Source organism: Halorubrum salsamenti (genome assembly GCF_007671685.1).
In the GTDB taxonomy this organism is placed as follows: Archaea; Halobacteriota; Halobacteria; order Halobacteriales; family Haloferacaceae; genus Halorubrum; species Halorubrum salsamenti.
On sequence record NZ_VCNL01000005.1, the window covers coordinates 1 to 57330 of the forward strand.

Sequence of the window (57330 nt, forward strand, 5' to 3'; positions counted from 1 at the left end):
CTTACTTCCCTGTTGAAGCGATTGACAATTAAAACTGCGGATTGGGAAACTCAGGCTGTGCCATCCACGGTAGAACGGGTCGACGTTGTCGGATTCATCCTGCGGCTAAAGCCGCAGGTGTTCTCCTTGAATCCTTATAAGTCTCGACGTGAATACGCAGGTATGACTCAGGTCTCGCTCGGGAACCGGCGTGATTTCCGAGCGCTGTTCGATCACCTCGACGGCGTCGCGCTGTGGACGGCCACCCAGCCCGGTGAATTCGACTACATCAGCGCCGGATTCGAGGACATCTGGGGGATCCCACCCGCCGAAGTCAAAGACGACGTCTCCCTGTTGATCGACAGTATCCACCCCGAGGACCGCGACCGGGTCCGAAAAAATATCGAGGAATCGGCCCAGGGAACCCGTGACGAGACGTATGAGGGCCGCGTCGTCCAACCGGACGGATCGGTTCGCTGGGTGCTCACGCGGCAGGTCGCGCTCCGGGACGATGACGGCGAGATCGCCGAGGTCGTCGGCATCTGTACGGACATTACGGAGCAACAGGGCCGCGAGCAGGAGCTCGAACTGCTGAACCGGATCGTCCGCCACGACATTCGCAACGATATGGCCGTCGTTCTCGGCTGGATGGAGATGCTCGAAGACCACGTCGACGCCGACGGGGAAGCGTACCTGCGCAAAATCCTCGCCAGCAGTGAACACGTCGTCGAGCTGACGGAGATCGCGCACGATTACGTCGAAACGGTCGTCTCCGATGAGGACCTCGCCGTCGAGCCGGTTTCGCTTCGGTCGGTCCTGACGACCGAGCTGTCGCTCCGCGAGGAGTCCTTCCCGGAGGCGAAGTTCGTCGTCGACGGGTCCGTTCCCGACGTTTCGGTGGCCGCAGACAGCATGCTCAGTTCGGTGTTCCGGAACCTCCTGAACAACGCCGTTCAACACAACGACAAAGAGACCCCTCTCGTCGAGGTGTCCTGCGAGCTTCGAGACGACGGCGTCGACGTCCGCATCGCCGACAACGGGCCCGGCATCCCGGACGACAAGAAGGAGTTCGTGTTCGGGAAAGGCGAGCGCGGTCTCGGGAGCCCCGGGACGGGAATCGGGCTGTACCTCGTACAGACGCTGGTCTCCCAGTACGGCGGCGACATCCGGATCGAGGACAACGAGCCGACGGGGACCGTGTTCGTCGTCGAACTCCCGCGTGCCGAGTGACGCGACGCCGTCGCGCCGATCCGCTTGCGGACCGCCGTCAGTGACTCCCGACTTCGGTCGGAGGCTTCTGTCTTGTATCGCTGTGAGTGGCTTCTCCGCCGACGCCACCGAAGTAACCTAAAACTGATAGTTCGAACGCTATACCAATCTAATTATATAAATATCGATTCGATTCAGCGCCGATCGTACCCTCGATCGTGGATACGATCGCGGCCGTGGTTGCGACAGGCCCGCAGGGTCGTGTCGAACGCGGATCGCGCTTACCGACAACATCCTCCAGCACCCCGAGCGCGACGTTCGATCTGTCTGAGCTAAAGAGCCATTCCTCCATATCTGGGTATTTCGATCAGCTGAATCCCTTTATATTGACATAATTGGGTGTGGTTCTTGATCATCTAACAGTCTCTGTTTTATTTATAATATATTATATAAATATCTATTTTAGTATTTATACTTTATCTGTTCGCACCGAACCCGTCCGATTTGACAGTCCGATCGCATTCGCAGAGCGGTTGTACTCTCGCTGGGAGCTCCAACCGCGCCTCGGAGCGTGACGGCTCGACATCGCACAGTCGGTGCAAACCGCGAGGCTCATCCGACCGCCGATCGATCACGCGCCGCGCCGGTTGTCGAGGTACGGATCGCCTTGTATCTCCTGTGGGCGTCCCCCGCCGATCAGAACGCTTCGCGGCGATGAGATTCGCGTCGGCGCTCGCGAGGAACGCGGCGAGCCCGGCCGCGTCGAACGGCGTTCTCGGTCGAATCGCCCGGTGACATACCCACAACTGGTGGGACCCGGGTCAGATACCCACCGTCCGCAGCGGACCGCTGCGAAGGACGCTGCGGAGGATCGTTACCGGCCGCCTACCACTCGGCGACGCTTCCGTCGGCGTGTCTCCACACGGGGTTGTGCCAGTCCACGTCTTTCTCGGCCTGCGCGCGTACGTGCCCCTCGTCGATCTCGATCCCGAGGCCGGGCGCGTCCGGAATCTGGACGTACCCGTCCTCGTAGTCGAAGACGGAGGGGTCCGCGAGGTAGTCGAGCACGTCGCTCCTCTCGTTGTAGTGGATGTCGAGGCTCTGCTCTTGGATGAAGGCGTTCGGCGAGCAGGCGTCCACCTGTAGGCAGGAGGCGAGCGCGACGGGACCGAGCGGGCAGTGGGGCGCCATCGCCACGTCGTACGCCTCGGCCATCGCGGCGATCTTCTTCACCTCGGTGATCCCGCCCGCGTGCGAGAGATCGGGCTGGATCACGTCGACCGCGCCGTCCTCGAACACCTCCTTGAAGTCCCACCGCGAGTACATGCGCTCGCCGGTCGCGATGGGCGTCGTGGTGTGTGCCGCGATCTGGGGGAGGGCGTCGTTGTGGCCCGACAGGACGGGCTCTTCGACGAACATCGGGTCGTACGGTTCGAGCGCCTCGACGAGCCGCTTCGCCATCGGTTTGGAGACGCGCCCGTGGAAGTCGACGCCGATATCGACCTCGTCGCCGACGGCCTCCCGGACCTTCCGCAGTCGCGTCGCGGCGGCGTCGATCGCGGCGGGGTCGTCGACCCGCTCGATCTCCTCGGTCGCGTTCATCTTCAGCGCCGTGAACCCCGCCTCGACCTGTTTCCGCGCCTGTTCGGCCACGTCGGACGGGCGGTCGCCGCCGATCCACTGGTACACCCGGATCCGCTCGCGGGCCGCGCCGCCGAGCAGCTCGTGGACGGGGACGCCGAGCTCCTTGCCCTTGACGTCCCAGAGCGCCTGGTCGACCCCCGCGATGGCGCTCATCAACACCGGCCCGCCGCGGTAGAATCCGCCCCGGTACATCGTCTGCCAGTGGTCTTCGATCCGACCGGCGTCCTCGCCGAGCAGGTAGGTGTCGAACAGCTCCTCCACCGCGGTCCGCACCGTCTTCGACCGCCCCTCGACGACCGGCTCTCCCCACCCGACCGTTCCGTCGGCGGTCTCGACGCGCAGGAAGAGCCACCGCGGCGGCACTTCGAACAGCTCGTAGTCGACGATTTCGCTCATTCCCGGCTGGGTGTTCCCCGTCGCCGCTGTTAGTCGTTCCGGGTCCGGCTGCGACGCGAGCGGTCGCTCGCGCGGAGTTGCCGGTGATATATCGACGACTGATCATTACAAAATTAGGGTTGTAATTAAATTGATTGATGGTGAACCGGACCGAGACCGAACCGGCGGCGAGCCGCCCGATTTATGACGGCAGCCGTCCGGAATAGCCGTATGCACTCACGACGAGTCGATCAGATCCGCGATGGCGGCGTGGTCGCAATTCTCCGCGGCGTGGCTCCGGAATCGGCGATCGACGTAGCGACTGCCGTGGTCGACGGCGGCGTCACGGCGCTCGAAGTGACCGCGGACACGCCGAACGTCGCGGAGACGATCGACGCGCTCTCCGATCGATTCGACGACGTGCTCGTCGGCGCCGGGACGGTTCTGGACGCCGAGACCGCCCGGGCGGTACAGCTCGCGGGCGCCGAGTTCCTCGTCACGCCGACGGTCGACGGCGGCGTCATCGAGACCGGAACCCGCTACGGGACGCCGGTCGCCACCGGCGCGTTCACTCCGACCGAGGCCGTCCGAGCGTACGAGGCCGGCGCCGACTTCGTGAAGGTGTTCCCGGCCGCGACGGGCGGACCGGAGCACGTCGCGGCCCTCGGCGGTCCGCTCCCGCAGATCCCGCTCGTCCCGACCGGCGGGGTCGGCCCCGCGAACGCCGGCGAGTACATCGAGGCCGGAGCCGCGGCAGTCGGCGTCGGAAGCGCGATCGTCGACGACGACGCCGTCGCGAACGAGGAGTACGAGACCATCGCCGAGAACGCGCGCCGGACGGTCGACGCGGTCGCGAGCGGTAGAGACCGATAGCTCGACGGTCGATCAGGCGATCCGGGACCGGAACTCGGGGACGCCTTCGGTATCGAGGTCGGTCACGCGGAAGACGGCGCCCGCGCCATCTCCCTCTCTCGACCGGTCCCCGTCGGTGAGTGCGGTCGTCACGTAGAGCGTTTCGTACCCGGCCCCACCGAACGTGACCGAGGAGACCTTCCGCGCCGGGAACTCGATCTCGGAGACGGGCTCTCCGGTCGGCGCGTGCCGAACGACTCGCCCCCCGTTCCACCGTGCCGACCACACGTGACCGCTCGCGTCGACGGTCATCCCGTCGGGGATACCGTCGTCTGCCGCGGTCTCACGGAACGTCCGCTGGTTCGTGAGATCACCGGTATCGCGGTCGTAATCGAACGCGTAGATCCGGTGAGCTTCGGACTCGGTGACGTAGAAGGTCTCTCTGTCGCCGGTGAACCCCATCCCGTTCGGGATGTCGAGGTCCTCGAGGACCGTGGTAACGCGCCCGTCCGGATCGATCCGATAGAGGTCACCGAGCGTCTCCGCGCCGGGCATGGTCCCGCAGAAAACTCGCCCTTCCGGGTCGGCGATCACGTCGTTGAACCTCGTCTGGGCGTCGACTTCGAGTACGGCGGTGGTTGCACCGCTTTCCGGTTCGAACCGCTCGACGGTTCGGCGAGTAAACAGAAGTAACGCCCCGTCGTTCTCGAGCGTCAACCCACCGATCGGTCCGGACGGGGCGTCGTAGGCGATGCCGTGCTCGTCCGTTTCGGGATCGTACGACCAGAGCCGGCCGGCCGGGATATCCACCCAGTACAGCCGCCGGCGGTCGGGATGCCACAGCGGTCCCTCGCCGGTGTGGCTGTGCGTATCCGCTATACGCTCAAGTCGAACCATATCTACTCGTCTCAACGACAGTACTTGAACGTACTGTCCAGCGGGACTGCGAAGAGTTGTCTCAAGTGGCACTTCCCGTCTGTAAATTACCAATATATAATATATTATTTCTTTTTGACTTATAGCCGATTAGTGAGGGATCTCCGATCGCCCACGATAGGGCCTTGAAAGTAGGACTCCGCCCGCCGACAGCAAAAATCTGGAGTGCATCACGGTAGGGAGATCGTGATCCGGCTTCCGTGGATTCACATCCAACTGTACCGCCGCATTCTCTCATTCGGCATTAATCACGTAAATACAACGCTCATATCGGAACTATTCTAAAAAATAACCACTTTAAGCGTATTAATATCAACTATTTCAACTCTCCTAAGCTACCAACCGTCGACTCAGCGTATCGAAATAGAGCCACTGATCGCGTTTCTTTGAGTATCGGTTTCGGCGGACGCCAACGGCTCGGAGCCGTAACCCTCCGGTCGTCCGACCCGTGTTCTACATCCTTTTTGAAAGTATGTTTTTCGTATTTTATAACTTTAGATATATTTGAGATGTATCGATATCCGTGGTGAGTGATTTGACGTCGGAACGAGCTCCGTACGAGGTACGCTGTGAGATGTCCGTCACGCCAACGAGAATCGGATCTGTCGTCGAGAACCTGCTCTGTAGTGACCTCCCGAGCACGCGGGCGAACGCCGGGTTCGTTGTGCTCGGACGGCCTGAGGACCGATCTTGGGTCAGGGTTTTTGTACCACGTCCACGGACACTCAAGCATGCTTCACAGTACCGGGCCGCTGGTGTCGGTCGACGTCGGCGATGAGACCGTCTCTGAAACGGATATTACGGACGTTCAGGAGCGATACATTGGCGGTCGTGGAGTCGCGACGCGGCTCGCCCACGAGCGAATTCCGTTCGACGCGGATCCGCTGGGATCGGAAAACCGGGTGGTGTTCACCACGGGGCCGATGCAGGCCTCCCAGATGAGCTTCACCGGACGGGCGAACTGTACCGCGCTCTCGCCGCTGACGGACGGGCTGCTGTCGTCGAACGCGGGTGGGTTCGTCTCGCGTCACCTCGCGGCGACGGGATACGGGGCGATCGAACTGGCCGGAGCGAGCGACGAGCTGACCGTCGTCCACGTCCGCGACGACGGCGTGGAGTTTGAGCCGGTGCCGGACCTCGCCGGGGCGACCGTCTCTGAGACGACCGACTACCTGGATTCCGAGCACGACATCTCCAGTGACCGGACCGCCGTGATCGGACCGGCAGGCGAAAACGAAGTCCGGTTCGCGTCGATTATGACGACCGAGGAGCGCGCATTCGGCCGGGGCGGGCTGGGGGCGGTTCTCGGGTCGAAAAACGTCAAGGCCGTCACGTTCGGCGGCGACTCTGCGCCCGACCACTCGATTTCCACGACCGCTAACGAGATCCACCGCGAGGCCGCCACCGACGACAACATCATGAAACGACAGGGGACGGTGGCGGTGATGGATCTCGCAAACGAGATGGACGGACTTCCGTCCTACTACTTCTCCGAGCAGTCCTTCGACGGCGTGGAGGGTATCAACGGCGCCGCCGTGGCGGAGAAGAAGTATAAGAAGGGGACGTGCTCCGCGTGTGCGTTCGCGTGTAAGCTCCCGACCCGTGACGAAGCGCGCGGCGTTGAAACCGAAGGCCCGGAGTTCGAGGTCGCGATGGCGTTCGGGTCAAACTCCGGTATCGACGACATCGTCGACGTGATGAAATCCAACCAACTCTGCGACGATTACGGCCTCGATGCGATCTCAACGGGGAACACGATCGCGGCCTACCTCGCGGCCAACGACGAGTTCGGGAACGAGGAGCTGATCTGGGACCTCGTCGAACAGATCGCCTACCGCGAAGATACCGGTGACCTGCTCGCAGACGGCATCGGCCGCGTACACGACGAACTCGGTGTCGAAAACTGGTCCGTGAAGAACCTCGATTTCGCTGCCCACGAGGGCCGCGTGCTCCACGGGCAAGCGCTCTCGTACGCGGTGGCGAACCGCGGCGCCGACCACATGTATTCGGTCTTTTACTCCGTCGAATACCCCCTCGTGGACGAGGACCAAGCTATGAGGCCGGTCGGGTTCGATGGCAAAGCCGAACGGCTGGTCAAACGGGAAAACCAGATGGCGGTCAACGACAGCGGCGTCGTCTGTAAGTTCTCCCGGGACTACATGACGCCTCAGCGCTACGAACTGCTCTTCGATGCGGACTTTGACGAGCTCCTCGATGTCGGCGGGCGTATCGTCACGTTGGAACGCCATTTCAACAACCAACGCGGCTTCGATCGCGGCGACGACCGGCTCCCCTACGAAGACGAACTCCCCGGATTCGAGGCGGCGCTCGATGACTACTACGACGCCAGAGGCTGGGACGACGACGGCACCGTCCCGGAGACTCCGGTCGCTCAGTAGGCCCTGTTGAGGGGTCGCTCGCCTCACCGAGTCTCCCGAGCGGATCGACGTGGAGTTCGCGGGGCGAGAGACGACGTCCCGCGAGTCATTGGGACAATCGTTCGCCACCATTTCGCAGAGCTACCATCTCCGAATATAGTTTCGTATCTTTATATTTCGTGTCAAACGGAGCCGAGTAGCCGGTCCACTTGAGTACGCGAGGTCGACTTACACCCAGCTGGCGGCGAAATCACAGTCACGCCGCCGTCGATCGAAAGGCGATCCGGATCTTCGATGAACAGTGCTGACCGTACTCCACGGTTTATCCTGATTCGAACAGAATCTCTACTCACGGAATCACGCTGATCTTCCCGCGACGGGCGCCGGACTGACACCGCCGTTGTGGTGTCAGGGCCGAATATCGGTGCCCGGTACCGCTATTCGCCGCGCCACTCGGGGTCGCGTCCTTCGAGGAAGGCGTCGATCCCCTCGTCCTTGTCCTCGGTCGCGAATAGCTGGGCGAACAGGGCGGCCTCGTACGCGAGCCCGTCGTCGAGATCCATCCGGCTGCTCGCCCGCACTGCGTCCTTCGCGAATTCGAGGGCGACCGGGCTCTTGTCCGCCATTGCGCCGGCCAGTTCGTCTACCCGCTCGTCGAGGGAAGCCCCGTCGAGGACTTCGTCGACGAGCCCGATGTCGGCCGCCTCAGTGGCGTCGATCAACTCTCCGGAGAGAATCAGCCGCATGGCCTGTCCCTCTCCGACGAGCCGCGGGAGACGCTGGGTGCCGCCGCCTCCGGGAATAATCCCGAGGTTAATCTCGGGCTGACCGAGCTTGGCGTCCGTAGCCGCGAGGCGGACGTCGCAGGCCAGCGCGAGTTCGCATCCGCCTCCGAGCGCGTGTCCGTTTATTCGGGCGATCACCGGGAGCGAAAGATCGGCGACGCGCTCGTATATCCGCGGGCGTTCACTGGCGGCCCGCTGTTCGAGCGCGTCGCGCTCGCGGAGTTCGGTCACGTCGGCACCCGAGACGAACGCACCGCCCGCATCGTCACCCGTGATCACGACGACCCGCGTCGACGCGTCCGCTTCCGCGGCGCCAAGTACGTCGGCGAGGTCCTCACGAACCACCGCATTCAGCGCGTTGCGCTCGTCCGGACGAGATATCGTCACCCTCGTCACGCCCTCGACGCGGTCACCGACGGCCGCCTCGATGACGTCCGATTCGGCGGCGATGGCGGCGGGGTCGGCCGGCTCAGACATCGTCGATCTCTCCGTCGCCGCTCACGCCGACGATCTCGTCGTCCTCCCAGATGTAGAACCCCTCTCCGGTCTTTTTGCCGAGCTTCCCTGCGCGCACCTTCTGTCGGAGCGCCTGCGGAGGCCGGAATCGCTCGCCAAGCTCCTCGTGGAGGTACTCCAGCACGTCGAGGCGTACGTCGAGTCCGACCACGTCTGTCAGTTCGATCGGCCCCATCGGATGGTTGTAGCCGAGTTCCATCGCGTCGTCGATATCTCGCGGGCCCGCGACGCCGGTCTCGAGCATACGGATCGCCTCCGCACCGAGGGCGACGCCCAGTCGCGAGGAGGCGAACCCGGCCGAATCGCGGATCGAGATCGGGCTCTTGTCGAGCGACTCGACGAAGTCGGTGACCCGATCGAGGGTCGCCTCGTCCGTCTGCTCGGCGTCGATCACCTCGACGAGTTCCATGATATGGACCGGGTTGAAGAAGTGGAGGCCGAGCGCCCGGCCCGGGTCGTCGAGGACGCTGATGATCTCCGTCACCGACAGCGAGGAGGTGTTCGTCGCGATGATCGCGTCGGCGGGCGCGGCCGCCGCGATGTCCTCGAACACGCTCTGTTTGAGGTCGACGTCTTCGGGCACCGCTTCGACGACGAGGTCGGCGTCCGCGACTGCCGCCTCCAGGTCCGTCGTCGTCGCGATCCGATCGAGCGTCGCAGCCATCTCGTCTTCCGTCGTTTTCCCTCGATCGACTCCCCCTTGCAGGTTCGTCTCAATGCTCTCGACACCGTCTGCTAGTACCTCTTCGTTGATGTCACGGATCGTGACCTCGTTGCCGGCCATCGCAGTCACCTGCGCGATACCATGACCCATGGTGCCGGCACCTAACACTGTAGTTCGCATGGATCGAGTGTCTCTTTCGGTGTAAATGAAGCTTGTTGTCTCCGCATTCGACCTCGCGGTGGCACCGATTCGCTGGCGGGCGTTGACACCGATTCGCCGACGGAGCGGCTTCGATGGCGACGAGCGTGATCGTCGGATCGGCCCGCCGCACGACCGCTGTGACACACCGACAGCTTCGTTATTGTCCGTCCGAAGAGTGCCCCATGCGCGCTGATAGCGACAACACTCAAGCGATTGGCCTCAAAAACACGGTTTTCGAGGGTTCAAACACCGTGTACCTCCTCGGCGCGGACGGGACGGGTCCCCTCACACTCGTCGATGCGGGATTCGACGCCCCTGACATCCGCGACCAGCTGGCGGCCGGAATCGAGGCGACCGGCCACGCGGTCGCCGACGTCGACCAGATCTTGCTGACTCACTACCACGGCGACCACGCCGGGCTCGCGGGCTGGGTGCAAGCGGAAAGCGGCGCGTCGATCCGGATCCACGAGGCCGACGCGCCGGTCGCCGCGCCGGACGAGGCGGCGTACCGGGATCTCCGGGACCGACAGGAAGCGGCCTTCGAGGCGTGGGGAATGCCGGAGGCGAAACGCGAGGCGGTGCGAGTGGTGCTCGATGAAGAGATGGACCTCGCGGCCGGCGACCCCGAGATCGAGCCGATCGCGGACAGTGAGACCGTGAGAGCCGGACCGTACGACCTGACCGCTCTCCATCTCCCGGGCCACACCGCTGGCCACGTCGGCTACCACGCGGCCGACGAGGGCGCCCTCTGGAGTGGCGACGCGCTCCTGCCGCGGTACACCCCGAACGTCGGCGGCGCGGACGTGCGGCTCGACGGCGCACTTGCGGCGTACCTCGGAAGTCTCGAACGGATCGTCGACGTCTCTCCAGAAATCGCCTGGCCCGGCCACCGTGACCGGATCGACGATCCGGTCGGGAGGGCGCGCGAGATCGTCGAACACCACCGCGAACGCACCCGACGGGTAATTCGAGTGCTCCGCGAGCGGGGTCCCGCGAACGCGTGGGCCGTAAGCCACGAGCTGTTCGGCGAACTCGAAGCGATCCACATCCTTCACGGCCCCGGTGAGGCGTCGGCGCACCTCGAACACCTGACCGACCACGGGATCGCCGAGCGCAACGACGACGGAACCTACGCGCTCGTCGATCCCGCGTCGGGGGATGACCTCGACCTCGACGACCTCTTCCCGGACGTCTGAGCGAGCGGGCCCACGCGCGGGACCGACGCTCGCCGTCCCGCCGCCGTACCGTCGCTTACTCTCCCGCCGCCGTAACGACTGTCGGTTTCGCTCATTCTATCGGACCCGGCTATCGTCTGCCTGTGCTCGGACGGGGTCGCGGAATCCGGTTACGGAATCCTTTTGAGACGGGCCTGTCATCACGACCCATGGGATACGACGGACCCACAGAGTTGTATATCGACGGCGAGTGGACGCCGGCGACCGACGAACAGACCATCGAAACGACCGATCCCGCGACGGAGGCGCCGTACGCGACCGTCGCGAGCGCGACTCCGGAGGACGTCGACCGCGCGGCCGCGGCCGCCGACGCGGCCGCCGCCCGTGACGGTGACTGGCGCTCGCTCGACCCGAGTGAGCGCGCGGCGCACCTCCACGCGATGGCCGACGCGATCGAGGACCTCTCTGACGAGATCGTCCTCGTGGAGTCGCACGACAACGGCAAGACCCCGTTCGAGGCCGGGCTCGACATCGACATGGTCGTCGACACGTTCCGGTACTACGCCGGGTGGGCGGACAAGCTCACGGGACAGACGGTGCCCGTCCCCGGCGACCGGCTCGACTACGTCCGGCAGGAGCCCCTCGGGGTGACTGCTCACATCGCGCCGTGGAACTACCCGTTCCAGCTCGCCGGGCGGAGCCTCGCGCCGGCGCTCGCCTGCGGGAACACCGCGGTGCTCAAACCGTCGAGCCAGACGCCGCTGTCGGCGCTGTACTACGCCGAGGCGGCCGATCGCGCCGGTCTCCCGGACGGCGTTCTCAACGTCGTCCCCGGAACCGGCAGCGAGGCGGGCGACGCGCTCGTCGGCCACCCGGACGTCGACCACGTCGCGTTCACCGGGAGCACCGACGTCGGCAAGGGAATCATGTCCCGCGCCGCCGAGAACGTGACGGGCGTCACCATGGAGCTCGGCGGGAAGGGCCCGAACGTCATCTTCCCCGACGCGGATCTCGACGCCGCCGCGTCCGGCGTCCACTACGGGATCTTTATGAACGCGGGCCAGATGTGCTGGGCCGGCTCGCGTCTGCTCGTCCACGAGGATGTCCACGACGAGGTCGTCGAACGCGTCGTCGAGCGGGCCGAGGCGACCCCGCTCGGGAGCGGGATCGACGACGACGGCCGCATGGGGCCGCTCGTCAGCGAGTCGCACCTCGCGGACGTCGAGGCGTACGTCCAGACGGGGCTCGACGAGGGCGCGACCCTCGCGACCGGCGGGTCGCGGCCCGACGATCTCGACGACGGGTACTTCCTCGAGCCCACGGTGCTCACGGACGTCACCAACGACATGACCGTCGCACGTGAGGAGATCTTCGGTCCCGTGCTCTCGGTGATCCCGTTCGCCGACCGCGAGGAGGCGATCGCGATCGCGAACGACTCCCCGTACGGGCTGATGGCCGGGATCTGGACGTCGGATCTGGAGACGGCGCACGGCGCGGCCGCCGACCTCGACTACGGTATGGTGTCGGTCAACGAGTACCCGGTGACGTTCCCGCAGACGCCGTTCGGCGGCTTCAAACAGAGCGGTATCGGGCGCGAGCAGGGGACGGAGGCGCTTGCGGAGTACACGCAGGCGAAGAACGTCAACGTGAACCTCGAAGGCTGACCGGCCGCTCCCCCGAGTCCGGATCGATCACGGACGAGATCGCCAGGTGGGCACCGATTACGTTCAGCGTATACGCCCGCCGCGCGACCGCGGGCTCGTAAGCGGCCCGGGCCGAAGCAGTATTACAACCTTATCCATGTAACACTAAACGGCGCTCACATCACCTCTTTCCCGGGCGTCCCGGTTCTACACCGGTAAGCCGGTCGAAACCGCCGGATTTCTCCGCTGCCTGCAATAGCGTAAACGCATCACGTATACACCAACTGCGGTGAGACGCGTCTGTCTCCGTGGCCCGTAACGAGACCTTACCTACCGCTGTCCGGTCGGTTCGTCGGATGGCCAGGCGAGTAATCGACCCGCGTCAGCGCTCGGACGCTGGCACGCGTCAGTCGCCACGCGCGGGTGCGTCGCCGATCAGCGCTCACTGCCTGTGGTATCAGCCCCGCCGCCCGTTGTGGTCACGCGGCGACAAGTCCGGGCGAACTGCTCAGAGCCCGAGCGCCGCCTCCGCGACCGTCGTCTTCTGGATCTCGTCGGTCCCGCCGATGATCGAGAGGATCCGGGCGTCGCGGTAGTAGCGCTCCAGCGGGTAGTCCGCGCGGTACCCCTTGCCGCCGTACACCTGCATCGCGTTTCGGGCGACGAACTCGGCGGTCTCGCTCGCGGTGAACTTCGCGCGCGAGGAGGCTCGCGTGTCGCCCTCTCCCGCCGCGATCCGGGTCGCCGAGTCGTAGGTCAGATGGCGCGCGGCGGAGAGCTTGGAGTCCATCTCCGCGACGAGCACCTGCACGGCCTGGTACTCGCCGACCGCCTGCCCGCCCTGCTCGCGGTCGCCAGCGTAGGCGACCGCCTCGTCGAACGCCGCGCGCGCGATGCCGACGCCGATCGCGGCCAGCCCCGTCCGAGCCATGTCGATCGTCCCCATCGCGATGCGGAAGCCGTGGCCGACCTCTCCCAGCAGCGCGTCCTCGTCCACGGCGACCTCGTCGAAGGCCGAGTCCCCGGTGACGTGCCCGTGCATGCCGAGGTACTCGCCACGCTCGAACGAGAACCCGTCCGTCTCGTCGACCCCTGGGACGAGGAAAACGCTGACGCCGTGGCCGTCCTCCGGTGCCGGACGCTTGCGCGCCACGACGAGGTGGACGTCGGCGACGCCGGCGTTCGTGCCGAACGTCTTCTCGCCGCTGATCCGGTAGCCGTCGTCGGTCGCCGTCGCGACGGTCTCCAGCTCCGACGGCGACGACCCCGCCCCCGGCTCCGTCAACAGCATCGACCCGACGCGCTCGCCCGCGACCATGTCCGGCAGGAGCCGCTCGCGCTGGGCGTCCGTCCCGAAGTTCAACACCGGCAGCGTCGCGAAGGTGTGACCCTGTATCGTCTCCGCGACCGCGCCGCTCTCGGCCGCGATCCGCTCGATCGCCAGACAGTAAGCGACGAAGTCGGCGCCGAGCCCCCCGTACTCCTCTGGAACGAGGATCCCGAGGAGCCCCCGCTCGCCGGCCTCCTCGATCACGTCGCGGGGGAACTCTCCGGTCTCCTCGATCGCTTCGGCGCGTTCCGCGACGACCTCGGTCGCGAACGACTCGGCCCGTTCTCGGACCGCGCGCTGCTCGGCGGACAACGACTGCTCGATGAGCGTCATGCCCGCTACTCCCGGCCCGGACCTCTTAAACGTTCACGTCAGTCGAAGTCCGGCCGGCGGTCGTCGAGGAAGGCGGCCACCCCCTCCTCGTGGGCGTCGGTCCCGTACGCCCGGACCTGTAGCGCCGCCTCGCGGTCGAGCGCGTCGTCGACGGGGCGGCCGAGGTTCCCGTGGAGTCCCTCCTTGATCAGCCCGAGCGTCGTCGTCGGCTTTCGGCCGAGCGTCTCCAGCAGCTCGTCCACCCGGTCATCGAGGGCGTCTCCCGACACGGCCTCGTTTATCAGGCCCATCGTCGCGGCCTCGTCGGCGTCGAAGAGCCGACCGGTCATCGTCAGCTCCTTCGCCCGTCGGAGGCCGACGAGTCGGGGGAGCAGCACCGTTCCCCCGGAGTCCGGAATGAGCCCGACGTTCACGAACGCCTCCCCGAACCGGGCGTCCGCGTCGGCGTAGGCGAAATCACAGGCGGCCGCGAGGTTCGTCCCCGCTCCGATCGCGTCGCCGTTCACCTTGGCGATCACCGGGAACGGGGCCGAGAGGATCGCCCGTATGTTCGCGTTCAGCGTCTCCTGGACGCGCCGCGACGCCTCGTCGGCCGTCTCGTCGCGCTCGCGCATCGCCTCCAGGTCTCCGCCGGCACAGAAGCTCCCGCCCGAGCCCGTGATCACGAGCGCGCGGACGTCTCGCTCCGTCGCCGCCTCGATCGCGTCGCGGAGGTCCCGCGCCGTGGCCGGCGTCATCGCGTTTCGAGCGTCGGGTCGGTCGAACCGTGTCACCTGGACGCGTCCGTCGACAGTGGTTTCCATACGTGGTCTGCGAGACGGACCCACATAGTTTTTAGTACCCGCATCGACGTTACTCGCCATATGCGTGAGGCATACGTTATCGGCGCGGGTCAGTCACCGTTCGGCTCGTACCCGGAAGAGACCTACCGATCGTTGTTCGAGACGGCGTACGACCGCGCGCTCGACAGCGTCGACGGCGACGTCGACACCGATCGGATCGATGAGGCGTTTCTCGGCACTCTCGGCGTCGGCGGCCGACAGATCGGGCTCAGCGGTCCGGCAGTGACGGAGCACGTCGGTCTGCACGGCGTCCCGACGACGCGGGTGGAGAACGCCTGCGCGGCGAGCGGCTACGCGCTGCGCAACGCCGTCTCCGCCGTCAAGTCGGGGATGGCCGACCTCGTCCTCGCGGGCGGGTACGAGGTGATGACGGACACCAGCGCCGACCAGACGAAGTGGTGGCTCGGCGTCAGCGGCGAGACCGAGTGGGAGCGCCTTTCCGGCACCACCTTCGCCGGCGTGTACGCGCAGATGGCGTCCGCGTACCTCGACGAGTACGACGCGACGCCGGACGATCTGAGCCGAGTCGCGGTGAAGAACCACGCCAACGGCGCGGAGAACCCCAACGCTCACCTCGGGTTCACCTGCTCGCTCGAAGACGCCACCGCGGCGCCCGCGGTCGCCGACCCCCTCACGCTGTACCACTGCTGTCCGACCACCGACGGCGCGAGCGCCGCGCTCGTCGCCAGCGAGGAGGTCGCTCGCGAGCTGTCGGACGTGCCCGTCCGGGTCGCCGCCAGCGGCGCCGCCTCCGGGGCGGTCGGGCTGTTCCAGCGCGACTCGCTCACCTCGATTCCGGCGACCGTAACGGCCGCCGAGCGCGCCTACGAACAGGCGGGGATCGAGTCCGGCGACGTCGACTTCGCGGAGGTCCACGACTGCTTCGCGATCGCGGAGCTGCTGGCGTACGAGGACCTCGGCCTCTGCGAGCGCGGCGAGGCGCCGCGTCTGCTGCGCGAGGGCGTCACCGACCCCGACGGCGACCTCCCGGTCAACACGAGCGGCGGGCTCAAGTCGAAGGGTCACCCCATCGGCGCGACCGGCACCGGACAGGTCGTGGAGGCGTTCGAGCAGCTCCGGGGCCACGGACACGTGCAGGTCGACGGCGCCGAGCGCGGGCTCACCCACAACGTCGGCGGCAGCGGCGGGGGCGTCACCGTCCACGTCTTCGAGCGCGGCTTCGGAGGTGGGTCGGCGTGACCCGCGGAATCGCCGCGGCCGGTGTGCACGTCCCCCGGTTCCGGATCGAGGCCTCGACGGTCAGCGAGGCGTGGGGCGTCGATCACGCGAGCGGAATCGAGCGGAAGGCGCTGCCGGCGGCGGACGAGGACGCCCTGACGATGGCGATTTCGGCCGCGACCGACGCGCTCGACCGTGTCGACGTGACCCCGGAATCCCTCGAGTTCGTCGGCCTCGCGACCACCACGCCGCCGCTGGCCGAGGAGGAGTTCGCGCCGCGGGTCGTCCGCGCGCTCGGAGGCGAGAGCGGGACTCGCACGGCGACGGCGACGGCGAGTCCGCTCGCCGGGGTCGACGTGCTGGAGCGCGCGGTCGAGGCCGACGGGCCGGCGCTCGCGATCGCCGCCGACGCGCCCACCGGTGACCCGGCCGAGGCCGACCACCGTCTCGGCGCCGCCGCGGTCGCGTTCCTCGTCGATGATGACGCTCCGGTAACGCTCGTCGACAGCGCCGCGCACGCCGACGAGTATCCCGGCGTCCGCTACCGTGAGCGGGGTTCGGAGACGGTCGACGCGCTCGGGGTGACGACGTACGAGCGCGACGCGGTCGGCGAGAGCGTCGCGGCCGTCCTCGAGACCCTCGCCGCCGACGACCCGGTTGGGGCGGCGCTCCACCAGCCGAACGGGGGACTTCCGTACCGCGTCGGCGGACGCACCGACCTCACCAACGACGCGATCGAACGCGGCACCGTCGTCGACCGCGTGGGTGACGCGGGGGCCGCCACGGTGCCGCTGGGGCTCTGCGCGGCGCTCGCGGCGGCCGATGCCGACGCGACGACCGTCGCCGCCGACTTCGGCGGCGGCGGGGCCGCGCTCGGACTCGCGTTCGCGGGCGGGCTCGATGCCGTGCCAGCCGTCGACGAGAGACTCGGCGGCGGTGAACTCGTCTCGTACGACCGGTACCTCCGCGAGCGCGGATACGTCGTCGACGGCGAGGTCGCCGGCGGCGGCGCCCACGTCAGCCTCCCGTCGTGGCGCCGGTCACTCGACGGCCGCTACCGGCTCGTCGCCGGTCAGTGTCCGTCCTGCGGTGGACTGACCTTCCCCGCTGAGGGGGCCTGCGGCGTCTGTCACGACCGCGGCTCGTTCGAGCGCGTGGAACTTCCGCGAGACGGCGTCGTCGACGCGGTGACGGTGATCGGACAGGGCGGCGCGCCGCCGGAGTTCGTCCCTCAGCAGGAGCGGGACGGCCCCTACGCCGTCGGAATCGTGCGGTTCACCCGCGACGGCGAGGAGGTCACGATCCCGATGCAGTTGACCGACTGCGACCCCGAGACGGTCGCCGTCGGCGACGACGTCCGGGCGACGATCCGTCGCGTCTACGCGGACGAGGGGATCCCGCGGTACGGCTCGAAGGCGACGCCGATCTGACGCCCCGGACGGCGTCGATCGACCGACGGGTTCCCCCGCTCGCCTTCTGACAGGTTACGGGACAGGGGGCTGTTCCCGACACTACTATGTGAAATGGGTTCACATACCGTAGCGAACCATGAGCGATCTCACGCCACCGACGCGCGAGGAGATAGTCGAGTACGCCGCGGAACACCACATGGACCTTACGGCGGAGGAGGTAGACACGCTGGCGGCCGTGATCCCCGAGGTGCTCGGGGCGTACGAGCGGCTCGACGAACTGTCGACATCGCCACCACCGGTAGCGTATCCGGACCGGCACGTCGAGGAGGTCGACCCCGACGACGCGGCCGATCCACTGAATGCGGTGATCCGAACCTGCGTCGTCGAGGGCGCCGACGCGGGCCCGCTGGAGGGCTACGACGTGGGGCTCAAGGACAACGTCTCGTTGGCCGACGTCGAGACGACGTTCGGTTCGGACGTCCTTTCCGGGTACGTTCCGCGGTACGACGCGACGATCGTCACCCGGCTGCTCGACGCCGGCGCGTCGATCACGGCGAAGCTCAACATGGAGAACCTCGCCTTCTCCGGAAGCGGTGAGATGTCGGCGTACGGACCGGTAGTGAACCCGCACGACGACGGCCACTTAGCGGGCGGATCGTCGAGCGGCTCGGCGGCGGCGGTCGCGAGCGGCCTCGTCGACGTGGCGATCGGCGGCGATCAGGCGGGATCGATCCGGATTCCCGCCGCGTGGTGTGGCTGCGTCGGCCACAAGCCCACCCACGGGCTCGTCCCGTACACCGGGATCCTCGGACTCGGGCGGACGTTCGACCACACCGGCCCGCTGGCGTCGAGCGTCGCCGACTGCGCTCGCGTGCTCGACGCGATCGCGGGTGCGGACCCGCTCGATCCGCGGCAGAACGCGGCGGTCCCGACGCAGGCGTACGCCGACCGCGTCGAATCGGCTCCCGACGCCGACGGGCTCACGATCGGCGTGCTGACCGAGGGGTTCGGCCACGAGGAGAGCGACCCCGGCGTCGACGAGACGGTCAGAGAGGCGCTCGACGCCCTCGACGACGCGGGCGCGACCGTCACGGAGGTGTCCGTGCCGATGCACCGCGACGGGCTGGCGATCTGGAACGGAGTCGCCAACGAGGGGACGACCGCGACGATCGCCGGCGAGGGCGTCGGCCACTTCGCGGACGGCTACTACGACACCGACCTGATGGCCGCGTTCGCCGAGGCGCGCCGGGAGAACGCCGACGCGTACCCGCCGACGATCAAGCTCGTCGCGACGCTCGGCGCGTACCTCTCGGAGGAGTACCACAGCCGGTACTACGCGAAGGCGCAGAACCTCTCGCGGGAGCTCTCCGAGGCGTACGACGACGCGCTCGCCGACGTCGACGTGCTGGCGATGCCGACCACGCCGCAGACGGCCCACGAGCGGCTCGATGACCCCTCGATGGCGCAGATCATCTCGCGCGCGGTGGACATGCTTCCGAACACGGCACCGTTCGACGTGACTGGGCATCCGGCGGTCTCCGTCCCGGCCGGCGCGAGCGACGGGCTCCCGGTCGGGCTGATGCTCGTCGGCGAGCAGTTCGACGACGCGACGCCGCTGGCCGCCGCACGGGTCGCCGAACGGACGCTCGGCTGATCGGCGCTCGTCGGGAAGGGGGATGAAGACTGTCCGCGAACGACATTTGCATAACATGTTCGTAACGACATTTATATGGGTGTGACACGAATCCTCACGTATGAGCGCGCAATCTGACTCGGCGGGAGTGTCCTGTTCCGCGTGGGACAACTCGGAGTGCGGGGGCACGCCGTACTGTCCGCCGCGGTGTCCACGGTTCGAGGGGAAAGACGGGATGCCGTACGTCGCGCGGCCGTTCAGGGAGGAGGACCGATCGGCGCTCGTTTCGATGTATGCCGATCTCGACCGGTTCAGCCGCGCGAACGGGCTACCGCCGATGAGCGTCCCGAAGATCGAGTCGTGGCTCGACCGGCTACTCGAGAACGGGTGGAACTTGGTCGTAGTCGACGGCTCGGAGATCGTCGGTCACGTCGCCGCCGTCCCGGTCGACTCGACCGCGCCCGAGTTCGTGATCTTCGTTCATCAGGACCACCAGAACAACGCGGTGGGGACGGAACTCGTCAAACAGCTCATTGCGTACGCCGACGACCGGGACCACGAGGGACTCACGCTGGAGGTGTCGACCGGCAACGAGCGCGCGATCACCGTCTACGAGAACGTCGGGTTCGAGGTCACAGAGGAGAAACTCTCCGAGATCGAGATGGAACTCGATCTCGACGGGTCGCTCGCAGATCGACTCCAGCGTCCACCCGCGGAGCGCGAGTGACGTCCGTCGTTCGGCGTTACTACCGGAAGTTGTCTAGAGACTGCGCTTAGGGCCCTCCGATGGGACGAACGGCGATCGAGACCGCTATGTCCGTTCGTCTCCGGCGATGAGCACGGGGAGTTCGGTCGTCAGGATAACGTCCTGCGTCACGCTTCCGAACAGCGCCTTTCCGGTCGGCGATCGCTTCCGACCGGCGAGACAGATCAGGTCGGCCCCGGCTTCGTCGGCGTACCCGATGATCTCCGCCGACGGGTTGCCGCTTCGACCGACGAGTTCGACGTCGATACCGGCCGCTTCGAGTTCCGTCTCTGCGAACCGGGCCGTCTGGAGCTGCGCGATCGACGCGCCGGTCGGATTGTCCGAGAACACGTGCAGCACGGTCACGGTGAGATCCTCCGTCCGCATCGGTAGATCCTCTACGACCGTCTGGACCTGTCGACCAACGCGCTCCTTATCGTCGTCGATAGCGAACAGTATCTCGCTCATAGCCGTTACTTCTCACCCGGATCATAAATAGACTGCTGGTGGTTCCGACGCTGGGGCCCGCCCGGAAGGGGGTATCCCGCCGGCTACTCGCCGGTGAACTCCGGGTCGCGGTCCTCGCGGAACGCCGCGATCCCCTCGCGGTGGTCATCGGTCTCCAGCAGCGTGCTCTGTGCGAGCGACTCGACGGTCCCGGCGGTCCGGGTGTCCGCGTCGCGGGCGGTGTTGACGACGCGTTTCGCCAGCCCGATCGCCTGTGGCGGGCGGTCACAGAGATCCTCGGCGTACGCGTTGGCCGCCGAATCGGGGTCGTCCGCCACGCGCTCGACGAGCCCGACCTCGCGAGCGCGGTCGCCGTCGATCAGCTCGCCGCTGAAGATGAGATCCTTCGCCGTCCCCGGACCGACGAGGTGAACGAACCGAGAGCAGCCGCCCAGCCCCGGAATGAGCCCGATGTTATGTTCCGGGAATCCGAGCGTCGCGTCCGGCGCCGCGATACGGACGTCGCAGGCCAACGCGAGTTCGAGCCCGCCGCCGACGCAGGTGCCGTCGATCGCCGCGATCACCGGCTTCTCGATCGTCTCTATCGCGTCGAACGCGCCGCCGAGGATCCGCGAATTCTCGCGGAACTCGGCGGTCGTCCACTCCTGTGCCTCCTCGAAGAGCGCGACATCGGCCCCGACGGAGAACACCTCGTCGCCGCCGGCGACGATCCCGACCCGCACGCGGTCCTCGCGGAAGACGTCGACCGCCTCGGCCAGCTCGTGGCGCATTCGCTGATCGATCGCGTTCACCGGATCGTTGTCGAGCCGGACCGTCGCAACGCTCTCGTTGACTGCCACGGTTAACGTGTCGAATTCCATAGTGGTGGGCTCGCGGCTGATCGACTTGGTTCTTTCTCCCGCGAAGAACCGCGGCACCGAGGCTGACGGGTCGGCCCCTCCCCGTCAGCTCCACTCCGGCTCGCGCTCCGAGAAGAACGCCGCGAGCCCTTCGTCGAACGTGTCCGACTCGCTCATTCGTTTTATCGCCGAGCGCTCCCGTTCGAGGTGGCGATCGAGTCCTCCCTCGAAAGCGGTGTCGAGAAGTCGTTTCGTCCGTGCGTACGCTTCGGTCGGCCCTGCAGCGTAGTCGGCTGCCCTCTCTGTCACCGTGGCGAGAAACTCCTCTTCCGACCCCTCATACCGCTCGTTCGCGATTCCGAGGTCGACGGCTTGCGCCGCGTCGATCGGATCGGGATCGAACAGTAGCTCTCGCGCGCGATACGGTCCGACCGTCCACACGAGGAAGAACGGCGTCGCGTTGTCCGGCGTGAGCCCGATTCGGGCGTACGCCGTGTCGAACACCGCATCCTCGTGGACGTGGATCAGATCCGACGCGAGTGCGAACCCGAGGGCGCCCCCCGCAGCGACGCCCGTCACCGCCGCGATAACCGGTGCCGGGAACTCTCGAACGGCCCGGATCAGTCGGTTTGAGGCGGCCGCGATGGCGTCGATCTTCGCGGACCGCATCTCTTGTGGCGCCTGTTCGATCGCCTGTAGGTCGGCGCCCGCGGAGAACACCGGGTCACCGTACAGGACGAGACAGCCCGCCTCGCCGGCGACCGACTCAACGGTTTTCGCCATCGCCTCCACCTTCGCCGGGCGGAACACGTTCAGCGGTTCCTCTCCCTCCTCCATCGCGATCCGGACTACGTTCCCGTCGTCGACGCGCTCGACGCGGACGAGCGGGTGCGGTCGCTCAGTCATAGCGCGACACCTTCGACGTCTGCAGGCGGGTGAAACGGGGAACCATCGTCTGAATCATTTCACTCCCAAGTAGCTCTCCATCGTTTCCCTGTCCTCGAGCAGCTCTGAGGCGGGTGACTCGTGGACGATCCTCCCGGTCTCGAGGACGTACGCTCTGTCCGCGAGCCCGAGCGCCATCTCGGCGTTCTGCTCGACGAGGAGCACCGTCACGCCCCGCTCGTTCAAGTCGCGGACGATGTCCGCGACGTCGTCGACGATCTGCGGCGCTAGCCCCTCGCTCGGCTCGTCGAGCAGGAGGAGGTCCGTTTCGGGGCCCAACAGCGCGCGCGCGATCGCGAGCATCTGCTGCTCGCCGCCGCTCATCGTGCCGGCCTGCTGGTTGCGGCGCTCGTCGAGCCGGGGGAACTGGTCGTACACCTCCTCGAACTGCGCCGACTGGTCCCCTTCGCCGCTGTGGGCCGCCAGCCGGAGGTTCTCCTCGACGGTGAGGCTCCCGAACACGCGTCGCTCCTCCGGGATCCAAGAGATTCCGCGCTTGCGTATCTGGTTCGGGTCGAGCCCGTCGATCGCCTCGCCACGTATCTCGACGGTGCCGCTCGTCGGCGGCGTCAGTCCCATCACGCTCCGGAGCGTCGTCGTCTTCCCCGCTCCGTTGCGCCCGACGAGAGCGATGATCTCGCCCTCTCCGACCGACAGCGACAGGTCGAACAGGATGTGGCTCTCGCCGTAGTGAGTGTTGATCCCGTCGACGGAGAGCAGGGGATCACTCATGACCGCCACCCCGAAGGTACGCCTCCTGTACCCGCTCGTCCGACTGTACCTCCGACGGTACTCCCTGAGTGAGCAGTTTGCCCTCGTTCAACACCGCAATCTGGTCGGAGATATCCATGACGATGTCCATATCGTGTTCGATGATCACGACCGTCGTGTCGGACGCGATGTCCTCGATCAGCTCGACGGTCTCGTTCGTCTCCTCCGGACTCATCCCGGCCGTCGGTTCGTCCATCAGCAGCAGTCGCGGCTCCGACGCGAGCGCGATCGCGACTTCGAGGTGGCGCCGCTGCCCGTACGCCAGGCTCGACGCCGTCTCGGTCGCGACATCGTCGAGCCCGACTCGTTCTAGCACCCGTTCCGCGTCCGCGATCGGCTCATCGTGAGACGCGTGATGGGTGAGGAAATCCGACGGACCGAACCCGGTGTAGCGGGCTTGCGCCGCGAGCCGGACGTTCTCCAACGCGGTGAGTGCCGAGAAGAAGTTCGTGATCTGGAACGACCGCACGATCCCTCGCCGGACGACCTCGTGTGGCTCGACGTCGCTGATCTGCTCGCCGTCGAACTCGATCCGCCCCTCGGTCGGGGCGTGCTTCCCGGTGAACGTGTTGAACAGGGTCGTCTTCCCGGCGCCGTTCGGCCCGATGATCGCCGTGATCCCGCCGTCGGGGATCTCGAGCGAGACGTCGTCGAGCGCGGTGAGCGGCCCGAACCGCTTCGTGAGCCCTTCGGTTCTGAGGATGGCTCCGCTCGATGCGTCCGCGTCCGTCTCGGCTCCTCCGATCGTGTTTCCGCTCATGGTCAGTCACGCACCTCCCGCACGTAGTTTTTCAGCGCCTGCTTCACGTTGTCGACCGCGCCGCTCGGATCGTCACGCAGCGATATCAGCGCCCCGGCGATGCCGCGCGGCGCGAAGATAACCACGAGCACGAACAGCGTGCCGAGGATCACCTCCCAGCTGGCGACGCCGCCGAGCCGGTCCTCGAGGAAGACGACGAGCCCGGCGCCGACCATCGGTCCCCAGAGGGTCCCCATCCCGCCGAGCAGCACCATCACGACCAACTCGCCGCTGACCGTCCAATGGAGCAGCCCCGGGTTCGCGACGCTCTGGAAGGGGACGTACAGCCCGCCGGCGAGCCCGGCGAATCCTCCGCTTATCGCGAAGGCGATGACCTTGTACCGCTGGACATCGTACCCGATGAACTCGATCCGCTCTTCGTTCTCGCGGATCCCCTGAACGACCCGTCCGAACGGGGAGTTCGCGAGCCGGATCAGTCCGGCGAGCGACAGCGCGACGAGGGCGAGGGTGAGGAAGTAGTAGGCGAGCGGATCACCGAATCCGATCCCGGCCAGTTCGTAGGAGCCGATCCCGTAGAGACCGTTGTCGCCGCCGGTCACCGTCTCTACGCCGGCGACCGTCGCCGGGAGGTCGGTGAAGACGACGACGTACAGCAGTTGGGCGAACGCCAGCGTCAGCATCGCAAAGTAGATCCCGCGTGCTCGAACGCTGAGCCATCCGATCAGCGCGGCGACGACCACACCGACCAAGACCGAGGCGGGCAAGACGACCAAAGCGTTCGGCGTCACCTGTCCGACGAGCAGTGCAGCCGTGTACCCTCCTGCACCGTACATCGCCGCGTGTCCGAACGACAGCAGGCCGGCGTAGCCGAAGACGAAATCGAGGCTCAACGCCAGCAGTGCGAACGCCAGCATTCGAACGAGGAGATTGACCCAGAACGGCTGAATCGATCCGGCGATCGGTCCCGCGGCGGCGAGACCGAGGATGCCAACAACTAGCAAGATCCGCCCCGGCCGCGAGAGGATCTGGTTTCCTGTTCGTGCCTTGTCGTCGTCTCGTAGGAGTTCGAATACCGGCATCATGCGGCCTCCGTTGCGCCAAACAGTCCGTTTGGTTTCACCATCAACACAATCGCCATCAGTCCGAACAGGGCCAAGTCGGTCAGCGTCGGGGCGATCAGAGCGCCGTACGAGGTGACGAGTCCGATGAGCAGCGCGGAGAAGACGGCGCCGCGGAAGCTCCCGAGCCCCCCGATGACGACGATCACGAACGCCTCGATGATGATTCCCATCCCCATCCCGGGGTTGACGGAGCGCGACGCCCCGAGGAGGACGCCCGCGAGCCCCGCGAGTACCGCACCGAGCACGAAGACGCCGGTGAACACCTTCGAAACGTCGATCCCGAGGGCGTCGACCATCTCCGTGTCGTGAGCGCTCGCCCGCATGATGATTCCGAGGTTGCTCCGGTCGATCGCGAGCCAGACGCCGCCGATCAGCGCCGTGCTGATCGCGAGGACGAACAGCCGGTACACCGGGTAGTCCACCACGCCGAGCGACAGGGTGCCGGTGAGCAGCGCCGGCTGGGCGATCTGCCGCGCCTGTCCGCCCCAGATCTGGACGACGGCACCTTGGATCATGATGGCGAACCCGAACGTCAACAGAATGTGGTACAGGGGATTCCGTCCGTACAGCGGACGCAGCGAGAACACCTCGATCGCTATCCCGACCACGCCGACCAGAAGCGGCGCGAGCAGCAGCGCGAGCCAGAAGCTCCCGAGTTCGACCGCGATCACCGACCCGAAGTACGCTCCGAGCATGTACAGGGCCCCGTGCGCGAAGTTGATGACGTCGAGCATCCCGAAGATGAGCGTCAGCCCCGCAGCGATCAGGGCGAGTATCATCCCGGACTGGACGCCGAGCAGGGTGGCGCGAACGATCGACTCGATCATTCAGTCGGCCCTCCTCGTCGTAGCGCGAGACGGTCGGCGAGCGGTGACGCGTGTGGAACGGACCATGTTAGCTGAGATCACAGTCCCATGTGGGGCCCTCGACGCTCTCGATCGTCTCCACGACCTGATTTTCGACCGGCTGTTCGCCGTCGCTCTCGACGACCTCGCGGACGTACATGTTCTGAATGGCCTCGTGGGTCTGCTCGTTGAACCGGAAGCTCCCGCGCGGGCTGTCGATCTCCATCCCGCTGAGCGCGCCCGACAGCTCGTCGGGCTCCGCGCTGCCGGTCTCCTCGACGGCGGCGGCGAACGCTTGCGCCGAGTCGTACCCCTGACACGCGTACACGTTGGCCGTGCTGTCGTACGCGCCGCGGTAGTTCTCGACGAACGTCTGGTTCCGCTCGCTCTCCTGTGCGGGCGTGTAGTGGAGCAACGAGTACATGCCGAGCGCGGCCTCTCCCTGTGCGGGGAGCGTGTCTTCCGACAGGAGGAATCCGCTTCCGGTCTGAGTCATCTCCTCGTTGAGGCCGTAGTCGGCGAAGGCGGAGACGTATCCGACCGCGTCGCTCCCGGCGAAGAAGGAGAAGACGGCGTCAGCCCCGCTGCTCTCGATTTGGCCCAGATACGTCGAGTAGTCGTCGGTGCCGAGCGGCGCGCCGACCTCGGCGACGATCTCGCCGCCCGCCTCCTCGAAGGCCTCGCCGAAGAAGTTCTTGGAGTTCTGGCCGAACGCGTAGTCAGCGTACGCCAGACAGACGTTGTCGGCGACGTTCTCGTACACCCACTCCGCCAGCGGCGCGCTCGTCTGCCAGTCGTTGAACGACGTCCGGAAGTGGTAGTCCAGACACCCTTCTTGAGTGACGCGGTAGTCGCCGGCGTTGGCGTTCAGCCAGATCGCGCTCGCCTCCGACTCGATGGTGTCCATGATCGCGATCGCGACCGCGCTCGACACCGGACCGACGATCACGTCCGCCTGCTCTTCGATGAGCAGCTCGCGGGTCACGTCGACGCCGCGGTTCGTGTCCGCCTCCGTGTCGCGTTGGACGGTTTCGACCTCTCGTCCGTCGATCTCGCCGCCGTTCTGTTCGAGGTACATCTCGAACCCGTTGACGATGCTCTCGCCGAGCATCGCGTACGTCCCGGTGAACGGGAGCGCGTAGCCGACGGTGAGTCCGCCGCCGCCCTCGCCACTACCACCGAGGCACCCGCCGATCGCGGCGGCCGTCCCGACCGCCGCACCCGTGTGGAGGTACTTCCGCCGCGACATCGTCGATCTGTCCGAGTCGCCGGAATTCCCGTGGCGATCTCGTTCATGATTGCTACTATTTCTCATGGGTCTGCGAGCCATAGACACGTCTGCGAGTCTATCATATATATAAATTATGGAACTGGGGCTGTTTGCGCGCCGTGCGGCGGACGTATTTTTACTATTATTAATATTTATATACCATGATAGAGATGCCCAGACATGGTATGGATAGAGTCCCTGCCAGTGGTACCGGCGTACATGGATGTCGCGAACAGCCGATGGCTGTGGCTCTCGACGGTCCCGGTCGTCTCGGTGGTGCTATTGCAGGCGGCGATATTTTTCCGGCGCGCCTGGTCGGACGGAAAGGAGATCGGGTTATCGGACGATCAGCTCAAATCCGGGTTCAAGACCGGGGTGATCTCGGCGATCGGTCCCGCCATCGCGGTCTTGGTCGGGATGCTGGCGTTGATCGCGACTGTCGGCGGCCCCGTCGCGTGGATGCGGCTCTCGGTGATCGGATCGGTTGCGTTCGAGCTTCCTGCGGCCGAACTGGGCGTGAGCCAGTTCGGCTACAGCCTCGGTGACAGCGATATCACCGAAACCGCGTACGCGACGGCGGTCTGGTCGATGACGCTGGGCGGGACCGGCTGGTTGCTCGTCTCTGCGTTCGGGACGCCGCACATGGAGAAGGCCAGACAGAAGCTCGGCGAGGGGAAGGACGCGCTCATTCCGATCATCGGCGCCGCCGCGATGCTGGGGGCGTTCGCCTACTTCCTGACCGGCGAGGTCGCGTCGGGAACGCCCGAGACGGGATCGGTCGCCACAGGGGGGTTAGTGATGCTCATCTTGTTGCAGATCGCGGATAACAAGGAGATACAGTGGCTCCGCGAGTGGGCGCTCGGAACGGCGATGATGGTCGGGCTCCTCGTTGGTGTCGCGCTGCAAGTGACTGTCGGAACCTGGTGGTAAGATGTCTGGAAACACCGACTCGGTAGACGGTCAGCACAGTGGTGACGGCGTGTACGAAACCGAATTCATCCCGTACATCAACAAATGGGGGCGCCGGACGAACGCCCTCGCGGTACTGCTTTCGCTCGGTCCCGCGGTGGCGCTGCTTACGGTGTTCGACATTCTCCCGCCGACGCAGGCGATCACCGGTGCGTTCATCTCGGTCGCGGCGACGTTCGGGATCTTCTGGGTGGTCGAGCCGCTCTCGTACTACCCCGTGTTGGGGATCCCGGGAACGTACATGGCGTTCCTGTCCGGGAACATCTCGAACCTCCGGTTACCCTGTGCCGCCGCCGCACAGGAGAGCGCGGACGTCCAAACCGGGACCCCGAAGGGGAGCATCATCTCGACGATCGCGATCGCCGCGTCGATCGGCGTCAACACGACACTTCTGGGGGTCGGCGCCTTCGCGCTCGTCTCAACGTTCCAGGCGCTGCCCGAACTGTGGCAGAACGCGCTCGACTCGTACCTCGTGCCGGCGGTGTTCGGCGCGATCTTCGCGCAGTTCGGTCGCGACTACCCGAAGGTGGCCGGCGCCGGATTCGTTCTGGCGCTGGCGATGACGATGTTGTTGGAGCTCGGCTACCTCGGTGTCTTCCCCGGATACCCGCTGTACATGGTGATCATCGTCTCCGTCTTCGGGACGATCCTGATCGCCCGGTGGATGTGGAAACAGGGGATGATCGAGCCGCCGGAGGAGTCGTGAGATGCTTCGGACGACGCCGAGACGACGCGATCGATCGGAAAGCGAATACGGCTCGCACGCATATCCACCAATATGACGACTGACACCCCCCAAAACGCGGATCTGACGGCATGGAGACGAGAGTTCCACCGGTATCCGGAGCCCGGCTGGTGTGAGTTCCGGACGACCGTGCGGATCGTCGAGGAGCTCGAACGGCTGGGCGTCGACGCGATCCACGTGGGGACGGACGCCGTCGATCCCGACGAGCGGTTGGGCGTGCCCGACGAGGACGTGCTCTCGGAGTGGTACGAGAAGGCGGCGGCCGAGACGGACCGGACGGACCTGTTAGCGCGGCTCCGTGGCGGCCACACGGGCGCCGTGGCCGTCGTCGAGAACGGACCCGGCCCGACAGTCGGGCTGCGCGTGGACATCGACGCGCTCCCGATCACCGAGTCGGCCGACGAGGACCACCGACCGGCCGCCGACGGGTTCCGGTCGGCGAACGAGGGGTACATGCACGCGTGCGGTCACGACGCTCACATCGCGTTCGGGCTGGGGACGCTCCGAGAAGTGATGCGGGACGGCTTCGACGGGACGTTCAAGGTCTTCTTCCAGCCGTCGGAAGAGCTCCTCGGCGGCGGGAAGGCGATGGCGTCGACTCCGCACCTCGACGACGTCGACCACCTGTTCGGCGCCCACGTCGGCCTCGACTACCCGACCGGGACGGTCGTCGCCGGGCTCGACGAGGCGCTCGCGCTCACCCGGATGGACGTCGCGTTCGAGGGCGAGTCAGCCCACGCCGGGCTGGCGCCGAACGAGGGCCGAAACGCGGTGCAGGCCTTCGTCTCCGCGGCCGACAGCGTCTACGGAATCCCGCGCCACAGGGAGGGAACCACGCGCGTGAACGTCGGCGAGATCCGCGCCGACAACGCCGCGAACATCATCGCCGACCGAGCGACCGCGTCGATCGAGGTCCGCGGCGGATCGACCGAGCTGATGGAGTACATGCGCGACGCGGTGCACCGACGCGTCGAAGCGGCGGGTGAGATGCACGAGTGCGACACCGAGATCACTCGCACCGGCGAGTCGATCCGACAGGACTGCGACGAGGAGCTGGTGGACCTCGTGAGCGAGGTCGTCACCGACCGATCGGACTCGCTGTCGCTGATTCGACGCGACGCGCTGGCCGCGAGCGAGGACGCGACCTACCTGATGCGGACCGTGACGGAGAACGGCGGCACGGCGACGTACGTCGGTATCGGCGGCGGCAATCCGAGCGGCCACCACACGCCGACGTTCGACATCGACGAAGAGAGCCTCTCGATCGGCGTGGACGTGCTCTCGAGCGCTGTCCGAAAGCTCCTCTCGTAGCGGGCAACCCACTGCGAACAGCTCTCTGACGGCCGGTGGTGTTCTTCCTCGCAGCGAGAGACGTATGTAGAACCCCACATGTTCGGGTATGGCAGGTTCCGCTCGGCAAAATGGATAACGAACGACATTTTTATCGCAGTCCGGTACCTGCTGAGGATAATGACAGATTTGAATCACACGATTAATGATTATCTCAGTAGGTCGTCGGTTCTTCTCCTCACTCCGTCGCACGAGCCTCCCGACAACAGCGCCTGTATCGATCTGTTGACTCGCGATCCGCCCGGCGAGACCAACGTGTTGAGTGCCACGCTCTCGGCGTCTCCCGCCGAGCGGCTGTCGCTCTGGAAACGCGAGGCCGGCAGCGAACTCCCGAAGCGGGCGACGATCATCGACGGGAGACGAAACGTGACAGACGCTCAGCTTCCGACTTCCGAAGCCGGGTCGATCTCCGTGCGTGGGCTTCCTGAGGACGCGGACCTCTACGACGTCTGTCTCGCTATCGCCAGCCAGCTCGGTGCCTGGAAGGACACCGACGCGACGACAGTCGCGTGTCTGCATTCGGTGTCAACCCTGCTTACCACCTACGGGACCGACCGGGTGATCAGTCTGATCACCGGCCTCAACGACCTCTGTGAGCGACTCGACGTGATCGCCCATCACCACGTCGACCCGAGCGCACACGACGAAGAGACGTTGGCGACTCTGAGGCCGCTGTACGATACGGTGATCGAGCACACGCCAGACGACGGCTGGATCCCGACGGAACGCGAGGCGACGACCACCGAACCGTCGTTCCGTTCGACGACGACACCACCGGGCGGGGCGGCGAAGACGGACCCGGACCGTCCCGAAACGGTGCCGATGCGGCACTCTTTCGACACGGTACTGGACCTGCTGTCACCCCCACGCCGACGGACGCTGTTGTACAACCTGAAGAACCAGCCGACGACCGAGATTCCAATCGATCGGTTGGTCGAAGAGATCCATGACATCGAGCGAGCGATCCCGATCCGCGATTCGTCGCCACGCGAAGAGATCAGGATTGAACTCCTCCACAACCATCTCCCGATGCTCCAAGAGGCCGGTATCGTTCGGTACGACGCCGACTCCGAAACGGTCCATTACACGTCGAATCAGGGACTGGAATCGTTCCTCCGATACGTCGAAACCGTGGAATTGGGCTGACAAACGACCTTGACTCACATCCAATGACTCGATCCGGTCCATACACTGTCGTCGAACCGATGAACGATCACAGTGTGGTAACGATCCGAGAACACCCTCGGAACGCCACGTATCACGTGGTCGAATACGACGACGAAGACACCGAACTCGTGCTTGACGACCTCGGGCGTGGTGACGTCGTGTACCTCGAGATCGCGCGAGTCGGGCGGCGCGGTAACGCATGGTCTGCGGAGGACGCGCGGGTAGTCGATTAGCCACCTCTGACACCTGATCGAGCGCATGCCCCCGCCTTCAGGCGGGGGTCGAGCGACCACACAACTACATAATCCACCGACGACGCTTACTCCGGGGTCTGTTCTAGAATACGCATCTCACCTTCGAGAAGCAATCCCTTCCACGTCAAACCACGACGCTTCTTCAATTTCTTCAACCGCTCATACTGTCCATCGTCATCAAACTCTATTCTAATTGCAACCATATAGTATCACATGAACGGAATATTTATGTGCGTTACGATACGACTCGTAATTGATGAAGCGGACCAATACGTTCGTTGTACGCCCCCGATCCGAACAGGACCGGGAGTTACTACACGAACTGTTGGACGCTTCTGCCAGTCTCTGGAACGAGCTTACGTACGAACGCCGCCAACAGTACTTCGACGGAGACAGTATCTGGGACACCGACGACTACCGCAAACAGTACGTCGGTATTCTCGGAAGCGCCACTGCCCAGCAGCTCATCCGCAAGAACAAGAGCGCGTGGAAATCGTTCTTCTCACTCAAAGAGAAGGGTGAGCAGTGTTCTCCACCCGGCTACTGGGGCAACGAGGATGACGGTCGCACGTTGCGCACCTACGTTCGCAACGATCAATACACACTGGAAACCGGCGATCGATCGCGTCTCGAAATCCCAGTCGGAACGGAACTCAAAGAGAAGTACGGGCTCGGTCACACTGAGCGACTTCGCCTCGAAGTCGCGGGTGTTCCGAAGTGGGACGGCAAGCAGGGGCGCTTGGAACTGTACTACGACGATACTTCGAACCAATTTAGGGCCTTTCAACCAGTTACCGTCGACAATTCTCAACTGGATTCACCACTGGCAGACGAAACTGCCGCCCTCGATATTGGTGCGAACAACATCGTCGCCTGTACGACGACGACCGCCAAGCAGTACCTGTACGAAGGACGCGATCTGTTCGAGCGGTTCCGCGAAACGACTCGAGAGATCGCTCGGTTACAGTCGGAGCTCCACGAAGACAGGTACTCGTCGAATCAGATTCGGCGGCTGTACCGTCGCCGGACTCGGCGGCGCGACCACGCGATGGACGCGCTCGCCCGTGATTTGATCGAACGGCTGTACGACGAGGGCGTTTCGACGGTATACGTTGGGGACTTAACCGACGTGTTGGAAACGCACTGGTCGGTGAGAGCGAACGAGAAAACGCACAACTTCTGGGCGTTTCGAGCGTTCATTGAACGGTTGACGTATACCGCTGAGGAATACGGCATCGCCGTCGAAGTCCGCCCTGAAGCGTGGACCTCACAGACGTGTCCGAACTGCGGTTCAACCGAGGACACGACGCGTCACCAAGATACGCTCACGTGTCTGTGCGGGTTTGAGGGGCACGCAGACCTCACGGCGTCCGAGACGTTCTTGAGACGGCAGACAGAGGTACCACGGCCGATGGCACGGCCCGTGCGATTCGAGTGGGACGACCACGATTGGTCGGGGAAACCACACCCTCACGACAGTCCCAAAGAACTGCGCACAAACCGGAGTATCCACGGGTAGGAGAAAGTCGCTCACATCGGGGGTGGCGCTACTGCCAGACCCCGAGCGTGAGGATTCCCGCGCCTTTAGGCGCGGCGAGGATGTCAATGACTCGCCAGAATGCCGGGGTCACCCATAAATATAAGTCGTGAAGTCGACGATCGGGTTGTACATGGTTAACAAAGACATTTGTTACCTACCTGCAACGGAGATGGCGTCGCGGATCAAACGCGGCGACCTGTCTCCGGTCGATCTCGTCGACGCACACATCGAGCGCATCGAGGCGCGTGAGGACGACCTGAACGCGTTCATCACGCTGCTGAAGGAACGGGCGCGCGAGGAGGCGAAGGAGGCGGAACGCGCCGTTGAGACCGCCGAAGAGTTGGGACCGCTTCACGGGGTTCCGATCGCCGTCAAGGACCTCCTCGGCGCCATGGAGGGGATCCGACACACGAAAGGCGCGAAGCCGCTGGAGAACGTCGTCGCCGACAACACCGCGATAGCGGTGCAACGCCTCCAAGACGCCGGAGCGATCGTCGTCGGCAAGACGAACACCCCGGAGTTCGGCCACAAGGGACAGACCGACAATCTGCTGGCGGGAACGACGCCGACGCCGTTCGACCTCGACCGAACGTCGGGCGGATCGTCCGGCGGGAGCGCAGCGGCGGTCGCCGACGGGATGGTCCCGCTCGCGACCGGCTCCGACGCCGGTGGCTCGTGTCGGATTCCGGCCAGCGCGTGCGGAGTGTTCGGCTACTGCCCGTCGTTCACCCGCGTACCGCACGCCCACCGGCCGAATATGTTCGTCGCACCGCCGTTCTTCCAGGCCGGAACGCTGTCTCGGTCCGTCTCCGATGCAGCGGTCATGCTCGACGTGATGACCGGCCCGCACCCGCGCGATCCGTTCGGGCTCCCCGACGACGGGGTCGACTACGTCGCCGCCACCCAACGGCCGATCAGCGGGCTGGATATCGCGTACAACCCCGACTTGGACGGGCTGTTCCCCATCGACCCGGAGGTTCAGTCGGTCGTCGAGGACTCGCTCGACGCGTTCGAGACGCTCGGCGCGACGGTCGACGACGTCGAGATCGGGATCGACCAGACGTTCGACGACCTCTGGCACGCGTTCATGGACCACTGGAGCGTCACGATGGCCGGCATCAACGAGGGCGTGAAGGCGGAACACGGCATCGACATGTACGGAGATCACCGAGACGAGCTGCCCGATTCGGTGACCGAGAAGATCGAGGAGGGGCAGGAGATGGCGGCCCTCGAACTCGGCGCGGCACAGGCCGAGATCACCTCGTTCTTCGATACGATTCAGGACCTCTTCGAGGAGTACGACCTGCTGGTGACGCCGACGCTGTCGATAGAGCCGCCGAGCACGGAGTACGTCTCGGGCCCGTCCGAGATACACGGCGAAGAGACCCGCGAAGCGCTGGGATGGTTCCTCACGTGGCCGTTCAACCTGACGGCGACGCCGAACGCGTCGCTCCCCGCGGGGCTCTCGAAGAACGGGCTTCCCGTCGGGCTACAGATTGTCGGCCCCAGATACGAGGACGAGCGGGTCTTCGCCGCGAGCGCCGGGTTCGAACGGGTCAATCCGTGGGCCGACACGTACCCGCCGAGATAGTGTGATCTGCCGGGGATTCCCTCCGAATTTCCCGGATCTCCACCGGACTTCTTGCTAATTGTCGTCGACGGGTGCGGTTGCCAGCGGGTCCACGGAAGACGGTATTCTCCGCGGGCGATCGGTTTCTCGTGGGATGTTCGATTCGGCTTGTTAGGGTAGCCTCCGTCGCTGAGCGAACCGTTAGGTATATAATGAAACCACATGATCGATGATCCGTACATGCAACAGGCTGTCACAGAAGAATATCTGCCGAGCGATTCGGAGGCGCCCGACACCATCCACACGCTGCCAGAGCAGCACTACCCCAAGCGGATCAACGTCGTCGACGAGCTGGTCGACAGACACGTTCGGGAGGGACGCGGGGATAGCGTCGCCATCTACTTCGAGGACCGGGAGATCACGTACGCGGAGCTACAGGAACAGGTAAACCGGCTCGGTAACGCACTCAAGGACCTCGGCATCGAACCGGGTGACCGGGTCGTTGCTCGGTTCCCAAACCGTCCGGAAGCGATCGTCACCTGTCTGGCGATCCAGAAGATCGGTGCCGTTGCGCTTCCGTCGATGAAGCTGCTCCGAGCGAAGGAACTGGAGTACATCATCAACAACGCAGAGGCGGCGGCGGTCGTCGTCTACGACGACCTGCTCAGCGAGGTGGAGAACGCGCTGCCGAACCTCGACACCGTCGAGGACGTGATCGTCGCAGGGCGCAACGGTGTCGACCACGACTACCACAGCTACGACGACCTAATTGCGGCGGCCGACGCCGAGCTGGAGGCGCACGACACGGAGCGCGACGATCTCGCGCTAATGCTGTACACGAGCGGGACGACGGGACGACCGAAAGGCGCGATCCACACCCACCGGAACATCCTCGCGACCGCCGACGGATACGCACGCTACTGTTTGGAGCCGACTGAAGACGACGTCTTCGGCGGCAATCCGCCGCTTCCGTTCGCGTACGGATACGGCGACCTCGTCACCTTCCCGCTGCGATTTGGCGCGAGTGTGAGCCTCGTCGAGGACGCCAGCCCCGGCGACCTGCTGGAGGCGGTCGAGGACCACGGGATCTCGATCCTCGCGTCGATCCCGACTGGGTTCAACCAGATTCTCGAACGGCACCCCGACGGACCGGAGGAGTACGACGTCTCGTCGCTCCGGCTCGGACTCAGCGCGGGTGAGCCCCTGACACCGACGACGTTCGAGAAGTTCAAGTCCGCGTACGGGATCGACCTCCTCGACGGGATCGGGACGACGGAGATGCTCCACATCTTCATCAGCCACCGCCACGACGACGAGATCGATCCCAGCCCGACCGGGTTCCCGGTGCCGGGATACGAGTGTAAGATAATCGACCCCGACACGGGGGAAGAACTCGAACGCGGGGAGTCCGGTCTGCTCGCCGTTCGGGGGCCGACCGGCATGGAGTACTGGAACCGCCCGGACAAACAGCAGGAGGTCACGCAGGACGGCTGGTCGATCCCCGGCGACATCTTCGTGCAGCGCGAGGACGGCCGCTTCGAGTACAAGTCTCGCAGCGACGACCTCATCATCTCCAGCGGGTACAACATCCCCGGTCCAGAGGTAGAGGCGGTTATCGAGGAACACGAGTCAGTCTCCGAGGTCGCCGTCGTCGGTAGCCCCGACGAGCAGCGTGGCGAGATCGTCAAGGCATTCGTCGTTCGCGCCGAGGACGAAACCGACGACGACGAGCTGATCGAGGAGATCCAGAACCACGTGAAAAACACCCTCGCGCCGTACAAGTACCCCCGTACGGTCGAGTTCTGCGAGTCGCTTCCGCGGACGGACACAGGGAAGATCCGGCGTACCGAACTGCGCGAGCAGGAACACGAGTAGTCGCCGTTTCGGCGCATCCGCGCTCCTGTCATCGCGATCGTCTTCACCGCGATCGTCGGCGTCCCCGACGCATCTGTCGTTCGTCCCGGTCGACCCGGCGCTATCGCCACCCTCCTGCCGGATCTCTCGACTGGGCTCGATAACTCGGTTCGTCCGGACTGATTCGTCAAGGACACGTGACGAACTGTTTCTGCTGGCTCAGACCGGGTGGCTGGGACGCCGAGTCTGCACGCCGTAGACCGGAGCCGTGTGACGCCAGAGACCGCCGTTTGCGTGATTACACTATACGTATACTATATCCGTATACAAACGTGCGTCGATCCGCTCGCCCGATCCCGCGCATGGTCTGTCGCTCGTTCGACGCCGCACCGACGATCCGGATAAATCGAACTCGAACGCGCCGTGTCGTTCCCGGGATTTGGGACTCATTAAATTACAACTGTATGTGTGTAATTCAATAGCCACTCCTCGTCCATATACCGTATACGTATTATGTATACGACACGGGTGTGCGGTCGCCGACGCCATCTCTCTTACTCGGCGTCGTCGGGCGACCCGATGAGCGTGTTAGTTATACACTTGTATGACAAACTCTATCGCTTCAACTCTGGAGGATGTCAAGCCGGTTCCGGGGCGCGGTCGGGACTGTGTCTGGCGATCTGAGACGTGATCGTTCCGCACGGGCGGCCTCGCGCGAGGTTCACGACGGTCGCGAAGGGCGCGCTCACGACGGTGACGGATCGGACAGACCGACGCCCGCGATGTCGATTCGAACGGCTGCGCTCGACGGCGACGGACGGCAAAAAAATGGATTCTATCCCGTCTTAGGGGCTCTCGTCGGTTCGGATCCGGAGATCCGAGCGGGGCTTCGCGATGCAGGTGAGGGCGTATCCCTCCTCTTGCTCGCTGTCGGAGAGGAACATCCCCTCCGTCTGGTCGACCTCGCCCTCCTCGACGATCATCGCACTGCACACGCCGCAGACGCCCATCCGACACTGGTAGGGTGGCCTGAGCCCAGCTTCCTCGGCCGCTTCGAGGATCGGTTTGTTTTCGGGTATCTCGATCGTCCGTCCCTCGTCGACGAACTCTACAGAGTAGGTTTCGACCATCAGTCGTTACTCCTGGTCGGTCGACCGCTCGAAGACGTGCTCGACCGGCTCGAACCCGTTCGCCTCGTAGAACCCCTCGGACCCCTCGTCGCCGTGGATGACATCGACGCGGTAGAAGTCGATATCCTTCGGCGACTGCGTGAACCACTCGTGAACCTCGTCGAGCAACGCCGCGCCGAGCCCGTTTCCGCGGTGGTCTTCGCTGACAAAATGACCGTTGATATACCCGTGGTCCTGCAGACGGAAGATCGGGTGGTTCCCCGTGATACGCGCCTCGAGCACCCCGACGAGGTCACCCGTCTCCTCGTGCTCGGCGACGATGACGTTCCCGTACTTGGAATCGACGAGCTGGTTCTCGAAGTACTTGAGCCACCGGTCGTCGGCGTCCTCCTTGTGTTCGTAGCGATCGTCGTGCTTCGAGAGGTGGCTTGTGAAGCCGTGCCACAGATCCAACAGCTCGGCGCCGTCATCCATCGTCGCCTCGCGTATCTCGTACGTCATGCATCACCATCTAAACCGGATCATCAAAAAATGCACTGGTCAGCGAGACCGACGCCGCCCGTGGCAGCTCGAACCACCCGTTCCGATCTACCGATATCGTTCTATCCGCTGATATCGGCCGATACAGGAACCGTATACAGCAAACAGTTATAACCTTGGAGTTTGAATGGCTTGATGAGATCAGCACTATGCCAACAGAGAAGCGATTCAAAGAGGAGTTGCAAAACGGACGGATGATCGAATCGACCGAAGAGATGACCGACGGCTATAAGAAGGCGCTCAAGCAGATCCTGACCGTCTCGGGGGATACGGAGCTGATGAGCGCGCCGGCGTACTACGACCAGTCGCTCAACGCGCCGTCGATGGACGCTCGGGCGTCATGCGTTAGCGTCATCCAGGACGAACTGGGTCACGGGCACATCGCCTACCGGCTCCTGGAGGATTTGGGCGAGGATCGACACGAGCTCATCTACGAGCGTGAGCCCCACGAATTCCGGAACACGTACGGATTCGATCAGCACCTCGATAATTTTGCCGAGCTCGTGTCCGCCCACGGGATGTTCGATCGCGCGGGGATCGTGCTTCTCAGCGACATTCACGAGAACACCTCGTACGCGCCGTGGAAGCGCGCGCTCACGAAGGTGAGCAAGGAAGAGCAGTTCCACCTTCGACACGGTGAGACGTGGATGCGCCGGCTCGCCAACAACAGTGAAAAGACGCGCCAGCAGCTCCAAGACGCGATTGATTGGATGTTCCCGATGGGCGTCGAGTGGTTCGGTATGCCGGACGACAAGAAGAAGCACGACGATCAGCTCGAGTACCGGATCAAGGGCAAGTCCAACGACGAACTCCGCCAAGATTGGCTCTCCCGGGCGATGCCGCTGATGGACGAACTGGACCTGGACGTGCCGGCCCACTACGACGAGGAGCAGGATAAGTACGTGCTCGAGTACGATATGCCGGTCGCGTTCGACCCCGAGAATAAGGAATGGCGCTTCGACGAGCCGATCTCTTGGTCGGACGTCATCGATCGATGGCGCTCTCGCGGCCCGGCCAACGAGAAGTACGTGAACATGATCCAGTCCGGCACGGTCAACGTCCAGGTGTAACATGTCGAGCGCACCATCGGAATCCAATGACGTGTCGACGGCGTCCCTGACCAGTGAGTTTGTCGCAGAGCGGCGGACCGACGCATCGCCGTTCGAGCAGCAGCTGTGGGACGTCCTCGACGAGATCCCCGACCCACACATTCCGGTCAGTCTCGTCGAGATGGCGATGATCTACGACGTCGACGAAGACGACGGCCACGTCACGGTCGAGATGTCGTTCCCCTGTATGGGGTGTCCGGCGTACGACATGATCCACAACGACGTCGAAAGCTGTCTGACAGTGCTCGACGGCGTCGACGAGGTCGATATCGAGGTCGTCTGGGACCCCGTCTGGTCGAAAGACATGCTTACGCCCGCAGTCAGAAACAAAATGAACGAATCCGGTATCAGCCTCTAACATGAAGTACGAAGTATTCGCACGAGTCAATCAAGGCGACGACACCATCCACATCGGAAACGTCACCGCCAAGTCGGACCGCCTCGCGAAAGTGTACGCCCGAAACACCTTCAACGAGGAGGACTGGGACCGGCTCGCAGTCGTCAGGGAGGACCAGCTTCTCGATGTCACAGGTGAGGCCAAGCCGACGGTCGAGGTGGGCACCCAATGAGCGACTGGCCCGACCCGGCGGTCGACTACGTGCAGGCGATCACCGACACGAAGATCCTCCTCGGTCAGCGGTACGCCCAGTGGAGCCTCGCCGGCCCCTCGCTCGAGGACGACATCGGCGGCGCCAGCGCCGCCCAAGAAGAGATCGGTCACGTTCGCCAGCTCGTACGCGAGCTGGAGGGACAAGGCCGCGACGCCGATTGGCTTAACGGCGACCGCGATCCCGAGGAGTTCGCTAACGCGTCGTCTCTCGACCGAATCGACGGCGAGTGGCCCGAATACCTCGCCTCGATCGCTCCCGCTGACCGCGCCGCCTGGTACATGCTGGACGCTATCGACCGGGACGACCTGGACGGACTGATCACCAAGATCGGCGAAGACGAATATTTCCACTTGGAGTATCACGATGCCCGTCTGGAGACGCTCGCAGCGGAATATCCCGAGCGGATTCAGGCGACTCTCGAGGAAACGCTCCCGCAGGCGCTCGCGCTCATCGGCCCGGCCGCGCACGATGAATCGGCGGATCCGGTATACGACACCGGATTCACCGACCGATCGACGGCCGAGCTTCGCGAGGCGTTCGCCGACCACTACCGGGAGCTGTTCGCCGACACCGACGTCTCGCTGGAGGCCGTCGACTGGGACGCGCCACCGATCGAGGAGTGGGACGAGACGCGCCGGCGCGCCGACGGTGGGGCGGTCTCCGAGGAAGACGTCACACAGATCAGCGGCAAACAGAACGAGCTGTTCGCGATGAACTGATGGCGATGACAAACAAACAGACCGAACCCGTCGTGGCCTGTCCGTTCTGCGAATCAACGGACACGGAACAGGAGTCGGCCTTCGGGAGCGAGATCTCGAAGACGCAGTACTACTGCAACGGCTGTCACACGGTGTTCGAACGGATCAAGTACGACGGCGCGAACCCTGACACCGGTCGGTAGGGTACCGCACCAGTCGGGGTCGTTCGATCACACCCCGACCAGCGTCCGCTCTACGCAGCACCGCTAGAGCCCGATTTGGGCGTAATTGGGGAACGTTTATGTGGGATTGGCGTGACCGGTATCCTGTATGTCGCTCCGACCGTTCGACGAGCTCGAACTCGAGTATTTCACGACCGAAGTAGACAACCACGTGGGCGTGCTCCGCCTTGACCGACCGCCGGCGAACGCGCACGACATCGACGTCCTGCTCGAACTCCAGCGCGCCGTCGAGTCGATCCGCTTCGACGAGAACGTCCGCGCGGTGCTTTTCGGCAGCGCCAACGACAGGTTCTTCTCGACCGGCTTCGATATCCAGGAGCTCGACGAGGAGTCGGGCCGGCAGGTCGGATACGCGAGCCAGACCAGCAAGGAGGTCATGATGAAGATCCGGTCGACGGACACGATTTTCATCGCGATGGTCAACGGCCACTGCATGGGCGGCGGCCTCGAACTCGCGCTCGCGTGTGACTTCCGGTACGTCGGCAACGACGACGACTACAACATCGGGATGCCGGAGATCAGCCTCGGCCTCATCGCCGGCGAGGCCGGCACGCAGCTGCTGCCGCGCTACATCGACCGGTCCGAGGCGCTGGAGATGATGCTCACCGGCGACACGTTTACGCCGGAAGAGGCGACCGAGAAGGGAATCTTCGACAAGATCTTCCCGCCGGAAGAGATCGAAGACGCCGCCTTCGAGTTCGCCGAAGAGATCGTCCAGAAGCCGAGCGTCGCGGTCGGCAACAACAAGCTGGCGGTCAACGAGGGGCTGGAGATGCCGCTGCAGGACGCGCTCGTTCACGAGCGTGAACTCCAGAACCGCCTGCTCGGCTCCGACGTCGCCAAGGAGGGCGTCAGCGCGTTCCTCGAGGACCGCGAGCCCGACTTCCTCGGCGTCGAACTCGGCGACAAAGAGCCCGGCGAGTAAGGTCACTCCCGTCGTCAGTCCCTCTGTCGTCTGTCCGTCCCTCTGTCGTCAGTCACAGTCACTCTTCCAGTCGTTTCGCTTCCGACGGCGTGAGTGACTGCTCCGTCGGATACGCCTCGACCGTCGCCCGGAATCTGACCGGCGGTCCGTCGATCCGTTCGACGACGTCGACGGCGGCGAGCCGTCGGAGGTGAGCCGCGGCCTCGCCGGCACCGAACTTCGCGTGGATACCCGAGAGGTCACCGAACAGCGTCTTCGCCACCGTCCACGGTGTCGACGGCTCCTCGGTGTCGGCGACCGCCTCGAAGGCGGCGGTCGCCCGCTCCCGGTGGTGGCGTCGTACGGCCGCGGTCTCGGCCGCGACATCGATGACCGTCCCGTGTCCCGGGCGAGCCGTCAGTCGGGCGGACTCGATCCGAGACAGCGAGTCGAGGTACTTCCCCAGCGGGTCGGCGAGTCGGGTGTCGCTACCGCCGACGTTAGGGGTGTATGTCGGCAACAGCAGGTCACCGAGAAACAGGTCCGTCTCCGTGCGGAGCGAGACGTGGCCGGCGGTGTGGCCCGGTGTGTGAACGAATTCGATCCCGCCGACCCGGTCTCCGTCGTCGTGTCGGTAGACCGGATGGGTGTCCGGGATCGGAGACGGCGCGTCGCCCTCGGCGACCTCGTCGCGGACCGGTTCCGGAACGCCCCAGCGTTCGAGGGTCCGACGATCGCGTTGCACGCGCCGCTTCCGGGCGCTCGCGTACTCGCCGACGAAGGGCGCGTCGCGCCGGTGGAGATGTACCGTCGCGTCCGTGCGGTCGGCGAGCCGGCAAGCGAGCCCCGCGTGGTCGGCGTGCCAGTGGGTGACGAACACGCGCTCAAGGTCACCGAGCCGGCAGCCGGCGGCTTCGATCCCGTCGCGGAGGTCGCGCCACGCCGCGTCCGTCGGCGGACCGGGATCGACGACGGCGTGCTCTGTCGGAAGGAGGTACGCGCTGTTCGTCCCCTCCGGCGTCCCCTCGCCGACGGGGATCCGGACTGGGTCACTCATCGTCGTCGAACCGGTCGGGACGGATCGCGTCGTCGAGCCCGAACTCGTCCCAGCGATCGGCCAACGACGCCAAGACGTTTTCGGAGAAGGCGGTCTCCATCGTCACCCGGGGCGCGATGTATTCCTCGTCCCAGCGCGGGTCCCACGTGGCGTTGATGTAGAGCCGCGAGCCGGAGTCGTCGTCGCGGTACGCCGGCGCGGCAGCGCTGGGGGCGTTCGATTCGCTAAACACCCAGTCGTTCGCCGGGTGCGCTTTCACCCACATATCGTCTAATGCGCGGGCGAGATCGGTCGGCTCCACCTGCTCGTCAACGATGAGTACCTTGTCGAAGAGATCGGAGAAGGAAAACAGCGTGTTCGCCAGTTGCCACTCGAAGCCGGCGTACAGGATCTCACTCGAGACGATACAGAGCCCGAGACGTCCCTCGACGGGGATCTGAATCCACCGCACCGGAGAGACTCCCCAGTAGTTGTTCACCCGACGGAACAGCTTCGCGGCTTCAGCCAGACACGCCAGGTGGATGTCGTCGGCCAGGGCCTCACCGGACGGCGAAAACGGTATCGTTGGGCTTTCGCGAGCCGCGATCGCTGTCGTCTCTACCGTAACTGTCGCCGTCTCGCACCCGGTTTCCCACGCCGCACCCCGTCCGGTAGCTGCGGACGTCGGATCGTCCGCCGTCGCAGGGCGGTTTCGCTCCCCGTCGACGTCTCGGGAGTCGCCATCGCGATGGTCGGCAACAGTTAGCTCGCCGTCGATGCGTACCTCGGCGTCGGCTGGGATCGTTCGTCCGTCGACGGTCGACAGCGGATCGTCGCTCAGCCCGGCGGCGAGGGCCGGCACGTCCGGCGTCGGCTGCCCTTGTGTCCACCCCTGCAGTGCGGCGAGTAGCATCGCGACCGGCACGCCGAGAAGGACGCTTGCGTCGGCTTCCCGCGGACACCACTCAGCGAACGCCCGTGGGACCGAGAGTTTCAGTTCAGTGCTTCTACGGCCCCGTCCGGCGATCGGCACCCACGTCGTCGTGTCGTCTACTTCGACTGCAAGCACGCCGAGCGAGACGAGTGGCACGCCGTCGCGTGTCATCGGCAGTCCGAGGTCGTACAGATCGATGCCGTCACGAACCGTCGCCTCCGGTTCCGCGACCATCTGCTCGTCGATGGGAGCGGGCCCCCAGCGGACGAGTTGGTCGAGCATGTCGACATACGATCTATCTGACGGCTCACCGAGCGCGAGGTCGATCCGACTCCACGGCTCCTTGTTGCCTGTGGAGAACTGATCGGGCCCGCCGTAAACGCCGCTCGCCAACTGAGCAAGCCCGGGAGTCTCGGCGAATCGGACGACCGGACAGTCGTGTCGGGTTGCCTCCGCCGCCACCGCCTCGGCCTCACCGTCCCAGTGGACTCGTTCGGTTACGTCGACGACGTCGTCGGTCTCGCGGAGCCGATCGAGGTGGTCCCGCATCCCCGTCATCGTTTCCCCTCATCCTCGGCGAACTGGAGATCATCTATCTCTACGCCGGCCCGTTCGAGGATCTGCCTCGCGCGGTATCGCCGGTCGACGTCGGAGGCCGCGCTGTCGCGGCGTCGAGCCTCTTGATCTGTCGCGTCGCTGCTCGTCGCGTCGATGTACGCCTTGGCGGTCTTCGCCTTCGAAGTGCCGGTCTGGATATCCCCCTTCTCTGTCGGGGTCTGATAGATGTTCAGGGGCACCTTCGGCATCGTCTCGACGCCGAACTGGTGGAAATCAGCGTCGGGATCCGCATGCAGCGCGAGCGCTTCGAGTACCGCACGCTGGTCGAGCGGGTTGACGTCGCCGTCGACGAACACGAAGAAGTCGACGTGCAGCATCCCCCACGTGGTGAAGATGAAGTTCGCCATATCGTGGAGGTAGCTCGGGTCCGTCTTCTCCGTGGAAATGACGTATACCGTCCGCGGCGTCGACTTCCACGGCGCGCAACACTCGACATCGAAGCCGGCGGTGCGGAGCCCCAGCGTTGCATCAGGGCCGACACAGCCGACCTCCATCGAGCTCGTCGTGTTCTCCGTTTCACCGACGCCCGTCCCTTCGACACAGAACGGGATGATCGGATCCTCTCGGCTGGTGATCCCGGTCACCCGGAACAGGGGCATCGACCGCCGAGGGCCATGCATGTAGCCGAAGTAGTCACCGAACGGCCCCTCGTCGCGGCGCTCGTTTGGTAAGATCTCTCCCTCGATCACGAGTTCGGCACTCGCCGGCACCATGAGATCGTTCGTCTCGCAGGGAACGAGATCGATGGGCTCACGCTTTAGCCCTCCCGCGTACTCCGCTTCGTTTCGACCCGTCGGGATCCACATCACGGAGGTGTACTGTACGGCCGGTTCGACACCGACGGCGAGCGCGACGGGCATGGGCTCGTCGCGCCGTTCGTACTTGTAGTAGTAGAGGTTCGGTGTCTGTTCACCTGCTAGCAGCAGGACGCTCGATGTTTCGCTGTCGTGGATCATCGACCGGTGGTACGACCAGTCGACCCACTCAGAATCGGGATCGGGGGCGATGAGGGTGTGGAGGTTCGAGTAGCGTCCCCCGTCGCCGGCGTGGATGTACGGCCACGGGTACTGCAGGAGGTCGACGTCGTCGCCTGTCTGCACCTGCTGCTTGCACGGGGCATCGTCGGGGGAGACAGTCCGCGGTTCGATCGGGTCTTTCAGCCGATCGATCACGGACTCGTAGTACTCATTATACGAGAGATCTCCGGGGAGCCCGAGCGCGAGCGCTATCCGGTCCCACGGCCGACGCTGAGAGCCGCGATACGGATCGCCGACGAGCCGGGCTGTGTCGACGTCCTCGAACAACGGCACGTCGCCGTTGGCCTCGTTCAAGAGAAGCGTCACGGCACTGGCTTCCAGGTTCCACGAGACGGATTCGTCGATCCGATGGAGCTCGCCTCGTGCCTCGAGGATCCGGAGGTAGTCTCGGAGGCTGTCGGCGGTCATTCCCCTTCCCGAAGCTCACTTGTCAGTTCGCTCCGCTCTGACTCAACCTTGAGGTCGATGTACTCGCTGACCACCTCTGGGTAGGCGTCGGAGAGGTATTCAAGCATGATCGTCCGGCTCGCCTCTGACACCGACTCGAACTCCCCGCGCTCGGTGAGGTACTGAAGCAGCGTCTTCACTTCCTTCGACCGCGTGTTGATCACTGTCGACTGGTCGTCGACTCGTTCCATCGCCGACTTAAGCAGTTCGTGATCGACCTGTTCGCCGTCATCTGTCTCGATCACGTCCACGTACCACTCCTCCTCGATGTTTTCGTGGGGGCCCTTGACGACCGTCAGACGCTCGGGATCCGAGAGGTTCTCCGGGTCCGTGTCTACTTTCGCTTTGATGTCGAAGATCTCTTTTGTCTCCTCATCACTCACCTGCAGTCGGATCTCTTTTCCTTCCGGATCCTCAGGCAAATTGTTTTCCGACGTGACGTACTTTCCTGCCATCGTTACCGATAGATACTGGACGATGTTCAATAAAACCCCTTACCAACGTCCGTGGGAACTCTGCGAAAATCGGCTGGGAACGAGAATCGCCTGCGCGAGACGCACACAAAGAATCACACTCATGTGGTGTGACATCGTCGATCGGTTTGATGCCTGATTCGGACACAGAGACTCTGTACCTGGAGGACATTGAGGAACACACGATCCACTGTGGCGAGGTGGAAGTCACGGCCGATGAAATCGTCGAGTTCGCCGAGCAGTTCGACCCGCTTCCCATACACACTGACCCGGAGGCGGCGGCTGAGAGCCGATACGACGGACTCATTGCCAGCGGCTATCATACGCTATCTCTGTCCGTACGGCTGTTGGTCGACGCGGTCCGGAGCAGACGTGCAGTCGTCGCGGGACTCGGAATCGACGATGTCCGGTGGCACGCGCCCGTCAGGCCGGGCGACACGATCACTGTCGAGACGACGATACTCGAGACGCGTCCTTCAGAGAGCGACCCGTCGAACGGGATCGTTCACGAGCGGATCACGGCGAGAAAGCGAGACGGAACCGAGGTCCTTACCCTCGAGAACCACGAACTCGTGGAGCGGCGCGACACCGAGACCGACGACGAGACGGTTGACTCATCTCCGGACGCTGAGCGATAGCGCACGAACGTTGACCCCTGTCCGGACTTGTTTGCCGTTTCCTGTACGCTTCTTACGGTCGGTCGAGTAGGACGCGGCATGCGAACGCTCACCAACAAGCGCGTACACTTCGGCGAGTTCGCTGGACCGCTTGCCCACGAATCGGCGATTTTCGACTGGCAACTAATAGCGACCCAAGAACTGGCAGCGGCGTCTGACTATCCGTTCGCGGCGATCCTCGAGGACGACGGAATCCCGTACGCCCCGGTCGTCGTCGACGCGAGCGTCCACCGTTATCCGGAAATCGGCGATGCGGTCAACGTCGATGCTACCCCGGTTGCGGTCGGTGAATCGAGTCTCGACCTCATATACGAGATGACTGACGGCGACGGCGATCCGATCGCGACGATACGCGCGACACACGTGACAATCGGTCCCGACGGGAGCGCACTGCCGCTCCCCGATGCGGCGCGGGACGCGTACGCCAGCGCCCGCGTCGACGAGGATCTCGATCCCGGTCCGGAACCGATCTCTGAGCCCTCCACGGACGGCGGAGACGCAGATCCGGCCGCAGTCGCCGACTCCGCATCACTCCCGTCGTACGGGACGACGGTCTCGATCCGGAGTCCGCACGTCGAGGGCGCAGAGCTGGCGTACTTCGAGGAATACCCTCGGTTTGCGGGGACCGCTCTCGAGGCGTTTGTCGCGGAGCGTGGCCCGAGCGTTGGCGATATGAGCGGAGAGAAGTGGCCGTACAAGCTCCGAGACTGGCACTGGGAGTTCAAGGCACCGGTGCCTTTCGAGTCGGAACTGCGCGTCGACTGCGAGGTCGTCGCCGTCGATCAAGAGGTGATCCGGGTCGTCCACGAGTTCTCCAGCGGCGGCACGACGAACATCGAGGGCGTCACCGAATACGGCTGTTTCGACCGCACGGGCGAACCGACGACGTTCGAGGAAGTGATGCTCGAACCGTTTCGGTGAACGACTACCGCACACTCCGTCGGACCCGTCAGTTCGGTATCTCACGCCGTCTAGCGGCACTAGCTAGTTGCGCAGCGTGAGAAGCAAGAAGCCACACCGAAGCTGTTGATGAAGCTCGGTATTCGGTGTCTGCTGTCCGAATTACCTCTTTTAAATACTGTTCTGTTTCTCGAGGTGTTCGGTGTTAATCGGATTCTGTCCACCGTTCACAGCCGGGTTCACAAGACCGATCTACAGCCAGACGCTGGCCGGAGTCCGAATCGCGTTGCGGTTGACGGAACCGTGATTCGGTTGACGACGAACGGTATCGGCTGTACGCTGCCGCCGATCCCGATTCGGACCGATTGCTCGGGGAAACGGTTGAAACGCCGAGAACAAACGTGATCGCGGACCGGTTCTCCGCGGAGATCCGCGAACAACACTACGTGGCTGACGCGATCGTTCTCGCTGATAACGCGGTTCGACTTCAGCGAGCCTGTCGAAACCACAGCCTCTATTTCAGATACGGACGACGTGGAAGTCGGGACAGCATTAAACATATCTCTAATGAGATGAATACGCAACTACCAGTTTTCAAACTGTTTAGCAACGTCGAAGCAGAAACTGCCACCGAGTGGCTGAGATCGTTCGCTTTCGCGTGGAATCGGCGTATCTCAACGCTCCCCGTGTACGCGGGAGTGATTTCGCTTGTAGCGGCGTCGTGACCGTCAGCCGTGGGACGGGGCCGTTCCGACTGACCGCTGTCGCCACACGCTCGCGACCAGTCCGGACCCGACAACACCGATAGACGAAAACGCAAGGACCGTCGTGAGGACGCTCGGGTCCGAGAACCCGGTCGTCGCGATGAACAGTGCGATCGCCGCGTTTCGGGCGGCAGTCGTCGTCGCCAGCACCTCTCGAGTCCCTCGTGCAGGGCCGCCGAGACCGTATCCGAGCAGTAACGATGCGCCCACGACGACAGCCGATAGCCAGAGTGTGTCCGTCCCGACGAGGGATATCATGCTATCGCTGTAGACGACGAACAGCAGCACGATCAACCCGACGAACGTGTAGTCTGAGACCCGCTGAACCGGCGAAGAAAGGTGGTCTGTGAGCGTCGGGAGGAGAATAGACATCCCGAGCCCGAGCAGGAGCGGAACCAGCTGGATGCCCAGAACGATCCGTCCGATAGCGACCGGATCGACGACGACGTCGCCGGGGAGCAACAGCAACAGAGAGATGGGGATCGTCACGACCGAGAGCACACAGAGGACCGCCATGAGACCGCTCGCGAACGCCACATCGCTATCCGAGACCTCTGCGAGCTTCGGGCCGAACGGAGCACCTGGTGAGACCGCGAGCAACACGAGGCCCGCTGCGAACCCGGTCCCCAGCGAAACCGTCTGAACGAGCAGGTAGGCGACCAATGGAACCGCGACGAGGTTCACCGTCAGGGATTTCGCCAGCAACCGCCGCTTTCGAAGCACATTGACGAGTTGGTTAGGAGACAACTGCACCCCCATCGAGAACATCGTAGAGAGCGCGAAGATCATCGTTACGACCTCGACAACCGCCTCACCGGATAGTTCCATCATTAGTTGCGTCTAATTGTAAGCTGTAACACGCCCTCGATACTACTCTCCTTCGCTTTCGGACGAGAAAACGAGAGTACGGGCCGAACAGACAACTAATCCCTGCTGGTAGCCAGCCCGGTACCGAGACTGCCGTCATTATTATCCCAAACGCGGTCGGGATTCCTCCGCCTGAAGGCGGAGGAGGATGTCAACCGGTAGCGTGGCTACGGCCAGAGTCCACGCATTTCATGGGCCTCTGCGATCCGTGATAGCGCGACGATATACGCCGCGTCACGCCACGTCACGTCGCGCGTCTCGAACTCCTCACGGACGCCCTGCCAAGCCGCCAGCATCTCCGTTTCCAACTCGTCGTGAACGCGGTCCAACGACCACGCACGTCGATTGATATCCTGCAGCCATTCGAAGTAACTCACTGTCACACCGCCGGCGTTAGCCAAAATGTCCGGAATCACCGGGAGATCTCGCTCGGCGAAGATCGCACTCGCCGCACTCGTCGTCGGTCCGTTCGCCCCCTCGATGACGATGTCCGCAGCAACGTCGTCGGCGTTCTCCGCCGTCAGGACGTTTCCGATCGCCGCCGGGATCACCACGTCCACGTCGAGTTCCAGTAACTCGTCGTTGGTCAACGTCTCCGGGGCCCCGTGCGTCAGCACCGCCTCCGGCTCTTCATCATGAGACGGAATCGCGTGTGTGTCTAACCCGTTCGCATCGTAGATCCCGCCATTGACGTCACTCACGGCGACGACGTTCGCACCCCAGTCGTCGAGTAATTTCGCTGCATTCGACCCGACACTTCCGAAGCCCTGCACAGCAACCGACGTCGCCGTGATATCCTTGTCGTAGTACTCAATGGCCTCACGAGCGATAATTGCGACACTCCGACCCGGCGCCGAGTCTCGCCCTTCACTCCCGCCGACGATGGGCGGTTTCCCTGTGACCACCCCGGGGATCGTTTCACCCTCTTGCATCGAGTAGGCGTCCATCAGCCACGCCATCGTCTGCGGATCCGTTCCCATGTCGGGCGCGGGGATATCTTTTGTCGGGCCGATGACGGACCGGATTTCGTCGGTGAACCGCCGCGTCAACTGTTCTTTTTCGGCCTCGCTGAGGTCCTTGGGGTTGACTGCAATACCGCCTTTCGCACCGCCGAAGGGGATATCCATCACGGCGCACTTCCACGTCATCCACATCCCAAGTCCGACACACTCCTCGCGTGTTACGTCGGGGTGATACCGAAGCCCACCCTTGAACGGGCCCCGAACGCTGTCGTGTTGGGCGCGATACCCGGTGTATAGCTCCACCTCCCCGTTTTCGCGTTCGATCGGAACGGTAACCTCGTGGACTTTTTTCGGATGTTTCAGTCGCTCGATGATGTTTTGACCGATATCGAGATGATCGGCGGCCTGCTGGAGTTGGCGGCGCGCCGTCTGTAACGCGGACTCCGGTTCACTTGGTTCCTCGTCTCGAGCTGTTGATGTCGAGGCCATGGTCATTCGATCGGCATGCGGCGGTTCCGCATCTCACCGCCGCAGTCGGGACATTTGCCGGGGCTCGTTTCCGAAAGCACGACGTTTCCACACTCAAAGCACTCGTAGGGCGATTCGGTGGATGAATTTTGGGAGGCGTCTCTCATGGTGGTTGAGAGCCCCGGCGGTATTTCGCAGGGTACTCTATCAGAGTAGAGGGGCCGTACGAGGGAATATTCAGCAGTTGATCATGAAGGCATCTGGTATGTTCCGGGATTTATTATTCAACCCTCGGCGGATTCAGCGCCGTTCAAGAGGGATCCCGCGCCCTCATCGAAGCGAACGGCGACGCCGTGAGCGAGGAGGGTGGGGTAGTTCACTCGGGGGACTGCGCAACGACGGGCGAGTGATCGTCGATCAGCGCCGTGAACAGCTTCCGTTGTGCCGTTCGAATATGCTGGTAGAAGGCCTGCGGAGAGATGTCCAGCGAGTCCGCCACGATCTCCCCGTTCGCCTCCCGTGGGGATTCGAAGAACCCGCTGTAGTACGCCGTCTCCAGGACTTCCAGTTGTCTGGCAGTCAGTTGGTCAAGCACTGACGCGTACAGTCCGTGTTCCGACGCCTGTTCCCGTGTTTGCTTTGACGTGAGCTTGACGTCGCTGAACCGCTCGCTGATGAACTGGGTGACATGCCTGACCTCGACACCTCGAGAGATGTCGATAACTAATTCTGTGTTCGACTGTGTGGCAGTCGCACCCTGAAGGACGGCACCGTGGTCGGCGAGTTCCGTCGCGAGAAACGGCTCAGATAACTGGAGCCGCACCACGCCTCCAGAGTCACCGCCGCGAATCCGCTGTACATCCTCAACGATCCGGAGGCCGTCCGCTGCGTCGATGACGGCGTCAAGCGGTGTATCGTCGATAGTGACGAACACGTAGTTTCCGCTGGCGGTCTGTCGGACGCCGCCTTCGTAGGTAAGCGTACAGTCAGCGGCTTTCGCCAATTGCGTCAGCACGAACGATGGATTGGTGGCCGTGTACTCGACCCGAGTCATCGACGTGGTGAGCAGCGCCCGCTTGCGCTCACTCGCGCTGATGGCGGAGGCGATCGTCTCTCCCAGTTCCGCGAACACAGACTGAATGGTCTCACCGAAGGCATCCGGCGTGTTCGCGTACACCGTCAGGACACCGTATGAGAGGTCGTTGTACACCAGCGGGATGCTCAACACGGAGAGCAGATCGCGCGAAATCGCGTCCTTGCGCCACGGGGCCGCGCGAAGATCGGCCGCGACGTTCGAGACGAGCGTCATTGTTCCAGATGCCGCCGTCCGACCGGCTGGCTCGACGTCTGCAGCGGCTACGGGGAACGATTGCGTATCGAGATATCCCTGATCAGTTCCGGCCCACGCCTGCGGTGTCACCGTCTCGTTCGCCCCGTCTAGAGTGCCGATCCAAGCGAACTGGAAGCGGCCGTCGGCAGTAAGGCGGTCACAGACGGTGTGATCGATCTCCTCGCGGGTCTCTGACTGTACGAGCGCCTGATCGATCTCTCGGATGGTCTCGTTGATCTGGTTGAGAGCGGTGAGCTGGTCGTTCCGTCGCTGGAGTTCGCGTTCCTGTTCGCGAAGCTGAGACTCGCGGTCAACGCGGTCGAGCGCCGCCTCTGCGGTTGCCGCGAGGAGGTCGGCAAGCTCTCGCGTGACGTCGTCGAACACGCCGACCTCTGTCGAGCCGACGACGAACACGCCGTGATTGCCGAGCGGGATGTATGCCGCACTCCGGAGGTCAGTCGCGAAGTTCGTAAGGCGGCCCGCGTCGTGGACGTCCGCGAAAAAGCTGGCTTCGTTCTCGACGAAACTGTGACTGACGAGGTCGTTCCCGTCCGCGTGAACGGCCGGCAGTGGACCGTGGGCGTTCCGCATCGCCTGCGAGTGGACGGCCGGCTGGAGATGATTCTCGTCGGCGTCGAAGAGGTAGACGGCACTGGCCTCGAGGCCCAGAACGTCCGAGGTGTCGTCCACGACGTGTTGGGCGATCTCTTGGTGTGTTTCAGCGTAGAGGAAGTCTCGGGCAGTCTCCTGTAGAGTGGCCAGCGACTGTTCGCGCTGCTTTCGCTTCGTGATGTCCCGACAGCTGTACAGCAGCGTCCCGTCCTGAATAGCGACTTCGCGAACGTTCACCAACAGCGTGTGTTCACGGCCGGCTTTGTCCGTGGCCGTCGTCTCGATGTTCTTCAGGACGCCCTCGTCAGCGAGCTTCTCACGGTCGAAGAGGTCCTCGCCGAGCAGGTCCTTGATCGTTCCGAGCTCCCGGATCTCGTCGGCGGTATATCCGAAAATGAAGTGAGCGTTCGGACAGACGTACGTGTATTCGCCGTCCTCGTTGGTCATGAGGACGGTGTCGGTCATATTGTTGAGCGTGACGCGGTGGAGTTCTTCGGAGCGTCGGAGTTCCCGTTCGAGATCGACGCGCTCGGTGATATCGACACTGTCGACGATGATCGAGACGAGTTCGCCGCGTTCGTTGGTGACCGGCTGTACGGAGAGTTCCAGAACGCTGGAGCTCGCTGCAGCGTCCTGGATGACAACGGCGTGCCTAAACTCGCCGTCTCCAGCCGTGTCCACGAGCTGACGGATGTCAGCTCTCGTTTGGCTGTTATCGGGCCACCAGGGAAGCGTCCAGAACGGGTCACCGACGACGGCGTCAGCGTCCGTATCCACCATGTTACGGGCGGCTTGGTTGACGCGCGTAAGCGTCCCATTGGGGGCAAGCACCCACGTGGCCGATCTGGTGTCGTGGAAGATGGCGTCGAACTGTCGGGCACGCTCGCGCTGCGTGGCCGAGCGCTGAGATTTCCGAAGGGCCCGCTCAGTTCGTCGTAAAGCATCGCTGAGGGTGTCGTCCGACAGGTCAGTGACAGCGATGTAGTCAGTAATACCGGCTTCGATGGCCTCGCTAGCGAGTCGCTCGCTGCCGTCCGTCGTGCCCAATATCACCGGTAGCGTAGCCGACGTATCGCGGATGCGGCGAACGAGATCGATGCCGGTGGATTCAGCGAGATCGTAGTCCGTCACGACGCAGTCAACGGCCGTCTGTCGAACCTTCTCTTGGGCTGCCGATACCGTTGAGACAGTGTGGACCGTCGTGTCAAAGTCCTCTCGGAGGGCACCAGCGTATGACGTTATCCATGGCGTGTCGCCGACAACGACGACAGCGGCCGTGTCGAGGATGCTATTCGTTGTGGAGTTCATGTGTGGAGCAGTAGGAGCCAATCACGGAGTTTGGTACCACGGGGGGTGAGATACTGATACCATCCGATACTCAATGAACAATCAAAATCCCTGCTATTTAATAATCAACCTCGACCGCTATTCGGTGTTACTACACCAACGGTGGCCGTAACTACACCAAGTTGGATCCCTAAGTGGTGGGAGTCGGCATTCGAGCCTATAATGGGATCTGATATCTGACCGGCTCTGTTGAAATCCTATTTGTCAGACAGATTTTCACCTGAAACAGCCGGTCGATGAGAGCTGCTTATTGATTAGGAAGAAACATTATAACGCCACTATCGGTAAAATGGACTATGCCCTCCCGACGTGATGTAATAGTTGGATTGCCTCTATTACTGGCGGGATGTACCGACTTACAGGACGGGTTTAGTTCGGACAGTGGAAGTGACGAAATACCCTCGGCAGACCAAATTGCAGGAGTGTATGCTGTACTTGTTACTGAGGGCTACGAAGATGAGCCGATAGTCCACTACACCGACGACCGAATTCACGGAGTGGCGGCTCTTCAGACGCTTATCGAAATGGGAGTAGATACAGAGCCCCGAACGGACGGTAACAACCAAACCACTGAGCGCCCTGAAACGGTACTCATAGGCCACGGCGATGTTTCACAAGACAACCTGTACGAAGCCGTAGAAGCTCTATATGACCTCCCACAGAGAAAGAAGCGCGATTGGGGGATACCTAAATGGTATATTGAACATCCTGAACAGGTACTCAGAGTATCCTACGTTCTCTTTGACTGAACTCCACAGATACAATATCTTGTAGGATTCCTGACCACATCGTTTGTATCTCGCACAGGGCTCCTGACACAATACAGGCAAATCCGTACTGAGTGTCAGTGTATGGATCACCTGTACTGACCGCGACTGGGTGAGAATATATCACTTGCTGAGGATTTCAACAGAGCTATCTGACCCTATTAGATATATCTAAAATACCATATGTATTATCTAAACTATCAATTATAGTTTATAGACGTTTTTCGATCTTCATAGTTGGATACTGAGATCACGACTGCCACTCGATAGAGCGGATTACATCGCATTCGATAAGACGACAATCTAGGTAGCTAACGATTGAAATCGACTGGACACCGTCGATCTCTCGAATCAAACTATTTGCTAGATATCTTCTTTAACAGGCACGGAAGACCGTAATTGTAGATCAGTTACCTATGTTGATGACCTATTTCGGTGGATCTGCCGCAAACACGGGTCCGGGTTAAGATACACACGATCTTGAAATCAGAAATTTTCAAATATCTTAACTGTATTATAATATAATGATATACAATTATATATAAATATTTGATAGTATCGCCATAGAACCTCCGGTGAGTGGTTCAGATCTTCATCTTCAGGGGGTCAGGCCCGCCAAGACATGATCGGCTCGTTGAGCCGAAACAAGCGACCCCATCTGCGTTAACACTCAGTTACCCCGACCCCGTTGTTTTTTACTCATTCGATTTATTCGGGTTACCATGGATATCGTAGACGTGGCTGGGTATGCATTATCATCACGAATTGATCCGCACCAAGATCGCTCGTTCCACGGTGGATCTCGTCGGTTATTAAAACGGGATGTCGTTCTCATCGTAATTGAGACTGCGGACGGCACTCGCGGAGTCTCTACAGCCGGCGCAAGCAGTTCAGCCATGACGGAGTATTTCGAAGGGGAATCCCAAGGGACGTTCGCCGATGTCGTTGATGACGTAGTGGCGAACGCACTGGAGGGAGAGACGATTGAGGAAGTTGCCGATGCTCACACCCTTCTTAAGAACAGCGATATTCCGGAGGGCGATCTGACTGAGGCTATCTCAGCAGTCGACGTGGCTCTCTACGATATTCTGGGTAGACAGCACGGGGCCCCTGTGTATGAACTACTCGCGGACCGGTACGAGACATCCCCTTCAACGCAGCTTCCGCTCTACGCCAGTGCGGGGATGTATATGGAGCCGGAGGAGTACGCCGATCAAGCCAAAGTCGTCGAAGAGCTCGGCTTTTTCGGATATAAATACCGTCCGGGAATTGGGCCAGAGGATGACCGTCGCACAGTCGAACGTCTCGCCGAAACACTGGACGAGACGGAGATCATGCTGGATGCCCACACATGGTGGAAACTCCGCGAAGGCTACGGACGAGAAACCGTCCAGAGCCTCGTTGAACACGCCGGCGAACACGACGCCTACTGGGTGGAAGAGCCCGTCAGTCCAGACGAGTATAACGAATACACCGAACTCGCCGAAATCGGAACTCCGCTGGCCGGCGGAGAAAGCGAAAACGGGCCTGAAGAGCTCCTCGCACTTGGTAAGACGGGAGCAGTCCAATTTCTACAAGGGGACGTCCGTCATCACGAGGGGTTCACCGGTTGTTGGGAGGCCGTCGAGTTCTGTGTGGGACGAGACGATATCACATTCGTCCCCCATAATTTTGGTACGTGGATCGGGTTGGCTGCCAACGCTCACCTCGTTGCGGCTGCCCCAGAAGCGGATCTCGTGGAGTACCCCATTTTCGAGGACGATCCCGTATTCGATACGGCAGTCGATCCCGGCATGTATCCGTTTGATCTGGCGTTCGACCTCATTGAGGGACAACCGACTATTAGCGATGGCATCTTATCCGTCTCAGACGATCCCGGGCTAGGTGTCGAAGTGAATCTCGATGTTATCGATGAGTATCCCTTTGTAGAAGGACCATGGACGGAATTTCATTATGAGGAGTAGTTGACCCGCCGAACCAGAGACAGGGGGGTAGTTCAGAACCGTTGAGAGGCGTTCCGTATGCTCATCCCGTTTGCAATGTCCGTTGAGATTGGGTCATCAAGACAACAGAGCGATCGGAGGTTCGGGAGACACGGTACACACCAACCGCGATATCCGCTGAGATATTCGAATCGATCTCTCCGTGCATGGGGCGCACTACGCGATCTACTCCGCTGAGATCGGAGAGAAAATCAAGGCGGACGGTCTACTGAGGTCGTCGTATCAGGCGCTATACCGTTGACGACGGGACCGATTCCTCATTATCTGATGGATTCCAGATGGCGTTTCCAGTTCGGCCATCAAATAGGTGAACGTAGTCCGGTGGGAACCGAACGCCGATGCGGTCACCCTCTTCGAAACGCTGACGACCGGTGATCGTCGCGATGATCGATTGGTTGAATTCGGCATCCACGGGGTCCAAATAGAGGTTATGCTCCTTTCCGAACGGCTCGACGACATCGATCGTAGCGAAGAAATCGTTCGGTTCCTCCGGCTCCGGAAGCACATCGACGTTTTCGGGACGAATACCCAGCGTTACCTCTGGTGTAGCACTGA

At 63.5% G+C, this 57330-nt stretch carries 52 protein-coding genes and 1 pseudogene (1 of these 53 only partly in view); 28 read left to right on the top strand and 25 right to left on the bottom strand.

The annotated features are described in order from the left end of the window. Positions 1-162: 162 nt before the first annotated feature. On the top strand, positions 163-1209 hold the full coding sequence (locus FGL94_RS13315; protein WP_144926185.1) for a PAS domain-containing sensor histidine kinase: 1047 nt from the start codon (positions 163-165) through the stop codon (positions 1207-1209). 864 nt (positions 1210-2073) lie between these two features. Here the strand turns inward: FGL94_RS13315 and dgoD are convergent. Beyond that, on the bottom strand, positions 2074-3228 hold the full coding sequence (gene dgoD, locus FGL94_RS13320) for a galactonate dehydratase (RefSeq protein WP_144926188.1): 1155 nt from the start codon (positions 3226-3228) through the stop codon (positions 2074-2076). 210 nt (positions 3229-3438) lie between these two features. Here dgoD and FGL94_RS13325 point away from each other — a divergent pair, with 210 nt between their 5' ends. Then, positions 3439-4080: a bifunctional 4-hydroxy-2-oxoglutarate aldolase/2-dehydro-3-deoxy-phosphogluconate aldolase gene (locus FGL94_RS13325; protein ID WP_144926191.1), complete on the top strand. Its 642-nt coding sequence runs from the start codon at positions 3439-3441 to the stop codon at positions 4078-4080. 12 nt (positions 4081-4092) lie between these two features. On the opposite strand, the gene FGL94_RS13330 is transcribed toward FGL94_RS13325, so the two are convergent. Further along, the gene (locus FGL94_RS13330; RefSeq protein ID WP_144926194.1) at positions 4093-4956 is read right to left on the bottom strand and encodes an SMP-30/gluconolactonase/LRE family protein; all 864 of its coding nucleotides are present in this window, start codon (positions 4954-4956) and stop codon (positions 4093-4095) included. A gap of 770 nt (positions 4957-5726) precedes the next feature. On the opposite strand from FGL94_RS13330, the gene FGL94_RS13335 reads away from it, so the two are divergent. Beyond that, complete coding sequence (locus FGL94_RS13335; RefSeq protein ID WP_144926197.1) at positions 5727-7394, top strand: aldehyde ferredoxin oxidoreductase family protein; 1668 nt, start codon at positions 5727-5729, stop codon at positions 7392-7394. 416 nt (positions 7395-7810) lie between these two features. Here FGL94_RS13335 and FGL94_RS13340 read toward each other — a convergent pair whose 3' ends face one another. Both FGL94_RS13340 and FGL94_RS13345 read right to left on the bottom strand, forming a co-directional pair. Next, positions 7811-8635, bottom strand: a complete 825-nt coding sequence (locus tag FGL94_RS13340; protein WP_144926200.1) for an enoyl-CoA hydratase/isomerase family protein — start codon at positions 8633-8635, stop codon at positions 7811-7813. Continuing rightward, positions 8628-9518: a 3-hydroxyacyl-CoA dehydrogenase family protein gene (locus tag FGL94_RS13345; protein ID WP_144926203.1), complete on the bottom strand. Its 891-nt coding sequence runs from the start codon at positions 9516-9518 to the stop codon at positions 8628-8630. The genes FGL94_RS13340 and FGL94_RS13345 overlap by 8 nt, the downstream gene beginning before the upstream one ends. Positions 9519-9721: 203 nt before the next feature. Between FGL94_RS13345 and FGL94_RS13350 the strand changes: the two genes are divergently transcribed. Together FGL94_RS13350 and FGL94_RS13355 are read left to right on the top strand one after the other, a co-directional pair. Beyond that, the gene (locus tag FGL94_RS13350; RefSeq protein ID WP_144926206.1) at positions 9722-10735 is read left to right on the top strand and encodes an MBL fold metallo-hydrolase; all 1014 of its coding nucleotides are present in this window, start codon (positions 9722-9724) and stop codon (positions 10733-10735) included. A gap of 188 nt (positions 10736-10923) precedes the next feature. After that, entirely contained in the window at positions 10924-12378 is a 1455-nt protein-coding gene (locus FGL94_RS13355; RefSeq protein ID WP_144926209.1) for an aldehyde dehydrogenase family protein, read from the top strand. A 487-nt stretch (positions 12379-12865) separates the two neighbouring features. Here FGL94_RS13355 and FGL94_RS13360 read toward each other — a convergent pair whose 3' ends face one another. Both FGL94_RS13360 and FGL94_RS13365 read right to left on the bottom strand, forming a co-directional pair. Further along, entirely contained in the window at positions 12866-14020 is a 1155-nt protein-coding gene (locus FGL94_RS13360; protein ID WP_144926212.1) for an acyl-CoA dehydrogenase family protein, read from the bottom strand. Positions 14021-14058: 38 nt separating this feature from the next. Next, positions 14059-14823, bottom strand: a complete 765-nt coding sequence (locus tag FGL94_RS13365) for an enoyl-CoA hydratase/isomerase family protein (RefSeq protein WP_144926215.1) — start codon at positions 14821-14823, stop codon at positions 14059-14061. Between the two features lie 60 nt (positions 14824-14883). Between FGL94_RS13365 and FGL94_RS13370 the strand changes: the two genes are divergently transcribed. The 4 genes from FGL94_RS13370 (at position 14884) to FGL94_RS13385 (ending at position 19813) form a co-directional block, all read left to right on the top strand. Next, on the top strand, positions 14884-16062 hold the full coding sequence (locus FGL94_RS13370) for a thiolase domain-containing protein (RefSeq protein ID WP_144926218.1): 1179 nt from the start codon (positions 14884-14886) through the stop codon (positions 16060-16062). Beyond that, positions 16059-17471, top strand: a complete 1413-nt coding sequence (locus tag FGL94_RS13375) for an OB-fold domain-containing protein (RefSeq protein WP_144926221.1) — start codon at positions 16059-16061, stop codon at positions 17469-17471. Before FGL94_RS13370 ends, FGL94_RS13375 begins: the two co-directional genes overlap by 4 nt. Before the next feature lie 118 nt (positions 17472-17589). Further along, complete coding sequence (locus FGL94_RS13380) at positions 17590-19107, top strand: amidase (protein ID WP_144926224.1); 1518 nt, start codon at positions 17590-17592, stop codon at positions 19105-19107. Between the two features lie 100 nt (positions 19108-19207). After that, on the top strand, positions 19208-19813 hold the full coding sequence (locus FGL94_RS13385; RefSeq protein ID WP_144926227.1) for a GNAT family N-acetyltransferase: 606 nt from the start codon (positions 19208-19210) through the stop codon (positions 19811-19813). An 84-nt stretch (positions 19814-19897) separates the two neighbouring features. On the opposite strand, the gene FGL94_RS13390 is transcribed toward FGL94_RS13385, so the two are convergent. The 8 genes from FGL94_RS13390 to FGL94_RS13425 all read right to left on the bottom strand — a co-directional run bounded on the left by FGL94_RS13390 (position 19898) and on the right by FGL94_RS13425 (position 26829). Continuing rightward, positions 19898-20299, bottom strand: a complete 402-nt coding sequence (locus tag FGL94_RS13390; RefSeq protein WP_144926230.1) for a universal stress protein — start codon at positions 20297-20299, stop codon at positions 19898-19900. 83 nt (positions 20300-20382) lie between these two features. Then, the gene (locus FGL94_RS13395; RefSeq protein WP_144926233.1) at positions 20383-21159 is read right to left on the bottom strand and encodes an enoyl-CoA hydratase/isomerase family protein; all 777 of its coding nucleotides are present in this window, start codon (positions 21157-21159) and stop codon (positions 20383-20385) included. Positions 21160-21243: 84 nt separating this feature from the next. Further along, positions 21244-22044 (bottom strand): enoyl-CoA hydratase/isomerase family protein, encoded by an 801-nt coding sequence (locus FGL94_RS13400; RefSeq protein WP_144926236.1) that lies wholly within the window; start codon positions 22042-22044, stop codon positions 21244-21246. A gap of 54 nt (positions 22045-22098) precedes the next feature. After that, on the bottom strand, positions 22099-22815 hold the full coding sequence (locus tag FGL94_RS13405) for an ABC transporter ATP-binding protein (protein WP_144926239.1): 717 nt from the start codon (positions 22813-22815) through the stop codon (positions 22099-22101). Next, the gene (locus FGL94_RS13410) at positions 22808-23614 is read right to left on the bottom strand and encodes an ABC transporter ATP-binding protein (protein WP_144926242.1); all 807 of its coding nucleotides are present in this window, start codon (positions 23612-23614) and stop codon (positions 22808-22810) included. The genes FGL94_RS13405 and FGL94_RS13410 overlap by 8 nt, the downstream gene beginning before the upstream one ends. Positions 23615-23616: 2 nt before the next feature. Next, on the bottom strand, positions 23617-24693 hold the full coding sequence (locus tag FGL94_RS13415) for a branched-chain amino acid ABC transporter permease (RefSeq protein WP_241659180.1): 1077 nt from the start codon (positions 24691-24693) through the stop codon (positions 23617-23619). Then, positions 24693-25562 carry a branched-chain amino acid ABC transporter permease gene (locus tag FGL94_RS13420; protein ID WP_144926248.1) on the bottom strand — a complete coding sequence of 290 codons (870 nt, stop codon included), beginning with the start codon at positions 25560-25562 and terminating at the stop codon, positions 24693-24695. Before FGL94_RS13420 ends, FGL94_RS13415 begins: the two co-directional genes overlap by 1 nt. Before the next feature lie 67 nt (positions 25563-25629). Continuing rightward, complete coding sequence (locus tag FGL94_RS13425; protein WP_144926251.1) at positions 25630-26829, bottom strand: ABC transporter substrate-binding protein; 1200 nt, start codon at positions 26827-26829, stop codon at positions 25630-25632. Between the two features lie 201 nt (positions 26830-27030). Here FGL94_RS13425 and FGL94_RS13430 point away from each other — a divergent pair, with 201 nt between their 5' ends. The 8 genes from FGL94_RS13430 to FGL94_RS13465 all read left to right on the top strand — a co-directional run bounded on the left by FGL94_RS13430 (position 27031) and on the right by FGL94_RS13465 (position 36320). Beyond that, on the top strand, positions 27031-27780 hold the full coding sequence (locus FGL94_RS13430) for a DUF5058 family protein (protein WP_241659181.1): 750 nt from the start codon (positions 27031-27033) through the stop codon (positions 27778-27780). Between the two features lies 1 nt (position 27781). Beyond that, positions 27782-28525, top strand: coding sequence for a hypothetical protein (locus tag FGL94_RS13435; RefSeq protein WP_144926254.1), 744 nt, complete (start codon positions 27782-27784; stop codon positions 28523-28525). A 72-nt stretch (positions 28526-28597) separates the two neighbouring features. Then, on the top strand, positions 28598-29875 hold the full coding sequence (locus tag FGL94_RS13440) for an amidohydrolase (protein WP_144926257.1): 1278 nt from the start codon (positions 28598-28600) through the stop codon (positions 29873-29875). A gap of 159 nt (positions 29876-30034) precedes the next feature. Then, positions 30035-31060, top strand: a complete 1026-nt coding sequence (locus FGL94_RS13445) for a DUF7504 family protein (protein ID WP_144926260.1) — start codon at positions 30035-30037, stop codon at positions 31058-31060. A gap of 116 nt (positions 31061-31176) precedes the next feature. Continuing rightward, entirely contained in the window at positions 31177-31314 is a 138-nt protein-coding gene (locus FGL94_RS18980) for a hypothetical protein (protein ID WP_394348598.1), read from the top strand. Positions 31315-31591: 277 nt separating this feature from the next. Next, positions 31592-32854, top strand: coding sequence for an RNA-guided endonuclease InsQ/TnpB family protein (locus FGL94_RS13455; protein ID WP_144926265.1), 1263 nt, complete (start codon positions 31592-31594; stop codon positions 32852-32854). 151 nt (positions 32855-33005) lie between these two features. Beyond that, positions 33006-34466, top strand: coding sequence for an amidase (locus FGL94_RS13460; protein WP_144926268.1), 1461 nt, complete (start codon positions 33006-33008; stop codon positions 34464-34466). A 219-nt stretch (positions 34467-34685) separates the two neighbouring features. After that, positions 34686-36320: an acyl-CoA synthetase gene (locus FGL94_RS13465; protein ID WP_144926272.1), complete on the top strand. Its 1635-nt coding sequence runs from the start codon at positions 34686-34688 to the stop codon at positions 36318-36320. Between the two features lie 824 nt (positions 36321-37144). Here FGL94_RS13465 and FGL94_RS13470 read toward each other — a convergent pair. Then, complete coding sequence (locus tag FGL94_RS13470; RefSeq protein ID WP_144926276.1) at positions 37145-37429, bottom strand: 2Fe-2S iron-sulfur cluster-binding protein; 285 nt, start codon at positions 37427-37429, stop codon at positions 37145-37147. A 6-nt stretch (positions 37430-37435) separates the two neighbouring features. Next, positions 37436-37930, bottom strand: a complete 495-nt coding sequence (locus FGL94_RS13475) for a GNAT family N-acetyltransferase (protein WP_144926279.1) — start codon at positions 37928-37930, stop codon at positions 37436-37438. 188 nt (positions 37931-38118) lie between these two features. Between FGL94_RS13475 and FGL94_RS13480 the strand changes: the two genes are divergently transcribed. The 6 genes from FGL94_RS13480 to FGL94_RS13500 all read left to right on the top strand — a co-directional run bounded on the left by FGL94_RS13480 (position 38119) and on the right by FGL94_RS13500 (position 41554). Next, entirely contained in the window at positions 38119-39039 is a 921-nt protein-coding gene (locus FGL94_RS13480) for a Phenylacetic acid catabolic protein (RefSeq protein ID WP_144926282.1), read from the top strand. A 1-nt stretch (position 39040) separates the two neighbouring features. Then, positions 39041-39436 carry a metal-sulfur cluster assembly factor gene (locus FGL94_RS13485; protein ID WP_144926285.1) on the top strand — a complete coding sequence of 132 codons (396 nt, stop codon included), beginning with the start codon at positions 39041-39043 and terminating at the stop codon, positions 39434-39436. Between the two features lies 1 nt (position 39437). After that, complete coding sequence (locus tag FGL94_RS13490; protein WP_144926288.1) at positions 39438-39647, top strand: phenylacetic acid degradation PaaB family protein; 210 nt, start codon at positions 39438-39440, stop codon at positions 39645-39647. Then, positions 39644-40408 carry a Phenylacetic acid catabolic protein gene (locus FGL94_RS13495; RefSeq protein ID WP_144926291.1) on the top strand — a complete coding sequence of 255 codons (765 nt, stop codon included), beginning with the start codon at positions 39644-39646 and terminating at the stop codon, positions 40406-40408. The genes FGL94_RS13490 and FGL94_RS13495 overlap by 4 nt, the downstream gene beginning before the upstream one ends. Positions 40409-40413: 5 nt before the next feature. Continuing rightward, positions 40414-40590 carry a PaaD-like zinc ribbon domain-containing protein gene (locus FGL94_RS18395; RefSeq protein ID WP_186313415.1) on the top strand — a complete coding sequence of 59 codons (177 nt, stop codon included), beginning with the start codon at positions 40414-40416 and terminating at the stop codon, positions 40588-40590. A 127-nt stretch (positions 40591-40717) separates the two neighbouring features. Beyond that, positions 40718-41554: an enoyl-CoA hydratase/isomerase family protein gene (locus tag FGL94_RS13500; protein ID WP_144926294.1), complete on the top strand. Its 837-nt coding sequence runs from the start codon at positions 40718-40720 to the stop codon at positions 41552-41554. A 58-nt stretch (positions 41555-41612) separates the two neighbouring features. Here FGL94_RS13500 and FGL94_RS13505 read toward each other — a convergent pair whose 3' ends face one another. From FGL94_RS13505 to FGL94_RS13520, 4 genes are read right to left on the bottom strand one after another with little or no spacing between them, the layout of a single operon-like run. Then, complete coding sequence (locus FGL94_RS13505; RefSeq protein WP_144926297.1) at positions 41613-42590, bottom strand: MBL fold metallo-hydrolase; 978 nt, start codon at positions 42588-42590, stop codon at positions 41613-41615. Next, a complete protein-coding gene (locus tag FGL94_RS13510; RefSeq protein WP_144926299.1) occupies positions 42583-44061 on the bottom strand; it encodes a UbiD family decarboxylase in 1479 nt (492 codons plus the stop codon). Before FGL94_RS13510 ends, FGL94_RS13505 begins: the two co-directional genes overlap by 8 nt. Next, on the bottom strand, positions 44058-45566 hold the full coding sequence (locus FGL94_RS13515; RefSeq protein WP_144926302.1) for a UbiD family decarboxylase: 1509 nt from the start codon (positions 45564-45566) through the stop codon (positions 44058-44060). The genes FGL94_RS13510 and FGL94_RS13515 overlap by 4 nt, the downstream gene beginning before the upstream one ends. After that, positions 45563-46090, bottom strand: a complete 528-nt coding sequence (locus tag FGL94_RS13520; RefSeq protein ID WP_241659182.1) for a hypothetical protein — start codon at positions 46088-46090, stop codon at positions 45563-45565. The genes FGL94_RS13515 and FGL94_RS13520 overlap by 4 nt, the downstream gene beginning before the upstream one ends. Before the next feature lie 119 nt (positions 46091-46209). Between FGL94_RS13520 and FGL94_RS13525 the strand changes: the two genes are divergently transcribed. The 3 genes and pseudogenes from FGL94_RS13525 to FGL94_RS13535 all read left to right on the top strand — a co-directional run. Continuing rightward, entirely contained in the window at positions 46210-46716 is a 507-nt protein-coding gene (locus FGL94_RS13525; protein WP_144926305.1) for a MaoC family dehydratase, read from the top strand. 78 nt (positions 46717-46794) lie between these two features. After that, a complete protein-coding gene (locus FGL94_RS13530; RefSeq protein WP_144926308.1) occupies positions 46795-47676 on the top strand; it encodes a thioesterase family protein in 882 nt (293 codons plus the stop codon). An 81-nt stretch (positions 47677-47757) separates the two neighbouring features. Continuing rightward, a pseudogene (locus tag FGL94_RS13535) lies at positions 47758-48380 on the top strand (IS6 family transposase); the annotation flags it as partial. A 3-nt stretch (positions 48381-48383) separates the two neighbouring features. On the opposite strand, the gene FGL94_RS13540 reads toward FGL94_RS13535, so the two are convergent. The 4 genes from FGL94_RS13540 to FGL94_RS13555 form a co-directional block, all read right to left on the bottom strand. Then, complete coding sequence (locus FGL94_RS13540) at positions 48384-49247, bottom strand: bile acid:sodium symporter family protein (RefSeq protein ID WP_206664926.1); 864 nt, start codon at positions 49245-49247, stop codon at positions 48384-48386. Between the two features lie 206 nt (positions 49248-49453). Next, positions 49454-50743 (bottom strand): glutamate dehydrogenase GdhB, encoded by a 1290-nt coding sequence (gene gdhB / locus FGL94_RS13545; RefSeq protein ID WP_144926313.1) that lies wholly within the window; start codon positions 50741-50743, stop codon positions 49454-49456. After that, complete coding sequence (locus FGL94_RS13550; protein WP_144926316.1) at positions 50740-50883, bottom strand: rubrerythrin-like domain-containing protein; 144 nt, start codon at positions 50881-50883, stop codon at positions 50740-50742. Before FGL94_RS13550 ends, gdhB begins: the two co-directional genes overlap by 4 nt. A 209-nt stretch (positions 50884-51092) precedes the next feature. Then, positions 51093-53966 (bottom strand): bacterio-opsin activator domain-containing protein, encoded by a 2874-nt coding sequence (locus FGL94_RS13555; protein ID WP_144926319.1) that lies wholly within the window; start codon positions 53964-53966, stop codon positions 51093-51095. Positions 53967-54301: 335 nt separating this feature from the next. Between FGL94_RS13555 and FGL94_RS13560 the strand changes: the two genes are divergently transcribed. Together FGL94_RS13560 and FGL94_RS13565 are read left to right on the top strand one after the other, a co-directional pair. After that, the gene (locus FGL94_RS13560; protein WP_144926323.1) at positions 54302-54754 is read left to right on the top strand and encodes a hypothetical protein; all 453 of its coding nucleotides are present in this window, start codon (positions 54302-54304) and stop codon (positions 54752-54754) included. Between the two features lie 740 nt (positions 54755-55494). Next, positions 55495-56736 carry a mandelate racemase/muconate lactonizing enzyme family protein gene (locus FGL94_RS13565; protein WP_144926326.1) on the top strand — a complete coding sequence of 414 codons (1242 nt, stop codon included), beginning with the start codon at positions 55495-55497 and terminating at the stop codon, positions 56734-56736. A gap of 268 nt (positions 56737-57004) precedes the next feature. Here FGL94_RS13565 and FGL94_RS13570 read toward each other — a convergent pair whose 3' ends face one another. Then, positions 57005-57330, bottom strand: partial view of an ABC transporter ATP-binding protein gene (locus FGL94_RS13570; protein ID WP_144926329.1) — the final stretch only. 805 nt of this gene lie beyond the right edge of the window; only the last 326 of its 1131 coding nucleotides appear in the window; its start codon lies off the right edge, out of view; its stop codon occupies positions 57005-57007.

What these genes read in the sequence shown, in the direction of transcription:
- FGL94_RS13390 (WP_144926230.1), bottom strand. Translation starts at nt 20,299, where the DNA reads ATGAGCGAGATACTGTTCGCTATCGACGACGATAAGGAGCGCGTTGGT.
- FGL94_RS13565 (WP_144926326.1), top strand. Translation starts at nt 55,495, where the DNA reads ATGGATATCGTAGACGTGGCTGGGTATGCATTATCATCACGAATTGAT.
- FGL94_RS13395 (WP_144926233.1), bottom strand. Translation starts at nt 21,159, where the DNA reads ATGGAATTCGACACGTTAACCGTGGCAGTCAACGAGAGCGTTGCGACG.
- FGL94_RS13430 (WP_241659181.1), top strand. Translation starts at nt 27,031, where the DNA reads ATGGTATGGATAGAGTCCCTGCCAGTGGTACCGGCGTACATGGATGTC.
- dgoD (WP_144926188.1), bottom strand. Translation starts at nt 3,228, where the DNA reads ATGAGCGAAATCGTCGACTACGAGCTGTTCGAAGTGCCGCCGCGGTGG.
- FGL94_RS13470 (WP_144926276.1), bottom strand. Translation starts at nt 37,429, where the DNA reads ATGGTCGAAACCTACTCTGTAGAGTTCGTCGACGAGGGACGGACGATC.
- FGL94_RS13475 (WP_144926279.1), bottom strand. Translation starts at nt 37,930, where the DNA reads ATGACGTACGAGATACGCGAGGCGACGATGGATGACGGCGCCGAGCTG.
- FGL94_RS13345 (WP_144926203.1), bottom strand. Translation starts at nt 9,518, where the DNA reads ATGCGAACTACAGTGTTAGGTGCCGGCACCATGGGTCATGGTATCGCG.
- FGL94_RS13420 (WP_144926248.1), bottom strand. Translation starts at nt 25,562, where the DNA reads ATGATCGAGTCGATCGTTCGCGCCACCCTGCTCGGCGTCCAGTCCGGG.
- FGL94_RS13440 (WP_144926257.1), top strand. Translation starts at nt 28,598, where the DNA reads ATGACGACTGACACCCCCCAAAACGCGGATCTGACGGCATGGAGACGA.
- FGL94_RS13495 (WP_144926291.1), top strand. Translation starts at nt 39,644, where the DNA reads ATGAGCGACTGGCCCGACCCGGCGGTCGACTACGTGCAGGCGATCACC.
- FGL94_RS13315 (WP_144926185.1), top strand. Translation starts at nt 163, where the DNA reads ATGACTCAGGTCTCGCTCGGGAACCGGCGTGATTTCCGAGCGCTGTTC.
- FGL94_RS13350 (WP_144926206.1), top strand. Translation starts at nt 9,722, where the DNA reads ATGCGCGCTGATAGCGACAACACTCAAGCGATTGGCCTCAAAAACACG.
- FGL94_RS13530 (WP_144926308.1), top strand. Translation starts at nt 46,795, where the DNA reads ATGCGAACGCTCACCAACAAGCGCGTACACTTCGGCGAGTTCGCTGGA.
- FGL94_RS13415 (WP_241659180.1), bottom strand. Translation starts at nt 24,693, where the DNA reads ATGCCGGTATTCGAACTCCTACGAGACGACGACAAGGCACGAACAGGA.
- FGL94_RS13555 (WP_144926319.1), bottom strand. Translation starts at nt 53,966, where the DNA reads ATGAACTCCACAACGAATAGCATCCTCGACACGGCCGCTGTCGTCGTT.
- FGL94_RS13455 (WP_144926265.1), top strand. Translation starts at nt 31,592, where the DNA reads ATGAAGCGGACCAATACGTTCGTTGTACGCCCCCGATCCGAACAGGAC.
- FGL94_RS13400 (WP_144926236.1), bottom strand. Translation starts at nt 22,044, where the DNA reads ATGACTGAGCGACCGCACCCGCTCGTCCGCGTCGAGCGCGTCGACGAC.
- FGL94_RS13360 (WP_144926212.1), bottom strand. Translation starts at nt 14,020, where the DNA reads ATGACGCTCATCGAGCAGTCGTTGTCCGCCGAGCAGCGCGCGGTCCGA.
- FGL94_RS13480 (WP_144926282.1), top strand. Translation starts at nt 38,119, where the DNA reads ATGCCAACAGAGAAGCGATTCAAAGAGGAGTTGCAAAACGGACGGATG.
- FGL94_RS13550 (WP_144926316.1), bottom strand. Translation starts at nt 50,883, where the DNA reads ATGAGAGACGCCTCCCAAAATTCATCCACCGAATCGCCCTACGAGTGC.
- FGL94_RS13490 (WP_144926288.1), top strand. Translation starts at nt 39,438, where the DNA reads ATGAAGTACGAAGTATTCGCACGAGTCAATCAAGGCGACGACACCATC.
- FGL94_RS13355 (WP_144926209.1), top strand. Translation starts at nt 10,924, where the DNA reads ATGGGATACGACGGACCCACAGAGTTGTATATCGACGGCGAGTGGACG.
- FGL94_RS13340 (WP_144926200.1), bottom strand. Translation starts at nt 8,635, where the DNA reads ATGTCTGAGCCGGCCGACCCCGCCGCCATCGCCGCCGAATCGGACGTC.
- FGL94_RS13465 (WP_144926272.1), top strand. Translation starts at nt 34,686, where the DNA reads ATGCAACAGGCTGTCACAGAAGAATATCTGCCGAGCGATTCGGAGGCG.
- FGL94_RS13540 (WP_206664926.1), bottom strand. Translation starts at nt 49,247, where the DNA reads ATGGAACTATCCGGTGAGGCGGTTGTCGAGGTCGTAACGATGATCTTC.
- FGL94_RS13385 (WP_144926227.1), top strand. Translation starts at nt 19,208, where the DNA reads ATGAGCGCGCAATCTGACTCGGCGGGAGTGTCCTGTTCCGCGTGGGAC.
- FGL94_RS13325 (WP_144926191.1), top strand. Translation starts at nt 3,439, where the DNA reads ATGCACTCACGACGAGTCGATCAGATCCGCGATGGCGGCGTGGTCGCA.
- FGL94_RS13405 (WP_144926239.1), bottom strand. Translation starts at nt 22,815, where the DNA reads ATGAGTGATCCCCTGCTCTCCGTCGACGGGATCAACACTCACTACGGC.
- FGL94_RS13445 (WP_144926260.1), top strand. Translation starts at nt 30,035, where the DNA reads ATGACAGATTTGAATCACACGATTAATGATTATCTCAGTAGGTCGTCG.
- FGL94_RS13485 (WP_144926285.1), top strand. Translation starts at nt 39,041, where the DNA reads ATGTCGAGCGCACCATCGGAATCCAATGACGTGTCGACGGCGTCCCTG.
- gdhB (WP_144926313.1), bottom strand. Translation starts at nt 50,743, where the DNA reads ATGACCATGGCCTCGACATCAACAGCTCGAGACGAGGAACCAAGTGAA.
- FGL94_RS18395 (WP_186313415.1), top strand. Translation starts at nt 40,414, where the DNA reads ATGACAAACAAACAGACCGAACCCGTCGTGGCCTGTCCGTTCTGCGAA.
- FGL94_RS13560 (WP_144926323.1), top strand. Translation starts at nt 54,302, where the DNA reads ATGCCCTCCCGACGTGATGTAATAGTTGGATTGCCTCTATTACTGGCG.
- FGL94_RS13515 (WP_144926302.1), bottom strand. Translation starts at nt 45,566, where the DNA reads ATGACCGCCGACAGCCTCCGAGACTACCTCCGGATCCTCGAGGCACGA.
- FGL94_RS13435 (WP_144926254.1), top strand. Translation starts at nt 27,782, where the DNA reads ATGTCTGGAAACACCGACTCGGTAGACGGTCAGCACAGTGGTGACGGC.
- FGL94_RS13505 (WP_144926297.1), bottom strand. Translation starts at nt 42,590, where the DNA reads ATGAGTGACCCAGTCCGGATCCCCGTCGGCGAGGGGACGCCGGAGGGG.
- FGL94_RS13380 (WP_144926224.1), top strand. Translation starts at nt 17,590, where the DNA reads ATGAGCGATCTCACGCCACCGACGCGCGAGGAGATAGTCGAGTACGCC.
- FGL94_RS13410 (WP_144926242.1), bottom strand. Translation starts at nt 23,614, where the DNA reads ATGAGCGGAAACACGATCGGAGGAGCCGAGACGGACGCGGACGCATCG.
- FGL94_RS13370 (WP_144926218.1), top strand. Translation starts at nt 14,884, where the DNA reads ATGCGTGAGGCATACGTTATCGGCGCGGGTCAGTCACCGTTCGGCTCG.
- FGL94_RS13365 (WP_144926215.1), bottom strand. Translation starts at nt 14,823, where the DNA reads ATGGAAACCACTGTCGACGGACGCGTCCAGGTGACACGGTTCGACCGA.
- FGL94_RS13500 (WP_144926294.1), top strand. Translation starts at nt 40,718, where the DNA reads ATGTCGCTCCGACCGTTCGACGAGCTCGAACTCGAGTATTTCACGACC.
- FGL94_RS13425 (WP_144926251.1), bottom strand. Translation starts at nt 26,829, where the DNA reads ATGTCGCGGCGGAAGTACCTCCACACGGGTGCGGCGGTCGGGACGGCC.
- FGL94_RS13330 (WP_144926194.1), bottom strand. Translation starts at nt 4,956, where the DNA reads ATGGTTCGACTTGAGCGTATAGCGGATACGCACAGCCACACCGGCGAG.
- FGL94_RS13525 (WP_144926305.1), top strand. Translation starts at nt 46,210, where the DNA reads ATGCCTGATTCGGACACAGAGACTCTGTACCTGGAGGACATTGAGGAA.
- FGL94_RS13335 (WP_144926197.1), top strand. Translation starts at nt 5,727, where the DNA reads ATGCTTCACAGTACCGGGCCGCTGGTGTCGGTCGACGTCGGCGATGAG.
- FGL94_RS13510 (WP_144926299.1), bottom strand. Translation starts at nt 44,061, where the DNA reads ATGACGGGGATGCGGGACCACCTCGATCGGCTCCGCGAGACCGACGAC.
- FGL94_RS13460 (WP_144926268.1), top strand. Translation starts at nt 33,006, where the DNA reads ATGGTTAACAAAGACATTTGTTACCTACCTGCAACGGAGATGGCGTCG.